This window comes from Kitasatospora sp. NBC_00070, assembly GCF_045041205.1.
GTDB lineage: Bacteria > Actinomycetota > Actinomycetes > Streptomycetales > Streptomycetaceae > Kitasatospora.
The window spans coordinates 3698166-3753891 of sequence record NZ_CP108247.1; the positions used below are offsets into that span (position 1 = coordinate 3698166).

A 55726-nucleotide genomic window follows, 5' to 3' on the forward strand; every position below is an offset into this window, starting at 1 on the left:
GTTCACCGGCGCGCTCATGTCCTCGCTGGCGAGCCAGACCCCGTACGCCTGCTGGCTGTTGACCACCCGGCCGAGCTCGGTACGGAAGGACTCCTCGACGCCGACCGAGTGCTCGCCGGCCTTCGGGATCGCCATCGAGTTGAGCACCCAGGCCTGCGGCAGCAGCACCCGGTCCAGGTGCTTGCCGAGCGCCTGGCGGACCGGGCCCCAGCGCCAGGAGGAGTCGCTGATGAAGTGGTGCAGGCTCTGCTCGGCGGCGCCGTAGCCGGCCACCGCCGCCAACGCCCGCATCGACTTGCGGCCCTGCACCGAGAGCAGCCCGGAGATGTACCACTCGCCCCTGGCGCGCTGGTCACGGCGCTTCAGCGAGGCGAGCATCCGGCGGGAGAACTCCGTGACGAAGTCATCCGCCACATCTCCCCAGATGTGCTCAGGAACGTTCTTGTCGCTTACACCTTCCACAGCCCCCGTCCCCTCTTCTGCGGTCGCGAACCTGGCGGGCTCCGAGCGCCGGATGGCGACGATGAGCCAGATGCGAGGTGCTGGTGATGGATACGATACAGAACCGACTGGTTGGTTTCATCTACTTCGTCATCTTGGCACGACCTCGGTCGGACCACAACGTCCGGGCGGTCCCGACCTGATGCAGCATACTAGATACCGCCCAGTTGGTTTGTTACGATGCGATACAACCACTTGAACTGTCGCCCGGACCGCCCGCAGGGGCCGGTCGGCGACCGACTCCCCGAGGGAGACCCTTGATGCCCCGTCAGGAACGGGCGCAGCGCACCCGCCGACTACTCATCGCGGCCGCCTCGGCCTCCTTCGACCAGGCGGGCTTCGCCATGACGGGCCTGAACGACGTGATCCGGCCCACCGGCATCTCCAAGGGCGCGCTGTACTTCCACTTCGGTTCCAAGGAGCAGCTCGCCGAGGCCGTGATGGCCGCGTCCCGGGACGGGCTGCGCGAGGCGATCCGCTCCGCCCGGCACTCCAGCGACTGCCCCCTGCAGTACCTGATCGACCTGAGCCACGGCCTGGCCAGGAGGCTGGCCGAGGACGTGGTGTTCCGGGCCGGCCTCCGGCTCACCGAGGACGGCGCGCTGGCCGAGAGCCTGCGACCCAACCCGTACCCGGGCTGGGCGCTGATGATCGACCGGCTGCTGAGCCGGGCGGCGGCCCGCGAGGGTCTGCGGCCCGAGGTCAGCACGGCCGAGAGCGCGGCCCTGCTGGCGGCGGCCGGCGCCGGGGTGGAGACGCTGGCCCGGCGGGACCCGGACTGGCTCAGCCCCCGGATGATCTCGCTGCTCTGGCAGGCCCTGCTGCCCGCCCTGATCACCCAGGAGCGGCTGGCCGGGCTGCGCACCACACCGGTCGAGCACGAGCGGGCCGCCCTGCCCGCGCCGGGCCGGGCGCACCCGACCGGCGAGCCGCCGGCCCACCGGGAGCCGAAGCTCCCGGTGGGCCGGCCGCCGCAGGCCGTACCGGTCGTCCTGGTCGGCCAGGACGCGCCCGGAACGCCGGACGGCCGGCCTCGGATCGAGGCCGGCCGCGCTGTCGCTCCCGGTCATCCGGCCATGCTGGCCGACACGCCCGAGGGCGGCAGCAGTTCGCGGTACCACGGGACGTGAGCCGGGAACCGGGCCGCCAGGCCCGGGCCCGGGTCACAGCCGGTCCGCCGCCAGAGCCGGTCGCTCCGGTAGCGGTGCTCGACCGCCAGCAGGGACAGCCGCCGTCCCCACGGAGCCGACCCGACGCCCTCCAGCAGCCGTCGGGCCTCCGCCACACTGATCTCGCCCGAGGGCAGCGGCCGCCCCAGGGCGGCGCAGACCAGGGTCGCCAACTCCCGGACGGCGACCGGCTCCGGGTGGCTGGCGTGGTAGATCCGGCCGCCCGGCACCGGCCCCCAGGGCTGCCGGGCCAGCGCCGCGATCGGCCGGGCCAGGTCCTCCACCGCGATGGCGGACATCCGCGCCCGCCCACCGTCGATCCAGTGCGGGATCCGGTCCAGCAGCTCCACCAGCGCGGGGATCACCCAGGTGTCCCCCCTCCCGTAGACCAGGTGCGGCCTGATCACCACACCCCCCGCCGCGAGGACCGCGCGCTCGGCCGCCAGCCTGGTCCTGCTGGTCTCCGAGGAAGGCACCAGATCGGGCTGATACTCCGTCAGATCCTGGTGCACGCCGTCCTGGTAGACCGCCGTGGTGCTGAGCAGCAGCACCCGCCCGACCCCGGCCCTGGCGGCTTCGGCGAGCAGCGCCTTGGTGCCGAGTTCGTTCACCCTCCGCAGCGAGTCCGGGTCACCACCGATCTGGGACGCGAGATGGACGAGCGTGTCCACACCTTCGCAGGCGCCGTACAGGGAGGCGGCGTCGGCGAGATTCCCGTGGAAAGGCTGAACGGTGCCGAATTCGGCCGCGGGCAGCGACCGGCGGTTCGTCAGCACTCTGACCGGATTCTCCGGGGTCGCTCCGGCGGTGAGCAGTCCGAGCACCCGGCTTCCGATGAATCCGGTGCCGCCGGTGAGCAGAATGCCTTTCGGCAGTTCCATCGTCAGCCGGCCTTCCGGACGAGCAGGGATTCCTCCCGGGATTCCTCCCGCATGATCTGCCGGGTCATCAACTGGCCGGTGGCCACCGACACCCCGTCCTGCTCCACGGTGATCCGGACGCTCATTTCACCGTTCGGGCCGATCGGCCCGGGGAATGCCTTGACGATGACCGGCAGGTCGAGTTCCGCGTAGCGGACGAAATTGGTGTCCATCTCGAACGGAGCCACCGCGGCCGCCCCGGCGACGCTGTTGGCCGCCTGCCGCATCGCCTCGACGATGACCATGCCCGGCACGTGGTCGACCGGGTGGTCGAACAGCACCGGGTGCCGGCGGTCGGCCTGCAGCCGCCAGGTGTACCACTCGCCGGTCGGCACCAGCACCGAGTTGGCCTTGTCCTCCTGGTACTCGCCCTGCGGCGGCACCAGGTCGGGGAAGCGCTGGGACAGCTGGGGCGCGCGGAGCCGGGCATAGGTGTCGGGGGCCATGCAGTCCATCCTTAAGGTCCCCACCCCCAGCCGGGTGGCACCACGGTGGACGACCGTCTCGTACTGCATTCCGGCCATGATTCCCCGGCGGAACCGGATGTCCTGGCAGGTCGCACTGATCGTCAGATTGGCCGGGGTCTGGCCGACCACCATGGCGGTCGGCTCGGCCCGGTACGACAGGCTCCAGAGCAGGAACGGGTAGTCCGTCGGAACTCCGTACCCGGCGTGGGAGATCAGCATGGCGGACTGCCTGATCGTCTCGGCCAGCAACAGCGGGTCATAGCATCCTGCGACGGGCCGGTAGAAACTGTGTGTCCGCGGCCACTGGGCCCCCAGCAGAAACCGGTCCGCGCCGGTCTTCCGCCACCCGGTGAGCATGACCTCGGATATCGAGGCCCGGTGTACAAAACGCCGCGGCACAGTCTGCTCGTGGAGCTCCGGATCCATTTGGTCCGTTCCTGCCGACTGCGGCAGGCATCCGATTTCCGACAGCACTGACCCCATGTGCAATCTCCCCCAGGGATGGGTATTGAGTCGGCCACCCAATGGGGAGGCGGACTCGTGACGGCGGTCGGATGCTGTCCGAACCGCCGGGTAACCTCGGTGCGTGCGAACGTCGCGGAACCTACGGAGGACGCGAGGCTCAAAACGAAACCTGCTCCGTAGCCATTCATCGTGCACGCTGCCGCGCCAGGATAGGCTTTGGCAGCAGTCGTCGATCGACTCAGTCGTAGGTTCAGACGCAGTCGGTCGGCAGCGGCCCCGGGACGGGCCGCCCGGGCAAGTCGCATGCGAAGCACGTGGATCGACCAGACAGAAGCCTCGCCCTCCTCGGCCACTCATCGCGCCAAGCCCTGGTGCGCCCTCGCTCCAGGCAACGATAGAGTACCATCCGGTCGGTTTGTAGTGTGAGGGTGCGCACCAAGAAACAGGAGAACGATGGCTCAGCAGGCACGCGCAGTACACACCCGGCAGCAGATCCTGAACGCTGCTGCCCAGGTCTTCGCCAAGCGGGGGTACGCGGCGGCCACGATGGCCGAGATCCTGACCGTCGCGGGTCTCACCAAGGGCGCGGTGTACTTCCACTTCGCCTCGAAGGAGGAACTGGCTCTCGCGGTCACCGAAGCGCAGTCACCCTGGCTCGAGGAGCTCGACCTGGCGAGCGGCAGCTTCCAGAGCGTCATCGACCTGACCATCGCGTACGCGCGCGCGCTGCAGAACGACCCGATCATCCGGGCCACCGTCCGTCTGGTGATCGAGCACGGCGCCTTCGACAAGCCGCAGATCGAGGCCTGGGAGGTGAACATCAACCTGGTCCGGGACCTGCTGCTGGCCGCGCAGGAGGACCTGCTGCCGGGGGTGGAGATCGCGGTGGCCGCGCCGACCATCACCTCCTCGTTCACCGGCATCCAGCTCACCTCACAGGTGCTGACCGGCCGGGCCGACCTGCTGGAGCGGGTGGCCGGCTGGTGGGCCATGCTGGTGCCCGGGCTGGTGAAGCCGGAGCTGATCCGCTCGCTTGAGCTCGGCGGCTCGGCGAGAACCACCGCCCACCTCACGCCCGAGCGGATCGCCCGCGCCTCGGTGCGCCGCCGCGCCTGACCCGCCCGGTCTCCCGGGTGGGCCGGCCTCGGCCGGCCCCCGGGGAGCGGGCCGGTCGGCCAGCAGGGTGACGATCCGGGCCACCACCAGGTGGCTCCGGCCACCGGCCGGGACGGTCCAGGTGGCCAGCCGGCGGTAGATCGGGTTCCGCACCGCGAGCAGCGTACGCAGCCGGCCCTCGGGGTCGTCGGCGAGCAGCGGCCGGGTCGCGGCCGTACCGATCCGGGCCGCCAACTGCTGCGGGGACACCGCCAGATGGACCACCCGGTGCTGCCGGAGCAGCCGCTGGGTGGACTCCTCCAGCACCGCTCCGCCGCCGAGCGCGAGCACCCCGGGGTGTCCGGCCAGCGCCCGGTGCACCGCCTTGCGTTCGCGGACCCGGAAGTGCGCCTCGCCCTCCCGCTCCAGGATCTGCCCGATCCCGCACCCGGCCGCGCGCTCGATGTCGGAGTCGGTGTCCCGGAACAGGACCCCGAGGTACCCGGCGAGGGCCCGCCCGATGTGACTCTTGCCCGCTCCGGGTGGGCCGATCAACACGACGACCGGACTGCTCATTTCAGGTCCCAGTGAACTCGAGGGCCGACAACGGGGCGTGCGGGGGCGCTGGTTCAGCGACCGGACGGTGCGCCGAGCCCGGCCAGGGCGGGGCGCCGGCCGACCGGCAGGGCGAGCAGCATGCCGGTGATGACGCGCAGCCCGTCCCGGCTGAGCACCGACTCCGGGTGGAACTGCACCGACCGGAAGCCCGGGCCGCGCAGGGCGTGGACCTGCCCGGTCGCCGGGTCCCGGCTCACCTCGACGGTGCCGACCGGGAGTTCGACCACGTCCCGGTCCGCCCGGCCGGCGAAGGTGTTGTAGAAGCCGACCCGTTCGGCCCGGCCGAACAGGTCGATGGTCCTGGCCACCCCCTGGTTCGGCCGGTCCCGGCGGACCAGGTCGAAGCCGAGCACCCGGCAGAGCACCTGGTGGCTGAGGCAGACCGCCAGGAACGGCCGTCCGGTGGACAGGAGTTGGCGGATCGCACGCTCCAGGTGGGCGATCTTCGGGTGGTCCGAGTCCTGCGGGTCGCCGGGGCCGGGGCCGAGCAGCACCAGGTCGTAGCCCTCGACGCTGTACTCCTGGTCGAACCGCCGGACCGTCACCGCGAGGCCGAGGGCCCGCAACTGGTGGTCCCACATCGCGGTGAAGGTGTCCTCGGCGTCCAGCACCAGCACCCGACGGCCGATCAGTTCGGGCACCGGGTGGCCGCGTTCCCCGGCGGCGGTCAGCCAGAACGGGGCCAGCCCGACGTTGCGCTCCCGCAGCGCGTCGAGCACCGCCGGGTGGGCCGCGAACTCCGCTGGCGCGGCGGTCCGATCCGGGGTCCGCCGACGCGTGCCGAGCGCGGTCAGCAGGCCGGCCACCTTGGCCGCCGTCTCGGCCACCTCCGACTCCGGGTCGGAGTCCCGGACCAGGGTGGCCCCCACCCCGATGGTCAGCCGGCCGGTCGCGGAGATGTCGGCCGTCCGGATCAGGATCGAGGAGTCCATCGTCCGGCCGCCCTCGGCGTCCCGGCCGATCAGCGCGGCCACCCCGCTGTAGTAGCCCCGGCCGCGCGGCTCGTACCGGCGGATCACCTTGGCCGCGCTCTCCAGCGGGCTGCCGGTGACGGTCGGCGCGAACAGCGTCTCGCGGAGGATCTCGCGCGGGTCGCGGGAGGTCTCCCCCTCGATGAAGTACTGGGTGTGCGCGAGCCTGGCCATCTCCAGCAGGTGCGGGCCGGTCACCCGGCCGCCCGCCTCGGTGATCCGGGCCATCATCTTGAGTTCCTCGTCCACCACCATGTAGAGCTCGTCGGCCTCCTTGGCGTCGGCCAGGAAGGACAGCACCCCGGTCAGTGTCGGCCCGGTCGCGGGGTAGCGGTAGGTGCCGCTGATCGGGTTCATCACCGCGATCCCGCCGGAGAGGCTGAGGTGCCGCTCGGGGGTGGCCCCGACGAAGGTCCGCACCCCGGTGCGGATGACGAAGGTCCAGTACGCGCCGCGCTCCCGCTCCAGCAACCGGCGGAAGAAGGTCAGCGCGGCGGCCGGGGCGTAGTCGGAGATGTCCGCCACGAAGGCCCGGCGGATCACGAAGTTGGCGCCCTCGCCGGTGCCGATCTCGTTGGCCAGCACCCGGCGCACCACCTCGGCGTACGCCCGGTCGTCGACGTCGTACCGGCCCTCAGTCAACTCGATTTCCAGATCCGGCAGTTGGCCGAGCAGCTCGGCCAGCGGCACCGAGTCCTGCTCGGCCACGCCGAGGGCGAGCAGCGGGGCGCCGTCGTCGGCGACCGCGAAGCCGCGCTCGGCGATCTGCCGGTACGGGACCACCGCGAGCACCTCGTGCTCCGCCCGGCCGGTGGCCGGGCGGCCGGCCGCCAGCGGGAGGTCGGCCAGCCGGGACAGCTCGGTCACCGTGCCGCCGAGCACGTCCACCCGGTCCGGCGAACCGCTCACCGGGCGGTACAGCAGCGCGAACTCGGGCTGCCGCCCGGTCAGGATCCGGCTCAGCAGCGCCTCACCCACCGGACTGTCCGTCATGTCCCGCTCCTTGAAGGCTGGTTGTCGACTCGTACGCGGATCAGGCTCAGCCGAGGTCGGCGAGCACGGCCTTGGTGCTGACCGCCATCCCGCACCGCTCGGCCACCCAGCTCAGCGCCAGGCGGTGGTACTCCAGGGTGAAGTCGGCGACCGCGTCACCGACCAGGAAGGGCTGGACGTCGTGGCTGTAGGCGTCCAAGGCGCTGGCCAGCACCCCGACATGGGCGTACACCCCACAGACGATCAGCTGGTCCCGGCCCTGCTCGCGCAGCGACTCCAGCAACGGGGTGCGGTGGAACGCGCTGTAGCGCCACTTGGTCAGCACCAGGTCGCCCGGCCCCGGCCCGATCGGCTCGACCACCTCCCGGTCCGCCGCCGAGGGATTCATCCCCGGGCCCCAGAAGTCGGCCAGCAGGCCGCGCTGTTCGGAGGTCATGCCCCCCGGCTGCGCGGTGTACGCGACCGGGATCGCCAGCTCGGCGGCGCGCTCCCGGAGCAGCGTCACGTTGGCCACCAGCTCGGTGAACGGGGACTCGCCCGCCGGGAAGGGCCTGAGGAAGTACCGCTGCATGTCGTGGATCAGCAGCACGGCCCGCTGCGGATCGACCGTCCACCGGGCGGTGTTCTCGGGCAGGTCGCCCTGTTGCGGCATCGGGTACGGGCTGATGGTCGGGATGGCCATCCCGGCGTCCTCTCAAGTCTCTTGGCACCGCTTGGAGTTGGCGGCTGCGTTGACCGACGGGCGGCGCGCGGGGCGACGGGCTGGTGGGGCAGCCCGCCGCCGGGGTCGGCCGGGGGTGGGGCGCCCGGGCCGGGGTCGGGGTGGTCGGGCCGGCGGCAGGACGGGCGGGCCGGCTCAGTGGCCGAGGGCCGCACCGCCGTCCACGGTGAGGTCGTGCATGGTGATGTGGGCGGCCTGGTCCGAGAGCAGGAACAGCACCGCGTCCGCGATGTGCGACGGCTGGGCGATCCGGCCGAGCGGGATGCCGACCCGGTAGGCCGAGGCCACCCCGTCGATGGAGGCCTGGGCGGCGCTGTCGTCCTCCCAGAGCGCGGACAGCATCGGGGTGTCGGTCGAGCCCGGCGCCACCACGTTGCAGCGGATGCCGAACTTCGACACCTCGAGGCCGAGGCACTTGGTGAACATGGTGGCCGCCGCCTTGGAGGCCGCATATGCCGACATGTCGACCCGGGCGGTGCCGGCCGCGTTGGACGCCACCGTGACGATCGCGCCCCGTCGGCCGCCGGCCACCATCCGGTTGACCACCGCCCGGGAGATGAAGAAGACCCCGGTGGTGTTCACCGCGAAGGTGGCGGCCCAGTCCTGGTCGGTCAGGTCCTTGGCGGCGCCGAGCCGGAGCACCCCGGCGCCGTTGACCAGGTAGTCGATACCGCCGAGCTGCTGCTCGACGGCCCCGACCACGGCCTCCACCTCGGCGCTGTCCGTCACGTCGGCCGGGAACGCCTCGGCCCGGCCGCCCGCGTTGCGCAGTTCCTTGGCGAGCGCCGTCAGGCGGTCCCCGTCCCGGTCGACCAGGGCCACCGTGACGCCACGTTCGGAGAGCGCGCGCACCACGGCCCCGCCGATTCCGCCGGCCGCACCGGTGACCAGCGCGACCCTGTTTTCCATTCCATGGACACTCATAGCGACCCCAAAGCCCGAGGATGATCGACCGCTGCCGGCCGGTAATGACTGATCCGCAGAGCCGTTCAGCCCCGCCAGGCCGCCGCGACCTCAAGTGCCTGCCCCGGGTTGAGCCGGGGGTCGCAGAAGCTCGTGTACTTGTCCCCGATGTGCGCCAACTGCCGGTCGCCCGAGGCGCATTCGGTGACCTGATCCGGCGTTGCCTCCAGGTGCAGACCGCCCGGCACCGCGCCGACGCTCAGCAGGGCGAGCTGGAACCGGCGCACCTCCTGCACCACCGTCTCGACCAGCCGGGTCTTCAGACCGCCGGGCCCGTTCACCGTGTTGCCGTGCATCGGGTCGGTCAGCCAGACCACCGGGTGACCCGCCGCCTTGACCGCCGCGGCCAGCGCGGGCAGCCGGTCCTCGACCAGGTCGGCGCCCATCCGGGCGATCAGGGTGAGCCGGCCGGGCTCGCGGCTCGGGTCGAGCCGCGCGCAGAGTGTCAGCAGGTCCGCGACGCTCAGGTCCGGGCCGACCTTGCAGGCCACCGGGTTGGCCACCGTGGCGAGCAGCGCCACATGGGCACCGTCCAACTGGCGGGTCCGGTCGCCGATCCAGGGCAGGTGGGTGGAGGCCAGGTAGACCCGGCCCTGGTCGGTGCGGCGGAGCAGCGGCACCTCGTAGTCGAGCAGCAGTGCCTCGTGGCTGGTCCACACCGGGGCCCCGGCGGCCGGCAGACCGGCCGCCGAGCGGGCCCGGAGCGCGGCGAACGCGGTCGCCGCCGCGTCGTAGCCGCTCAGCAGCCGGCCCGGGTCCGGGCGGCGCAGCTCCGGGTCGGGCTCCGGGCTGTTCACCAGGTGCCCCCGGTAGACCGGGAGTTCGACCCCGTTGACGCTCTCGGTCGGACGGGACCGCGGCTTGCCGAACTGCCCGGCCAGCCGGCCGATCCGGACCACCGGACGCAGGGTGTTCATCGACACCACCCCGGCCAGCGCGTCCAGCAGACCGACCTTGCGGGCCACGTAGCCCGGCTCGCACTCGGCCGGGTCCTCGGCGCAGTCCCCGGCCTGGACCACCTGGAGCCGGCCGGCCGCCACCTCGGCGAGCAGGGCGCGCAGCTCGATCAGCTCGGCGAAGCTCACCAGCCCCGGCCGGTCGGCCAGTTCGCCGGTGGCCTCGGCCAGCTGCCCGCGGTCCGGCCAGGAGGGCTGCTGCTGGGCCGGGAGCGACTTCCAGTAGTCGAGTTCGCTCTCCGACAACGGCGGACCGGACTCGGCCGACCGTGCCGCAATGACGTCGCTACTCACTCAGAACCTCCGTGGTCGTTAATTCCTCAGCTGCCCGGAAAGTGCGGCTGCGAATACCGCCGCTGTGTTCCTGAACCGGTGCGGAGGGCAACCTTTCTTGAGTCTGGGCAGGACAAACCACGAGGTCAACGGCGTGTTTCGAACTCCGTCAGGTGTCCGGCACTGTGTCATTGAATACCATCCGGTTTGGTTTTTTCGGAAAAGCCGACGCATCATGGTCGAATTCCCGGCCGGCCCCGTTCCGACATAGTCCCGGGGATTCGTCGTCAGATCCCCGGCCGAGGGTGGCACGCGGTGCCGCAGCTCCCGGCAGCCCCGGGCACGACGAAGCGCCGCCCGGGCCTACCGGACGGCGCTGTGTGGAGCTGAGTGACTGCGGGTCAGGCGGCCCGTTCCCTGGCCTTCGCCAGACTGCGGCGGGCCTGGGCGGCGATCCGCTCGGGGGTGAAGCCGAGCTGTTCGTACAGCGTCCGGTACGGCGCGGACAGTCCGGACCGGTCAAGCCCGACCGCCACCCCGGCCTCACCGGCCAAAGCGTGCCAGCCGAGCACGGCCCCCGCGTCCACCGACACCCGGACCACAACTCCCCTCGGCAGCACGGCATCCCGGTAGGCAGCGGGCTGCCGCTCGAACCGCTCCGCACACACCATCACCACCACCCGAGTGGCGATCGCGTCACCCTCCAGGATCTCCCGGGCCCGCAGCGCCACCCCCAGCTCACCCCCGGCCGCCAGCAACACCACCTCCGGCACCCCGGTGCCCGCCTCCACCAGCACGTACCCGCCCCTGCTCGGTCCCCGGGTCTCCATCACGTGGTCGGTCCTCTCCGGACGGCGGGCATGGCCTACCAACCAACTCTCCCCGCCCGCCCCCTGACCCACCATCAGCCCACCCCGACTGCGTCAACTCCCCCGTAAAACGCCGACGGCCCCCGACCAGCAGGACTGGTCGGGGGCCGTGCTCCGGCGGAGAGTGTGGGATTTGAACCCACGGTGACGGGTTACGCCACGACAGTTTTCAAGAACATCGCGGATGTTGCCGCTCACCTGCGCATCGCTGGCCGGAGCCCGCTGGCGTTCCACGCATGTTCCACAGCCCACACGTACCACCCGATCTGGCACGCCTCGCCTGCCCAGCAACATCGACAGATTTACAGGCCGCTGACCAAACTACCGTTGAGCTGCTGCCGACGTGCGGCCCACCGACCATGGTCCGCCACTGGTCCGGATCATGATGACCGGGCCCCTCGTCCCGAAGCAACCTGGACGTGTTCTCCGCTAGGTATCAGACGACCTCTGACCCGCACACACCGTTTCCTAGCGTCCGGGGCTGTCTGCCGGAGTACGGGGCTGTTGTAGCGCAGATAGACACTCGCCTGTGGACCTCGTGCTCTGTCGGGTGGGATCCCGACGGTGCGGGTGTGCCCGATGTGCCCGCTACTTCGCTGCCGGGGCGCTGGGCTTGCATGTCTTAACCGCAGCAATGTCACGAACGCTGGACTGCGGAATTTCCACGGAAGCCCCATCGTTGTTCACCAAGACAAATGAAGAACCGCTAGACTTTACCTGCGTTCCACATCGCTTGATGCCGTTCGAGTCCGTGATCTGCACTGCCGGAGGTTCAGCTGATTCCTTTGGGGAGTAGGCCAGGATCCCCATTCCGATCATAAAAAGCGGGAGAATGGCGAGAGCCCACCTCCTACTCAGCCTAAGGCGCTGGCTGGCCCTGCCCGCCTCGTACAACGAGGCTTCTTTCAACCTGGGACCACTAGCAACCATCCTGATAGGTGTGCCCTGTGCAGCCAAGGCTGCAAGAGTAACGCTCGCCAGCGCCGCAATGAGCGAAAGCGCGGAGAACACCCCGGCGAGAATTTGGCCAGGCCAGAAGTCCCGAAGTGAGCCAAGGTCAGCAGCCCCCCTAACAGTAGTCACTGTTGCAAGGAGGCCGGTAATTACGAGGGTTGTAGCACCCCACTTCTCGGCCGCCCTGCGCACCCCTGGTAGGGCCTGGATCCGCTCAGACTCAGCGATCTTTTCCCACCGCAGATCCTCGGCGGACGCCGGCAGATCTGAAAGCTCAATTGTGATGGAATTCGCTGGAACGGATGATAGGTCGACATCTGGCGGCGGAGCGTCCTTGGATCCCATAGCTATCCCCTCAGCCTAATCCGAGTAACAGCGCCGCAGCCGACTTCATCGCCCTTTTGGCCCTCATGCTCTGAAACGCAGCGGCAATTTACTACGTGTTCCTGAGGGCGGCCTGTCACACCGCCATTGCCGCCGGTTGCTGTTTGCCCCACGAGGGTGCTCCCTGGAATCATCTCCTGGGCTGCAACGTTAAGGGAAATTGTGAAATGGTGACTGCATCTAGGGCAATTGCCGGTGAGAATTAGCACCTTTCCTTCATTGCCCTTAGTTTTGGAAAATGAAGAAATAATGGCACGGCCAAGATCTGGGCAGTCAGAGCAATCATATGGAAGGGACGAACCTGGAGTCGCCACTACACCCCCTGAAGCGTGTTGCCTCGACGAAACTGGCTTAACAGATGGTCGGATGGGGTATGATACAGGAGGTGAGGTATGCCTGGCTAACGTCGAGATGGAGGAGGACGCGTGGCCACGAGGGAGCAAGGCGACAGGCTTGCGCGTCCTGACCTACCTAGCCGACACGTTCAAGAGTCCTTGATGGCGGCATTGAGTGGGCATGAGGCATTGGGCTACCCAGAGGATTTCGCTGCCAACCTTGAGCGCGCAGCTCGACTGAGAGAACTACGGAAGAGGCCGCTCACCGTGAGCACGATGAAGCCGCTTCCGACTAGTGACGATGACGTTCCGCTCGTATCGCTCTCACAGTCACGGACGTCCTGGGAAGATCTCGTGTTCTCTTCTGAAACGCAGAGAGTGCTGGTAGACCTCGTCGCAGAGAACCTCAACGCTGATCTTCTTGCTTCCCATGGACTCCAGCCTCGCCGTCGGCTCCTACTGGCCGGCCCAAGTGGGACAGGGAAAACTAGAGCTGCCGAAGCTATTGCACACGGCCTAGGTGTTCCGATTGTTAAAGTTCGGTTGGCCTCGCTTGTATCTTCGTACCTGGGGCAGACGGCTAAGCATATTCAAAGGATCCTCGACTTTGCGGCCCAGGGATCCTGGGTTTTGAGTTTCGATGAGATTGATATTGTAGCGTCGGAGCGCGAATCCGCTGACCACGGAGAAATGCGGCGGGTCGTTGCCGTCCTCCTGCAAGAGCTAGAGGAGTACCAGGGCAGCAATATCATCGTAGCGACAACTAATCATGCCGCAATGCTTGATTCAGCCGTATGGCGACGCTTCGATGAAATTGCAGTCTTCAAGAATCCGAACCAGTCTCAGATCGAGGCCCTTCTGTCAATTAAGCTCAGAAGGATGCAGGTCAAGATAAATCGAACAAATGTCGCACGAAGCCTCTCTGGCATGAGTCATGCCCAGATCGAAATGGTCTGCCAAGATGCTATGCGCAAGGTTGTACTCGAAGGTCGGACATTCGTAGCAACGGATGATATTCTTAGCTCTGCACACTCCCGCCGTCGTCGCTTGAGAGATGCTGGAGAGCAAGAAAATTGAGCATTCTTCCCGGGCTTTTCCCCACCGAGCTTGTGCACCTGCCACTTGGGCGCGTCGCTGTAGACGGCGAACGGAAGCGCACACCAGGTGGCGGAGGCGGGAAGCGCCACCATGCTAGCGCTGAAGAGCATGCCGAAGCGCTCAGCAGGGATGCTGAATTTATCATCGAAGCAGTCTCCCAGCGCGAGCCAGCCCTTGGAATCGAGCCACACCTCGTGATGGTGGTCGAGATTGCGTCCTCGCAGGTTGGAATTGATAGCGAGGATGAGAAGAACTGGGCTCGCGCTGGCCTTCGAATCGTAGACAACGGTCAGGGGAAGAGGGTTGTCGCGTTCAGCGATGATAGTGAGCTGACGCTATTTCTCGAACGGCTTGAAAAATACGGAAGAGGAGAAGAAGAAGGCAAGAAGAATCCGGCCTACTTTTCCTTTTTTGATAGCATCATGCAAATCCGCCCCTATGATCGAACTGACCGACAGGGGCGGCTGTTGGAAAATCTTTTCAGTAATGGGTTGAACGAAGAAACCCATGTCGTTGACCTTGACCTCTGGCATCCCGGTGACCCCGATCGGGCAGCTAGCTGGATGCGCGCTCTACGTGAGGCGCTAGAAGCTGTCGGCGGCGAGGTTCTCGACTCATTTTCGAGTGACCTTTCCGGGGTTCTTGTCCTTAGGGCTCGGGTTGACACAGAAGTAATTTCTCAGCTTTTGAATGTCGATATCATCGCACGAGTCGAATTGGTAGCTGGCGCATTAGCCACCAACTCGTCCCCGAGTGAGCTTTCGGCTGATAGTTTTGCCCATCTTCCATCTTCGCCGGAAAATGCCCCACTTGTGGGCATTATCGACAGTGGAGTTGTTTCCGAAAATCCCTTGCTCAAGGGTTGTATCGTCGAGTCGGTTTCACTTGACTCCGAAATCCCGGATGGCGCTGACAGACATGGGCATGGGACGGCTGTAGCTAGCATTCTTTTGCGTGGCTCTATCAGGGGACAGCTGGCCAGTAAAGAGTGGCAAGTTCCGCCATGCAGGATCCTCTCAGTCAGGATTTTGGATGGCAACAATGAGTTGCCGTCGGGGCGCCTTCCTGTTACTGAGATTAGTAACGCAGTCAGATACCTTGCAGCAGCTGGCGTGAGGATTATTAATCTTAGCATTGGAGATCCCGCCAACGTATTCGATGGGGGGCGCGCGCCGAATCTTGCAGCTGTTCTGGATGAGCTGGCACGGGAACTTAACCTGGTGCTTGTAGTGCCAACAGGACTGGTTTTTCCTCGTGATTACCTCGACGATTTCGATCGGGATCTGAGTGAAGACTATGCGAGTGCTCTCATTGATGGTGACAGTGCGAGGCTAATGGACCCAGCGCCAGCAGCTATCGCGCTGACCGTTGGAGGCATTGCTAGTACAGAACTGGCTCTTCCTGTGGGCCACACGCCATTGGGGCAGGCTGGCTGGCCTTCTCCAATGTCACGGGTTGGTCCTGGAATTGATGGTGCAGTGAAGCCCGAGTTGGTTGCATCTGCCGGCACCGTGGCTCAGCATCCCGTATTGGGGCTCGTCGAGCGCGATGAGCTAAAGGTCCTCGTCGCTGATGGCCGCCCGGATGCCACCGGTGTGGTTACGCATGATTTTGGTTCAAGCTTCGCTGCCCCGTTGGTGGCGCGTGCAGCTGCGGAAGTTCAGGGCCAATACCCCGAGTCGTCAGCTAACCTAATCCGCGCTCTCTTGCTTCAGGGAGCCGAAGCTCGGAAGCTAGACATTCCGGAACCCCAAGGAACAACAGCAGGACAGCGTGTCGTTCGAAATCTCAAGCTGCGCGGGTATGGGGAGATTAATCCCTCTCGTGCCACGTGGAGCTCGTCGCATGATGTCCTCATGTATTGTGAAGAAGAGATTCCAATCGACGGGGTGCACATTTATACTGTGCCGATTCCATCAACCTTTTATGAGGCTCGGAGTCTTACGCGAGGAATTTCGGTTTCTCTTAGCTATGATCCCCCAGTTCGGGCGCGGCGGATTGACTACATGGCCAGTCGGATGCAGTTTGAAGTGGTGCGAGGATTGTCAGCTGAGAAGGTCCTCGCTCTCTTCATGGAGGATGGGGCTGTCCTCACTGGCGGCCAAGCGGTTAAGAAATCAGATATTCCGGGTCGAAACAAGGTTGACTTGACGCCTAGTGTCCCCATTCGCTCGGCTGGCGCAAATCAGCTCGGTTCGCGGACCTGGACGCGTAGTCTTCCTTACTTGGAGCAGTATTCCTCCGAGTTCGTAGTCGCTGTACGGAACAGGAACAGATGGCACGCCGCAAGTGTCAAGCAGTCATATGCACTTGTTGTCAGACTTTGGGTTGATGAGAGGCTTTCGCCCATCTATGACGATCTGCGCAGCACATTGAGTCTGCGTTCTCAGGTGCGCGTGCGTCCACAGCTGTCCTAGAAATGCAAAGGCGCGCTGGCGTATGCGGGTAGTGGAGCGGTTTTGGCCGGTGCCCTGTCTGGTCTGGATCCGAGCATGATCGGAGGGCCGTAAGCTCATCGCGTCTCGGTCAGGGCTTTTGGGCCTGACCGCAATTTGGCCGAGCGGCCCCCTGGTCTTGCTCGGTGCGGGTTCCGGTCCTGGCAGGTGGGTAAAACCGTGGAACCGCCCGCCCCGGCCACGGCGGGATCTGAACCTCCACTCGGCACTTGGCCGCCAGCATGGCGCGGCCGGCGCCGCCGAAGCAGGGCGAAGACAGGAGCGACGGCGAGCGGCGGGCCAGCGCCGCGAGCCTTGAACCCGTAGAGAAGATTTTTACGCACCCTCTCATCGCTCCCCCTCCCCTGCACATCCACCCCGCCCGCCGCTAGGCTCGGCAGCTTGATCTGACTGTGCTTCACATCCTGTGCGGGGGCCCGTGGATACCATCACCCAGCTCGTGACCATCGCTGCTGTCATGCTCGGCGCGCTGACCACGTACGTGACAAACCAGCTGATGGAGCGGAGCAAGCGCAAGGACGGCCTCCGGGTCCGCTGGGACGAGAAGAAACTCGACACCTACGTGGAGTACGTCGGCGGCGTCCGCTCCTGCGTGTACGCGGCCGTGCTGGCCTACGAGGTAACCCACGACATCCGGGCGATGCCCCGCACCGAACACGAACTGCTGATGGACCTCACCGAAGCCGAGGGCCGCCGCGCCCTCGCCTTCGAGCGCCTGATGATGCTCGCCGGTGACGACGTGATCGAAGCGGCCCACGCCGTCAACACCGCCACCCTCGCGATCGACTGGCAAGCCCGCCGCCTGGTCGAGGGAACTCTCGCCGACTGGCGCGCTCTCCACGCCGAATTCTTCCGGGCCGTGAACGTGTTCCACGAGGTGGCTCGTGCTGACCTCGGCGTACGTGGCGGCTTCGCTGGTGACCAGCACTCATCTCGCGGCCTGATCCTGCCGACCACTCGCACCTCCGAGGAAACGCAGCAGCCCCGGCAGTAGATCCCGCCGGGGCCACTCCGCCCTGTGTCCTGCTCAGGCTGCGTCGATGCGCCAGTTCTCCAGCGCGAGCAGCGCCTCGGCCCGGGCCTCGACCACGGCCATCCGGGCGACACGCTCTTCCCGCTCGCTGTGGGCAGCCTGGCTGGTGCTCTGTCCGGGCCACTTCCGGTAGAGGAGTCCAGTCTCCGCCGTGAACCAGCCGCGGCTTACCGCGTTGAGCGCCAGCAGCAGCCCGGTGTCCTCCGAAGCGGGCAGTGCCATCCATCCCCCGAGTGCCAGCACCAGATCCCGCCGCATACACAACGTCGCCGGATGGACCTGAGCCCTGAAGTCATGGGCCTGCCAGTGCGTCAGTACCTCACCGCGCTCGATTGGCCCCTCGGGCGGGTCCTGGTCGAAGCCGACCGTGCTGCCGTCCGGGAGGAGGTCGAGCACTCGTGAGGTGGTCCATGCGATGCCCGGCTGACCGGTCAGCACCATCAAATCACGGGCCAGTGCTCCCGGGGTGAGCATGTCGTCCGCGTCCAGGACCCGGACGTATTCCCCGACAACCCTGGACATGCCCATCATCCGGGCCATCGCTGCGCGACCATGACGCCCCTGGCCGAAGCTGATCCGGGGATCGTCGGGCACGTACGGGGCGACGTCATCGGTCTCGCCGTCCTGCTGGATCACCCACTGCCAGTCCCAACCGGCAGGGAGCTGCTGCTCGTTGAGCGACTTGTAGGCGTCCGCCAGGAACTTAGCGCTCGGCCCGTGCACCGCTGTGATCACGCTTACCACGCTGGTCATGCTCACCACCTGTTCAGCTTGGTCGTGTAAACCAGCTCGGTGCGGTCGCCCGGCAGGATCACCTCTGAGACCTCGACCACCCGGTCGTCGGTGTCGTACGAAGTCTTGCGGAGGACCACCACGGACACACCGACCGGCAGGCCGAGTTCTTCGCTCTCATCGGGCGTCGGGGGCCGGGCCCGGAAGGTCTCCACGATTCGGTCCAGCTCGATGCCGAGGGTGTAGAGCTGGTTCTGCGTGCCCCCGGGCCAGGGCTCGCTGTCGGCCCGGAGAAGGTCCGGGTTGCCGGAGATCAAGCTCAGCGGCAGGTACGAGCGGACCAGGTGAATCGGGGTGCGCTCCTCGCGGTAGCGGGTCCGGTAGGTCCGCTCTAGCAGGATGGCGCCCTCCTCGATCCCGAACAGATCGGCTAGTTCGGCGGGGGCGGGCACCTGGTCGTACTCGGCGCCGAAAATCAGGTCGTTGATGACCAGCCCGGTGTCGTGCTCAGTCGCTCCGGTCTTGCGGCGCACGTCCTCGGGTTCGCGTGCGCGGTCCTTCTCCCACTGGTGGCGGTCATTGGTGCGCGTGACCGACTTCGGCCGGCGTCGGACGAAGGTGCCGCGCCCGTGCTGCTTCTCGATCAACCCCTCGGCTTGGAGCACGCCTACGCCTTGCCGAAGGGTCGGCAGGCTCACGCCGTAGTGGTCCGCAAGTGCGGTCTCCGCCGGGAGCTTGTCGCCCGGGGCCAGTTCGCCGCTGGTGATCTGGCGCCGCAGATCGGTTGAAATCCGCTCGTACTGGTTGGCCATCGGGCTGGTCACCGTCCTGTCTTGGTCTCGCATCATCGTAAGTCCTCAAGAGGTGTTGACGACTACCTGAAAGACCGTCATGGTTCTAGCAACTCCTCAAGAGGAGTTGAGGACAGCATCTCTTTAGGAGCTGTTCTGGCCTTGCGGTTATTCCCCGCAGGTCAGAAGGCCCTTCTTTGGGCTGCTCTGAACTGCACAAACGCGCCCCGGACTGATGTCCGGCTGGGCGTGAGCTGAGGCGGAGGACGCTGCAATCTCCGCAAAGGCCAGGGGAACGGGGGCTTCGGCTCCTACTGGCGAGGTGGCCCGGTGACCGCGAGCAACGGCCGGAGAGTGGGGGCGTGGCCCCCCGTGCAGTGCGTTTCCCGTGGTCCGTCGGCTTTGAGGGGGTGATGAACGTGGTTCGTAGCAGGTCGCATAGGTGGCCTCGCCAGGCTGTTGGCCGGTGAGGCTCGCCCCAGTCGCTCGCGGTTCTCGCCGTTCGTGCCGCCCCTGGGTGGTGGGCACGGCGGGTTCCGTGGCTGCTCGGTCGAGTGGCTACTCGCAGTACGGCTGCGGCCCCGGTGCTGTCACACCGGGGCCGCTCAGGGCCGTCGCATCCGGAGGGAAGTACGACCCATGAGGAACATCATCGCAGGCCAACGCGCACTCGACAGCGAGGAGTTCGCGGAACTGGCGCTCGGCGTGGACACCGAGCTGTTCACCGGTACGCCGGGCGAGAGCCCGCAGGAGCGGGCGGTTCGGCTGGACGTGGCCGGCGCGGTGCTGGAGGACTTGCGCCGGGAGGACTTCGAGCTGGCCGCCTACGCGGAGCGGCTGCTGAAGTCGGCGCCGGCGCCGCTGGTGCGGCTGAACGTCCGCCGTCGCCCGCCGGCCACCACGTTCGGCAAGGCGGCGTGATGGCCGCCCGCACGGACGTGGAGGAGTCGCTGCGCCGGGTGCGTCTGGCGGCCGAGCTCAACGCCGCCGCCACCCGTCGGCAGCAAGAGAAGCTGACCGCTGTGCGGGAGCGCGACCGAGCGGTGCTCACCGCGCTCACGGCCGCTCACCCCGCGCTCACGATCCACCCGCCGGCACAGGCGGGGTGGTCGGAGTGAGGCTTCCGGTGACTGCCGATCAGATCCGCTCGGCCGAGCGGGCCCTGACCGCTGGAACGTGGACGATCACGTTCGGCGCGGTGCTCTACAGCGTGCTCACGGTGACCCCGCTGATGCGCGCACACTCCCCCCACGGGTGGGAGTGGACGGCGCCGATCCTCCCCCTGGTGGTGGACGCGGCGGTGGTGATCGTCGTCCGGATGGACGCCATCCTCGCCCGCCTCGGCGGGCAAGGCGGCCGCTGGCCGGTGGTGCTGCGCTGGCTCACCGGCGCCATGACGCTGCTGCTCAACGTGGGTCTGTCCGCCCTGGACCGTGACCCGGTCGGGGTGGCGGTCCACTCGGTGGCGCCGCTGCTGCTGATCGTCACCGCCGAAGCCGCCCTTGCCTACCGGCGGGCGATCGGCACCGCGCTGGCCGACCGTGAAGCCGGTGAGCGCGCCGAGCGGGCCGAGCGCGAGAGGGCCTTGGAGGAGAAGCGGCAGCGGGAGCGCGCGGAGCGGCTGGCGGAGTTCGATGCGGCCGAGCGGCGGGGGCGTGAGCGCCGTGAGCACGACGCCGCTCTGCTGCGCGAGCAGCGTGAGCACGAACAGCAACTGGCCCTCGCGGAACGCCAGGAGCGGGAGCGGCTGGAGGCGGCCGGGCGGGCCGAGAGCGAGCGTCGTGAGCGTGAGGTGAGCGAGCGTGAGCACCGTGAGCGCGATGCCCTTGAACGGCTGCGTCATGAACTCCTGAACGCCGAACCCGTCGCCGAGCGGGTGCCGGAGGAGCGGGCCCGGCTGATCGTCGGTGCGGCTCACGCCGCGCAGATTCCGCAGCGCCGGGTGGTCGAGCTGACCGGCTGGTCTGCCGGTTGGGTCGCCGCCCGCTACCAGGAGAACCGCACCGCCGACAGCGCCGCGCCCGCACTGCTGGCCCTCGCCGCCAGCGCGGACACCCACTGACCACCCCCACCTTGAGCAGGAGATTCCCCATGAACGACACCATCACGCAGGCCCCGACCGCCGCCGACCAGCTCCGCGCCGCCCAGCTGTTCGTGCTGCTGGTCACCGAGCACCCCGACCTGCCCGCCCCGACGTTCAACGTGAGCTCGGACATGGTCGAGATGACCTTCTACGACCACCGGCTGCCCGCACCGCTCACCGCGTTCGAGCAGTGGCGCGAGGCCCTCAACATCGACCCCGCCACCGTCGGCCACGGTGTCGCTGAGGACCTGGGCTGGCTCCGCGTCACCACCCAGCTCGCCGACCTGACGCTGCGCATCATCGCGTTCCACCGGCGGGACTGGGACCCCGCCGACCTCGGCCTCTGACACTCAACAGCCGTGAACCACTGACATGTTGGAGATGCGCCGTGACCTCCCACGCCGCCCGCTTCGCCGCCGTCTACGCCCTGCTCCGCGCCGCCGGTGATCTGGCGGACCACTGGGTGCAGACCGACCACCAGGCCAGCAACAAGGGCCAGCACGACCACAACGACGGCCAGTCCAGCGCGGCCGGCCGCCGCGCCTGCGCCGCCCACGTCGCCACCTACACCGCCACCCAGACCGCAGCACTCCTGATCGGCTCCCGCGTCCTCGGGGTGCGCCTGCGGCCCGGCCCGGTCGCCGTCGCCCTGGCCCTGTCGGCGGTCACGCACTACGCGGCCGACCGGCGCGAGCCGCTCCGCCGCCTGGCCGACGCCACCGGCAAGGCCAACTTCGTCCGCCTCACCGACTTCGGGATGAACGGCGCCTACGCCCTCGACCAGGCCTTTCACCACACGGTCGAGACCGCCGCCGCCCTCATCGCCTCCGCCTGAACAGGAGATCACCGTCATGCGTGACCTGATGAACCGTCTGTCCGAGCTCGCCGGCAGCGGCTGGCAGTGCCTGAAGTGCGGCCTGTTCTGCCCCGGCCGCACCACCCACTGCGCGTGCGGCGCCAACCGCGCCCAGCACGGCTCCCGCTGAATCCGCCCCGGGACGGCCACACGGCCTGGCAGCTTGTCCGGCCGTCCCGGGCCCTTCACCCCTCTGATGTGCAGTTGAGGAAGGACCTTCAGTGAACCACTTCGACAATCACGAACCGGGCAGCGAGGACGAGCTGTTCGCGCGTCTGGAGGCCGACATGGCCACCGACCCGACCGGCAACAGCAGCGGCGGCGTTCTCGACCTGGGCAAGGCCCGGGCCGAGCGCCGCCCCACCCCGGTCGCCCTCGCCGACGCCGACCCGGACGGCGATGACGACCTGCCGTCGGTGTACGTCGACCAGCCGCCGGCGGCCCCGCTGCCGCCGGTGGAGGGGGCGCGGCGCCCGATCCTGCCCGCGTGGCTGCTGTCCCGCACCGAGCTGCGGACCCAACTCACCTACACGGCAACCCTGGTGGGTCACACGGTCGCCTACCACGCGATCCGCACCCCGCTGTACGCCGCGCGCCTGGCGGGCCGCTCCCCGCGCGGGACGGCCCGCCTGGGCCGGTTCCTGGGCCGTTGGGCGTCCGATGCGGAAGGTCAGCCGCTGCGGGCGGCGGCGGCCCGGCGCGAGGACGCGGAGCTGTACCTGCGGCTGACCCGGCAGCGGGACGCCCGGGTGCGGCTGCGGGGCCTGATCAGCGTGCTGGGGTCGGTGTTCGGCGTGGCGGCGGTGATCGTGCTGCTGGTGCTGACCAGCATGGCGACGGTGCTGATGCTGGCCGCCGCCGTGGTGCTGGCCCTCGGCGTGGTCGGGGCGCCGGCGGACGAGCCGCTGATCGGCCGCTCGGTGACCAAGGCCAAGGCCCCCAAGCTCACCTCCGACATGGTGATCCGGGCGCTGGAGTCGCTGGGGATCGGCGGCATCACCTCCGCCCGCACCAAGGGCACCGCGATCACGTTCCCGGCCCCGATCATGCGCGACGGCCCGGGATGGCGAGCCGACGTGGAGCTGCCGCACGGCGTGACGGTGGCGGATGTGATGGACCGCCGCGAGCGCCTCGCCTCCGGTCTGCGACGGCCGCTCGGCACGGTGTGGCCGGAGCCGTTCCCCGGTGAGCACACCGGCCGGATGGTGCTGTGGGTCGGGGATCAGGACATGGCGAAGGCGAAGATGCCGGCCTGGCCGCTCGCGGTGAACGGCACGGTGGACCTGTTCAACCCGATCCCGTTCGCCACCGACCAGCGCGGCACCTGGGTCAACGTCACGCTGATGTTCATCGCCGGGGTCATCGGGGCCCTGCCCCGGATGGGCAAGACGTTCCTGCTACGTCTGCTGCTGCTGATCGCCGCCCTGGACCCCCGGGCCGAGCTGCACACCTACGACCTCAAGGGCACCGGTGACCTGGACCCCGTCGGGGACAAGGTCAGCCACCGCCACCGGGCCGGGGACGACGACGAGGACTTCGAGTACGCCATCACCAGCATGCGCGCGCTGCGGGAGGAACTGCGGCGCCGCACCAAGGTGATCCGCTCCCTGCCCCGGGACATCTGCCCCGAGTCCAAGGTGACCAGCGAACTGGCGAACAACAAGTCGCTGGGGCTGCACCCGGTCGTGGTCGGGGTGGACGAGTGCCAGGTCTGGTTCGAGCACCCCAAGTACGGGGCGGAGTTCGAGGAGATCTGCACCGACCTGGTCAAGCGCGGCCCCGCCACCGGGATCGTGCTGCTGCTGGCCACCCAGCGCCCCGACGCGAAGTCCCTGCCGACGGGGATCAGCGCCAACGCGATCCTGCGGCTGTGCCTGAAGGTCATGGGCCAGGTCGAGAACGACATGGTGCTGGGCACCAGCTCCTACAAGCGCGGCGTGAAGGCCACCACCTTCTCGCGCGACGACAAGGGCATCGCCTACTACGTCGGCGGCGAGGGGGCGGACGCGCAGATCGTGCGCTGCGTCTTCGTGGACGCCCCCGCCGCCGAGACCATCGCCCAGCGCGCCCGCGCCGCCCGCGAGATCGCCGGACTGCTCACCGGTCACGCCGCCGGCACCGACCAGAGCGAAGCCGCGGCCGCCCCGGCGCACGACCTGCTGGCCGATGTCCTCGCCGTCATGGGCCCGGACGAGCCGAAGCTGTGGTCCGTGACCGTCGTGGCCCGCCTGGCGGAGCTGCGGCCGGACGCCTACGGCCTGTGGGGCGAGCTGGAGGGCCGGGCCAAGGCCGACCAGTTGGTGACCGCGCTCAAGCCCTACGGCATCACCACCGGCGACGTGTGGGGCACCACCGACGACGGCAAGGGCACCAGCCGCAAGGGCATCACCCGAGCCGACATCACCCGAGTCGTCACCGAGCGCAACAAGAAGCGCGACGCCGGATAGCCCCGAAAGGTCGCTAGGCCTAGCAACCACCCTCGCTAGACCTAGCGACCCCGCTAGCGACCCAAATATCCCCTGATCAGGTTCCTAGCGCCTAGCGTCTGGCCTGCTCAAACCCCGGAAACGGCCCGGAGGCACCCATGAGCACCCTCATACCGGCTGCACTCGCCGCCCTGCTCCTCTCCGCCGCTGGTTACGCAGCGTTGTGCACTGCCTCGCCGTTCGGCGACTGCCGCAAGTGCGACGGCCTCGGCTCACAGCTCAAGTTCGACCGGCGCGGCAAGCCCAAGCGCGGCAAGACCTGCCGCCGCTGCAAGGGCGTCGGCAAGCGCATCCGCATCGGCCGCCACCTCTACAACGTCGCCCACCGCACCTGGACCGCCGGCACCCGCTGAACCCCCCGCCCTGCCCCGCACCACCGATCCGTGAAGGACAACCACCATGGCCCTGACCGTCTCCCTGGTCGTGCTGTTCGGCATCGCCCTCGGCCTGCTCCTGCGCTTCAAGGCCCTCGGCTACAGCTCCGCGACCGTCGCCGTCTTCTTCGGCTTCTTCCTCGCCTCCACCGGCCTCGCCGCCCCCATCAACAACCTCGTCCAGAGTTTCATCAACTTCAGCTCCACCCTCGGCTGATGGCCACCACCCCGCCGCCGCTGACGGTCCGTCCACTGGCCGCCGTCCACCTGCGCGAAGCGCTCACCGCCGCCGCCAACGGCCACACCCCCGAAGCCCTCGCCGCGCTCATGCACATCGACCCCGAGTCCTGGGAGGCGATCAACTCCCGTCTCGGCCAGCTCGGCACCGACCTGCTCGACGCACTCGCCCTCGCCGCCCGAACCGGAGGAACCGGAGGAACCGCCTGATGAACGCCGAACTCATCGCCGCCGCCCTCCCGCTGGCCGCCTGGGGCGCTCACGCCACGCTGATGCGCCGCCGCCTGGAGAAGGCCGGCCGGGACCCGCTGACCGGCCTGCTGACCCGCGACGCCTTCACCACCCGCGCCGAGCGGATCATGCGCCGCCCCGACGCGGTGGTCGTGTTCATCGACCTCGACCGCTTCAAGCAGGTCAACGACACCCACGGACACGCGGCGGGGGACGCCGTCCTCAAGGACACCGCCGCCCACCTCACCCACTGGACTGGCGACTTCGGATACCCCGCGCGCCTGGGCGGGGACGAGTTCGCCGTCATCCGCCCCCTCTCCCGCCTGGAGACCGCCCGGCGGCTGTACTTCCTCAACGCCTACCTCAGCGAGCCCGTCACCTACCAGGGGCACAGCCTGCCGCGAGGGGCGTCCATAGGGATCGCGCGTGTCGCCGACCTGCCCGACCGCTCCCTGACCACCGCGCTCACCGCCGCCGACACCGCCATGTACCGCGCCAAGGACCGCGCCACCGGCCCCGTCATCTACGACCCCGCAGACCGAGACGAGCCCCGCCGCTGGCGCCGCACCGGCCCCGGCGCCCTCGCCACCCGCACCGGAGGAACCCAGTCGTGAACCCGGAACTCATCGCCGCCGCTGCCCTCATGGCCCCCGGCGCCACCCTGTCCGCCGCCGTCGCCTGGTCCCTGCGCGGCTCCCGGACGCACTCCGCCGCCGTCCGCATGGTCCTCGCCGAGTCCGCCGCCGCCCGCACCGCCGCGCTGGACGAGGACGGGCCCACTCCGCCCACGGAGCGGGAACCCGCGCCCGAGACCGCGCCGGCACCGGCCGTGCGGCTCGCGACGGTCCTGCCGTTCCCGGGTGCGTCCCGCCGTGCCGCCTGAGCCCCGCACCGTGCCCGGGCCCCCGGTCATGGTCCCGGGGGCCCGGCCGGCCGCCGGGTGGCTGCCCACCCGGCCCTGGAACGGCCTTACCGTGCTGGACGCGTTCTGCTGCCAGGGCGGCGCCAGCATGGGCTACCACCTCGCCGGATACCGCGTCCTGGGCGTCGACCTGGACCCGCAGACGCGGTACCCGTTCGAGTTCGTGCAGGGCGACGCGGTCGAGTTCATCACCCGCCACGGGCACCTCTTCGACCTGGTGAGCGGGTCGCCGCCGTGCCAGCGTTATACCCGCTGCCAGAAGATCCGGGGGCGCGAGCACCCGGACCTGATCGGACCGACCCGGGAGGCAATGCGGGCCACCGGCCGCCCCTACGTGATCGAGAACGTCGAGGAAGCGCGGGGAGAGCTGCTGGAGCCGGTGATGCTCTGCGGCGCGGCGTTCGGCCTGCGGACCTACCGGCACCGCCTCTTCGAGACCGGCGGCGGCCTCCGGCTCGAACAGCCCGAGCACCCCGGGCACACGGCCCGCGTCGCGAAGATGGGCCGCCCCGTGGGTGAGGGGGAGTTCATGCACGTCGTCGGCAACTTCTCGAACGTCCCTCTCGCCCGCAGCCCGGAAGTGATGGGCATGCACTGGGCCACCCGGGACGGGCTGCGGGAGGCAATCCCGCCGGCGTACACGGAGCTGATCGGCCGTCAGGCCCTGCTTGCCCTCTCAGAACGCAGCCTCGCTGCGACTGGCTGACCGGAGCGGGTCCGTGGCGCTCCTGGACTGGCGAGACGGCAGGCATTTCGACCACACCCGGAACCTGCCGTGCCGCTGGTGCGGCAGGCCCACACCCTTGCGCGACGACCAGCGCAGGCCCGCACACAAGGTCTGCGCCGAGAACGAGAACGGCGGCCCCCTTCCGGCAAGAACCGGGGCCGCCGCCAATCCAGCACTGCTCTAGAGAACTGGAGACACCCAGCATGACCGATCCGACCCACATCCGGGGAGAGCACCTGCTCACCGCCCTCTCGCTGGCGGCGTCCGGCGTGCCGGTGCTGCCGTTGCGAGCGGGGAAGGTGCCGTTCGGCAACTGCCAGGCCTGCACTGGCAACGCGTGCGGCGGCCGGCCGAACATGAAGACCCCCGGCCCCTGCGTCTGCCCGGCCCCCTGCCACGGTTGGGCCGCCGCCACCACCGACCCCGCCGTCCTCAACTCCCAGGAGTGGGCCGCCGCGTGGCGCGAGGCGACCGGGGTGGCCTACCACCCCGGCGGCGCCGGACTGACCGCCGTGGACCTCGATAACACCGACGCCACCACCTGGGCCCGCGCCAACCTGCCCGCCACCCTGACCGTTCCCACCACCCGGGGCGAGCACTGGCTCTACCGGGGCGCGATGCCGTCGGCCAACGCGGTGCGGCCCGGCATCGACCTCAAGTCGTCCATGTCCTACGCCCGGTGGGTCGGCCGCGGCTCCGGCACCCTCACCGCCCTGCCGGACACCGTCCGGGCCCTGGTCGTTCGACAGCTCGCCCCGGCCCGTCCGGTGGCCGTGTCCGCGCCGACCGGTGGCGGGAGGTGCCCGCACCGCAGCCCGGCCTACCTGGACCGTGGCATCACCATGGCCGTCCAGCGCATCACCGACGCCGCCAGTGCGGTCCACGCGACCGTGTTCGGGGCCTTCCTCGCTGTGCTGTCCACCCACGGCCGGTGCGGGTGCCTGACCGACGCGCACACGGAGCGGCTGTTCGCCGCCGCGCAGGCCAAGGGCGAGTCCGCCCGGCACTGCGCCGACGCGTGGGCCAACGCCGTCCACAGGCTGGGGATGTAGCCATGGCCGAGGACGAGAAGACCCCGGCACGCGAGATCATCACCGACTACGCGCAAGCCCACTTCCGGTACTTCCGCACCGCCGACGGCACCGTCTACGCCCAGAAGACCGGCCACCCCGTCGCGCGTCCGATCCGCTCCCAGGGCACCACCGGCAGCCACCGCCAGGAACTCATGGTCGGTCTCTTCCGCGACGGCCTCGGGGTGTTCAACGGCACCGCCCTCAAGGAGGCGCTGGACTTGATCGAGGCACTCGCCCTGACGGAGGACGTGCAGCCCGTCCACATCCGCGTCGCCCCCGGCTTCGACGGGGCGACATGGCTGGACCTGGGCCGCTCCGACGGCCTCTCCGTGCGCATCCACCCCACCGGCTGGGACACCATCGTCCCCGACCCGCGAGAGGTCTGCTGGCGGCGCACCCAGCTCACCGGAGAACTGCCGGTGCCCGTCAAGGACACCGATGGCAAGGGCATCGACCTGCTGCTGAGGTTGTGCAACTTCGCGACCGCGCAGACGGAGTGCCTGGCGATCGCGTGGCTGATCGGGTGCCTGGGGCCGTCCGTGCCGGTTCCGGCCGTGTTCCTGACTGGGCCGCAGGGCGCGGGCAAGTCCACGGCCGGCCGGATGCTCACTCGGATCGTCGAGGGGATGAGCGGGGACCTGCGCCGGGCCCCGAAGGACGAGGAGAACCTGCTCGCCGCTGTGGCGGCCGGGTGGATCACCGCGCTCGACAACCTGTCCCACATGACCCCCGACCTCTCCGACGCGATGTGCTGCATCGTCACCGGAGCCGAGAACGTCAAGCGGGCCCTCTTCACCGACGGCGACGTCTTCCGCGTCGGCTACCGCCGCCCCATGCTCCTAACCGGCATCGACGTCGGCGTCATCCGCCCCGACCTCGCGGAACGCCTGCTGCCGCTGCGACTGGTACGGCCCGCCAAGCGCCGCACCGAGGCGAAGCTGTGGGCCGAGTACGCGCAGGTGCTGCCCACCGTCCTCGGGTCGCTCCTGGACCTCACCGTCAAGGTCCGGGCGGCGGACGCGGAGACGCCGACGGATCTGCGGATGGCGGACTTCGCGCACCTGTGCGCGCAGCTCGACGCCGCCACCGGCTGGGGCTCGCTGCCCGCCTACCGGGCCTGCCTGGACGACCTGAACGATGACGTGATCGAGGGCGACCTGATGGCGCAGACCGTCCTGCGGCATGCCGAGACCATCGCGCCGGGGGAGGCGCAGCGGCTGACGTCCACGCAGTGGCTCGACTGCCTCAGCCGCCTCTACGTCGGCGAGGAATTCAAGCCCCTGCCGAAGGGCTGGCCCACTACCGGCAAGGTGCTCTCCGACCGACTGAAGCGCCTCCAGCCCACCCTTGCCGCCCGGGGCGTGCTGGTCGACTCCGGCCGCACCCGGGAGGGCCGCTACCTCGAAGTCGAGCGCCCGGCCCCCGAGCCCCCGAAGCCGCCGCACGAGCAGCCGCCACTGCTCTGACCCGGGTCACCGCCTGAACAGCAAGAGGAGCACCGGCTCCGCCCGGGGCCCGGTGCTCCTCTTGCTGTTCGGCGAAGCCGCTTGAGGTCGTGCCGCGCAGCGGCTCCGCTCCTCGCCCTGAGAGAGCGCCGAACTACAACAACAGCCCCTCAATTTTTCCTAAGTAGGAACCGCTGCGTCACGTTCGTCACGGCCGCCGGAAAACGACCCCTGACCTGCACAGAAGGGCGTGACGCAGACGAAAAGCTCTGCGTCATCCTGCGTCACCCTCGTCACGCCCCCGCGTCACCGTGACGCAGCCGCGTGACGCAGACGCCACCCGGCCCGACTCCTGCGTCACGCCAAAACCCCAGTTCAGACCCCCTATGTGACGCGTATGACGCTGTGACGCAGAAATCCCCACCTCGGACACACGCACACGCCTCAACGCCGCACCCTCTCCACCACACCCGAACCGCTCACCGGAGGATCTGCATGGCTAAGCGTGAACTGCTCAAGCTCTCCGCCGTCCTCGAAGAGATCAACATGAGCCGCGCCGCCTTCTATCGGATGCGCGCCCGAGGCCAGGGGCCGCGCCTGATCAAGCTCCCCAACGCTCAGCTCCGCGTGGACCGCGCCGACCTCGACAGCTGGCTGACCGCCTGCCAGATCGCTGCCTGACAACCCATCGCCACCAGGGGCCCGGCATTCGCCGGGCCCCTCATCCGTACGGAGCTGAATTGCTGACCTTCGAGGTGCACATCTATGCCATCCGTGATCTCAAGCGCGGCCGCAAGCCGCACCAACTTCGTTGGCGCGTAGGTCAGAACCCGCACTCCCGAACGTTCGCCACGAAGACCCTGGCGGACGGCCGACGGGCCCAACTGATGACCGCGATCCAGAAGGGCGAGCAGTTCGACACCGACAGCGGTCTGCCGGTGTCCGAACTCAGGAAGCGCGACCAGGTCACCTGGTTCGAGCACGCGACGGAGTACGCGGAGAAGAAGTGGACCCGGGCATCCGCCAAGAGCCGGTCCGCACGTGCGGACGCGCTCGCCACCATCACCCCCGCGCTCGTCACCGACCGACGGGGCGCGCCTGATCACCGCGTTCTCCGCCAGGCCCTGTCGTGCTGGGCGTTCAACTTCTCACCCCAGCAGCCGGAAGCGCCCGCAGAGGTCACCGCCGCGCTCGCGTGGTTGGCCAAGAAGTCCATCGGGATCGGGGAGTTGGAGGATTCCGAGAGGGTGCGCACCGCCCTTGAGGCCCTGTCCCGCCTCCTGAACGGGCAGGTCGCTGCGGACAACACGATCACCCGCAAGCGCATGGTGTTCAACAACGCCCTGCGGTACGCCGTTGAGCGCCGCAGACTGCCGGCCAACCCGCTCCAATTCGTGGACTGGGAAGCGCCGGAGACCGACGATGAGATCGACTGGCGTTGGGTCCCGGGGCCGGAGCAGGGACACGCTCTGATCGAGGCTGCCGGTACGGTCTCGCCGCGCGGGAGCCACCTGCGGGCGTTCTACGGCTGCATGCTCTACGCGGCTACCCGGCCGGCCGAGGCGATGGACATTCGGATCACGGACTGCACCCTTCCGGAGTCCGGGTGGGGGCGGATCGTGCTGGCCGGCAGCTCCCCAAGGGTCGGCTCACGCTGGACGGATGACGGCCAATCACACGAAGAGCGCGGCCTCAAGCGTCGGGCCCGCAGCGCCACACGCGACGTGCCCATTCCGCCGGTCCACGTGCAGCTGCTGCGCGAGCACATCGAGCGGTTCGGCGTCGCATCCGACGGGCGGCTGTTCCGGGCGACGGAGGGTGGGCGCCTTCTCACGAAGGAGTACGCCGCGCTCTGGAAGGACGCCCGGACGGCGGTTCTCGCCCCCGAGCAGGTGGAGACCCCCCTCGCCGATGTGCCCTACGAGCTGCGGCACACGGCCGTGTCCGGCTGGCTGGTGGCCGGCGTCGACCCGGTGGAGGTGGCGCGTCGCGCCGGGCACAGCGTGGCGGTGCTGTACCGGTTCTACGCCAAGATCCTGAACAACCGTCAGGACCACTCCAACGCCCTGATCGAGCGCTTCCTGAACGGTCAGGACATGCAGGAGTAGGCCGTCAGCACCCCGGGTCGGCGTTCCACAGATGTTCCACACGGGCTGGACCCGCGCGGGATATCGGCGACGCGGAGTGAGACAACATGCGAAAGGGCGGGTACCGGCCGCTCGCCGATACCCGCCCTGAGCTGGGGATACCCCCACCAGCGGAGAGTGTGGGATTTGAACCCACGGTGACGGGTTACGCCACGACAGTTTTCAAGACTGGTCCCTTAGGCCGCTCGGGCAACTCTCCAGGCGGAGGTCAGCCTAACGGGTCCGGTGGGGTTCCGTGCACACCGTTTTGCCGGTGGGGTCAGTTGTCGCCCTTGCGTTCGCCCAGGGTGACGGTGGTCTTGGCGGCCTTGCCGTCGCGGGTGTACTCGACCTCGACCTTGTCGCCGGGCTTGTACGTCCAGATCTCGCTGACCAGGGTCGGGCCGCTGTCGATGACGTGGCCGCCGAGCTTGGTGATCACGTCGCCGGCCTTGAGGCCGGCCTGGTCGGCGGGGCCGTTGGGGGTGACGGCGGCGCTGTCGCCGACCGCGGAGCTGCGGATCTGCGCGCCGTCGCCCTTGTAGTCGTCGTTGCGCAGCACCCCGAGGATCGCGTAGACCGGCGTGCCGGTCTTGATCAGGTCGCCCGCCACCCGCTTGGCCTGGTTGATCGGGATGGCGAAGCCGAGACCGATCGAGCCGGCCCGGCCGTTGCTGCTGCTGTTGGACTGGATCGCCGAGTTGATGCCGATCACGGCGCCTGCGGCGTCCAGCAGCGGACCACCGGAGTTGCCCGGGTTGATCGAGGCGTCGGTCTGCAGGGCGTTCATGTAGGAGGACTGGGCGCCGGTCTCGTCGCCGGAGGCCACCGGACGGTCCTTGGCACTGATGATGCCGGTGGTGACGGTGCCCTCCAGGCCGTACGGGGCGCCGATCGCAACGGTGGCGTCGCCGACCGCGACCTTGTCGGAGTCACCGAGCGGCAGCGGGACCAGCTTGTCCTTCGGCGGGCTGTCCAGCTTGATCACGGCCACGTCGTAGCCCTGTGCCCGGCCGACCACCGAGGCCGGGTAGGACGAGCCGTCGGAGAACTTGACGGTCAGTTTGCCGCCGCTGGCCGCCGGGGCGACCACGTGGTTGTTGGTGAGGATGTGGCCCTCGGTGTCGAAGACGAAGCCGGTGCCGGTGCCGGACTCCTGCGAGCCCTGCGCCTTGATGGTGACCACGCTCGGCAGCGCCTTGCCGGCGATGCCCGCGACGGACTCGGGCGAGCGGTTGATCGCCTGCTTGTTCTCGCTGGCCTGGACGGTGGTGCTGCTGCCGCGCCCTGACGAGGAGTTCGATCCGCCGTCCCGGTCGCTCACCGCGGCGCCGATCGCGCCCCCGGCCAGACCGGCCAGCAGGGCGACGGCCGCGACCAGCGCGATCAGCCCGCCGCGCTTGCGGCGGGGGGCCGGGACGGCACCCGGGCCGAACGGCTGGCCCGGCAGGCCGGGGCCGCCCGGACCGTCGAGGCCGCCGGGCGGGGTGCCCCAGCTGCCCAGCGGGGTGCCGGCGCCGAACGGGTGGTGCGGCGGCTCGGCGGCCTGGTGGGTCGGCGGGCCCGACTGCACCGGCGGCAGCTCGGCGGCAGGCACGGCCGGCGCGGCCGGAGCCACCGGCGTGGCGTACGGGTTCCCGGCCTGAGCCGGCGGCGGCACGTCCGGGTAGGCGGCAGGCGCGGGCGCGGGCGGCGGCGGCGCGTCCAGGTAGGACGGCGCCGCGGCCACCGGCGGCGCGGGCGGCAGCACCGGCGGCGGTGCGTCGAGGTAGGACGGGGCGGCCGGGGCCGGCGGCGGGGTCACCTTGCCGAAGGCGACCGTCGGCGTCGGCTCGGCGGCCGGCGGGGCCGCCGCCGGGACGGCAGGAGCAGCGGGGGCATCGGCCGACACGCTCTCAGCCGGACTCACCACCCCCTGGCCCGTGGAGGTGCGCTCCTCCTCGGGCCCGGTGGACCCACTCGCGTGCTCGGTGCTCACGGACGACCTCCATAGCTGACAGAACCTTGGTCCACAGTTTTTCGTATGCGTGATTCGGTTGTCGTATGGGGCCCGGTGAAGAACTCTTAAGAATCCTTACCCGTTCCCGACACGATCCCCGGGGGTCCGCTTCGTCCCGCGATCCGGACGGCCACCCGCTCGCCTTGGTGTTCGGCCGCCCGGCCGCTAGCCTGGCGCTCCAAACTGACACGCGGGAGCTTGGACCGTCCAGGCTGAGAGTGCGCGGAACGACCGTACGCCATGCAGGTGCTGGCACTACGGCGAGGGAGCGCAGACCGCTCGAACCTGTCCGGGTAATGCCGGCGTAGGGAGCATCGGCCATGACGGCTGTTTCGCCTGCCCCTGTCCAGGAACCGTCCGCGCGCGCCGAGGCGCCGCTCGTCCTGGACACCGCACCTCCTCGCACCCTCGACTTCCGGGCGCTGTTCTCGCTCTGGGCCAACCTCGGGGTCAGCCTGATCGGCTTCACCAGCGCGGCCACCGTGATCGGTGCCAAGGGCTCCGAGCTCTCGCTGGTCGCCGCGATCACCGCCACCGTGGTGGGCACCGTGATCGGCACCGCGATGCTCGGGGTGACCGCCCTGATCGGCGCCCGGACCGGCGCGCCCGCGATGACGGTGCTGCGCGGCCTGTTCGGCACCCGGCTGTCCTACGTGCCGACCGTGCTGAACATCGCCCAGTGCATCGGCTGGGGCGTGTACGAGCTGCTGGTGATCGCGATGGGCGCCCAGGAGGTGACCGGCTCGCAGGGCTGGCGCTGGCTGTTCGTGGTGCTGGCCGGTCTGCTGACCACCGCGCTGACCATCTGGCCGCTCGGCGCGATCGCGGTGCTGCGCAAGTACGTGACGATCGCCGTCGGCATCGCGATGGTCTACTTCACCGTCCAGCTGGTCCGCCAAGGCGTGCCGAACCCCGGTGCGGGCAACTGGACCGGCTTCCTCTCCGCGACCGACGCGATCATCGCGGTCTCGATCTCCTTCGTGCCGCTGGCCGCCGACTACACCCGGCACGCCCGCACCGCCGGTGCGGCGTTCTGGGCCACCTTCTCCGGCTACACGCTGGCCCAGGTCTGGTGCTACCTGCTGGGCGTGGTGGCACTGCTGCAGTCCGACGGCGACCCGAGCCGGATCTTCTCCTCCTTCACCGGGGTGGCCGCGGGCTGGGCCTTCCTGCTGGTGCTGGTGGTCCGGGAGACCGACCAGTCCTTCGCCAACGTGTACTCGACCGCGATGTCGATCCAGAACCTGCTGCCGAAGGTCGACCGCCGGCTGCTGACCGGTGGGATCGGCGCGCTGGTGACCGTACTGGCGCTGCTCACCGACGAGTTCACCGCCTCGTACTACGCCTTCCTCGGCCTGATCGGCTCGGTCTTCGTGCCGATGTTCGCGGTGCTGGCGGCCGACTACTTCCTCGGCTCGGGCCGGCGCGGCTGGAACCTGGCCGAGGACGCCCCGGCCCGCTGGCTGATGCTGCTGCCGTGGGCGCTCGGCTTCGCGACCTACCAGTTCATCGCCCCGACCGCGATCGACGGCTGGAGCGACCGCTGGCACGACCTGCAGTCGGCGACCGGTTTCGAGGCGCAGCCCTGGACCTCGGCCTCGGTGCTCAGCTTCCTGGTCGCGGCGCTGGCCACCCTCGCGGTGACCCGGCGGAAGTAACACCGACCGGCCGCCGCCCCGGGAACTTCACCCGGAGTTTCCCGTGGCGGCGGCCGCCGGTCGTCCGGCTGCTCGTAGGGTTACCGGTGTGGATACCCGGAACCAGCCGTTGACCAGCCAGGACGCCACCGACTGCGGCGCCGTGAAGGTGATCGCGCACCGCGGCTCCTCGGCCGCCCGCGCCGAGCACACCCTGGCGGCCTACGCGCTCGCCGTCGCGGAGGGCGCCGACGGCCTGGAGGCCGACATCCGGCTGACCGCCGACGGGCAGCTGGTCTGCGTGCACGACCGGACGGTCCACCGGACCTCGGACGGCCGGGGCGCGGTCTCCGCCCTGACGCTGGCTCAGCTGAACGAGCTCGACTTCGGCTCCTGGAAGGCCCCGGCGGCTCCCGAACCCAGCCCCGTCCTGACGCTGGCCCAGTTGCTCGAACTGGTCGCGGACGCCGGGCGGCGGGTGGAGCTGGCCATCGAGACCAAGCACCCGACCCGGTTCGCGGGGCGCACCGAGGCCGAGTTGCTCCGATTGCTCACCCGGTACGGACTGCTTCCGGACAGCCCGGAGGGGTCCACGGTGCGGGTGATGAGCTTCTCCGAGCTCTCGCTGCACCGGATCCGCCGGGCCGCGCCCGCCGTTCCGACCGTCTACCTGTTCGACCGCAGGCTCCCGGTGCTCGGCCGGACCAAGGCGCTGCCCGGCGGCGCCCGGATCGCCGGGCCCGGCATTGACCTGGTCCGGTCCAATCCCGGGCTGGTGCGCGCGCTGCGCCGGGCGGGGCACTCGGTGCACGTCTGGACGGTGGACGAGGCCGCCGATGTCGAACTCTGCCTGGAACTCGGGGTGACCGCGATCATCACCAATCGGCCGCGCGCCGTGCTCGACCAACTCGGCCGATAAACGCCCCGCGCGAGGGGCGCGAACTGGCGCGAACTCCGGCGTGAAGTACCGGGAGTGGCCAATTCCGGCCGTTTGGACAACGGTCTGTGAGCAGCTAATCACCATTTGCGTACGGTGAGTTGCGGTGCCCGTTAATGTCCCGCCGCGATCGCCGGATGCCCGTTTCCGACCCATTACCAAGGGGCATCCATCCCTCGGCGAATGCTGAAGGAGGTCCGGGGGTGGCGTTGATGATGGCACAAGAGGTGCCGACTTCATCGACCATGGCGGTGCCGCACGGGCCCGCCGGGGTCGGAGCGGCACGACGCCGACTGCGCCGTGATCTCGGCGACCACGAGGTCGCCGACACGGTGATCGACGACGCGGTCCTGATCCTGTCCGAGTTGCTCAGCAACTCCTGCCGGTACGCCCGGCCGCTGGGTCGGCTGGCCGACCTGAAGGACGACGCGCCGGCACCGGTGCCGGCCCCCGTCCTGGTCGGCGTGCGGTCCGGCGAGGACGGTGAGCCCGGCGGGGTGACGGTCCGTTGGCAGCTGTCCGGGCGCGGGCAGCTGACCCTGGAGGTGACCGACGGCGGTGCGGTGACCAGGCCGCTGCCGGCCCGCCCCTCGCTCACCTCGCGCGGCGGCCGGGGCCTGACCATCGTCGGCCGGCTGGCGGACGACTGGGGCGTCCGGGACGCACCCGGGCAGGTGACGGTCTGGGCCGAACTCCCGCTGCGGCCCGCGCCCGGGGCGCGGAGCGCCTGACCGGCCGCCCCGCGCGGCCCCGCCGGACACCCGGAAGAGGGTCGCCGGGCCGGAGCTGTCCGGTCGGCCCGGAAAGCTCAGTAGGCTGCCCGGGCAAGCACGTCGCCGTACCGGGAGAGCCGCACCATGGCCAAGAAGGCCGCGAAGAAGTCGCCGCAGAACCGTCCGTCCACCGCCGTGACCTCGGGCGAGATCCCCGTGGTCGGGGCCCGCGAGGACTGCCCGTGCGGTTCCGGCCGCCGGTACAAGGCGTGCCACGGGCGCGAGGCCGCGCACGCGGTCCAGGAGCTGGTCCACCGCCCGTTCGAGGGCCTGCCCGGCGAGGCCGACTGGGTCGCGCTGCGCGAGCTGGTCCCCTCCGCCACCGTGCCGCTCACCCTGGCCAAGGGCATCGCCGACGCCGCCACCGGCCCGGTCCCCTCGGTGACGCTGGCCACCGTGCTGCCGCTGGCCTGGCCCGCGCTGCGCCGTCCGGACGGCTCGATCCTGCTCGGCCTGCAGACCCAGTCCGCCTCCGGCGACCTGAGCCGCGACCTGGCGGACGCCCTGGAGCTGGCCCTGACCACCGAGCCGGGCAGCCCGGTGCCGGCCCGCCGGACCGTCCCCGGCGGCCGCCGCCTGCAGGAACTGCTCGACCTGGAGGCCGAGTTCGTACCGGTCGTGCACACCGGCTTCGAGTTCTGGCTGGAGGACGCGGAGACCGCCACCGGTGACGTGGCCGCCTCGCTGGAGCAGGCCAACGCGGCCGCCATCCCGACCGAGAAGCTCAGCAGCGTGCCGTCCGCGTACTGGTGCGCCGCACCGGACAAGAACCACCTGCGCTGGGCCATGACCGTGCCGGAGGAGCAGCTGCTGAACGCGCTCGCCAAGCTGACCGCCGCCGAGCAGTCCTCGCTCGGTGCGGACACCCGCCTGGTCGGCTCGTTCCGCGCGCACGGGGTGACCGTGCCGGTCTGGGACCTGCCGCAGAGCATGACCGCCGCCGACTGCGAGGCGCCCGCCGCCGAGTTCGCCGAGCGACTGGCCGCCACCCTGAAGGACGAGACCCCGCTCACCGCCGAGCAGCGCCGGGTCCGGGGTCACCTGGTGAGCCGTCAGGTGACGCTGAACTGAGGCTTTTCCCCCGGCGTTCCACCGGGAAAGTGACTCGCGTCACATTTTCCGACCGGAAGGAAAACTGCCAGGTGACAGAGTGTGCGGACAAATTGGCGCGCACGCGGATCTTTGTTACCATTTAAACAGTCCGGTCGCTGGTGCATCCCCCGTCGCCAGCGGCCGGATCTTCTTTTTCCGTACGGGAATTGAGCGCGGCAGGTCGTTCAGCCGGCCAGCCTGCTGCCGCCCGCCGCCGCCGAACTGGCCGCGATCAGCGCCCCCAGCAGACCGCCCACCTCGGGCAGCCACGGACGCCCGCCGATCGGCGGCCGGATCCAGCGCACCGCGCCCTCGGCCGTCCGGCTGGGCGGCAACAGCAGGTAGCCGTCCGGGCCGTGATAGCGCATCACCCCTGGCACCCACGGCTGTTCGGCCAGCAGCTCCCCCAACTCGGCCAGCGTGTACGGCGCCACCAGCAGCACGTAGCGGTCCTGGGCCAGCAGCACCGGGCCGACCGGCACGTCCAGCACCTCGAAGTACTCCAGGGCCCTGGCCCCCGCGTCGGCCGGCAGGCTGACCGCGCTGACCGTCCGGCCGGTGGCCACCAGCACCGAGGCGTCCGGCGAGCGCTCGGCCCACCACCAGCCCACCATCCGGGCATCGGTGGTGGCGGCCGGCAGCGGCGGCTCGTGCGGGTGCGCGCCGGGGGCCGAACAGCCCGGGTCCTCGCAGGAGCAGGGCCCGAGCAGGCCGGGCACCGCGTACGCGCCGGGCAGCACCGGCCAGCCGTACCCGGCGGCGGTCCGGGCCGCCGCCAGCAGGGCCGCCCTGACCCGGCGCCGGCTGCCGGGCCAGCGCAGCCAGGGCGACCGGGTGGCGGGCAGGTTCCTGCGGTGCGCCTTGCTCCGGGTCTTGCTCCGGTTCAGACGGGGACGCGTCCATGGCATCTGCGCTCGTTCCTTTCCGCGACCGTGGGGCTCGGGCAGTCGGACCGTCGGCCGCGGCTGCGCCCCGGATGCGGGGGCGGCACCGGTGCACGGGCGGTTCGGCGGGAGTGACCGGGACGACAGGGTGGGCTGGGGCCTGGAGCGGACGGCCCCCGGAACGAGAATCCCGCATGCGACCAGATGGACGCCTGTCGGAGCCGGCTGGTTCCACCGTACGAGTGAGTGAGCACCGGCCCGGCCGGGCACCGGCTCCCCGAACCATACGATCCGGACGGCCCCCTGACGGAGCGTCGGGACGTGGCAGCCCTCCCGGGGCGGCCGATCCGCCCCCGACGGCCACCACCGCACCCGCCGACCGACCTCGTCCCGAATCTGGACATGCCCCGATCGGCCTGTGTACAAGTGGTGGATTAATGCCGAGTAGTGACAGTAGGAATCGTTTTTGGGCGGTCCTGGTGGTTCTGCGTGACACATACCACTGTGTGGGGAGTTGGGACATGACCGACGCCAAGCCTCTGACGGCGACCGCCACCGTGCTGCCGGACCTCGGCTTCCTGGCCGTCAGCGAGACGGCCGGTCTGCAGGACCGTTTGGTCGGACAGCTGTCCGACCTCACCGTCCTCCAGGAGCACACCGAGCTGCTCGTCCGGGCCCGCGGACTGGCCGACACGCTGGCTGCCGTGCTGGCCTCCGGCGCCGCCCTGCTCGGGGCCCGCCGGGGCCTGATCACCACCACCGCCCGGGGCACCGGCCGCCCGGTCGGCCTCAACCTGGACCGGTCCGAACTCGGCGCGCTGGAGACCGTCCCGGCCGAGCACGGCCCGTTCTCCGGGCTGCTCAGCCACCCCGCCGAGCCCGGCCGGCTGCTGATCACCGACCTGGCCACCGACCCCGCGGCCGGGCCGAGGTTCCGCCAGGTGGCCGAGCAGCTCGGCCTCGGCGCCTGCTACGCCGTACCGCTCGGCACCGACCAGGACGGGCCGCTGGGCGCCGCCGTCTGGTTCTACGACGAGCCCGCCGAGCCCGACCCCGGCCGCCTCCTTCTGGTGCACCGGTACTGCGAGTTCGCCGCCCCGCTGCTGGCCAAGCAGTTCGTCTCGGACCGGGCCGAGCAGCAGGCCGAGGCGCTCCGCCGGGGCCTGCTGCCCGACCGGCTGCCGGTCTCCCCCGGCCTGCGGCTGGCCGCCCGCTGCGTGCCGGCCGCCCTGGAGCGTTCGGCCGGCAGCGACTGGTACGACGCCATCGCCCTGCCGGACGGCACCTTCGGGCTGACCGTCGGCAGCGTCTCCGGCGACGGCCCCGGGGCCGGGCCGGCCTCGGCCCCCGGCGCGGCCGCCGCGATGGGCCGGGTCCGGGCCGCGCTGCGGGCGTACGCGGTGCTGGAGGGCGAGGACCCGGTCTCGGTGCTCGGCGACCTCGAACTACTGCTCAAGACCACCGAGCCGAACCGGACCGCCACCGCGCTCTACGCCTGGGTGCAGCCCGAGGAGCGGCGGATCACGCTGGCCGGCGCCGGGCACTGCCCGCCGATCCTGGTCACCAGGTACGGCGCCAACTTCGTCGAGACCTCGCTCTCCGCCCCGCTCGGCATGCTCAGCTGCTGGGAGGCCCCGGGGGTGGAGCTCGACGCCGAGCCCGGTGACCTGCTGGTGCTCTACACCGAGGGCCTGGCCCGCCGCTGCGGCCCGACCCTGCACGCCGGCCAGAACGCGCTGCGCCGGGCCGCCGCCGACGCCCCGCGCGAGCTGCGGCAGGAGCCGGACCGCCTGCTCGGCCACCTGCTCGGCAGCGCCCCGGCCGCCACCGACGGCTCGGACGACCTGGTGCTGCTGGCCGCCCGTTTCGACTAGGTTTCGCCGGTTTCTCCGGCTCCCGATCAATCGTTCGTCCATCGGTCCGTACGATGGGGCCTACGGCCGCCCACGCGCGTCGCGATCCGATGCGTCCGGGGCGGAACCACTCGCAAGGAGGCGACGTACGTGACCGAGGACCGTAGCCCGGCGGCAGCCGAGAACCCCGAGGGTGCCGCAGGCGGTGACCAGGCCGAGGAGCAGCCCGTCAAGGGCCGCAAGAACGGACTGTACGGAGAGGTCTCCGACGAGCTGGCCGACTCGATGAAGTCCGGCTGGGCCGACACCGAGCTGCGCGGCCTGGAGCCGGTCGCCCAGGCTCCGTACGCGGCCGAGCGACGGGCCAGGCTGTCCGCCGCCTTCCCCGGCGAGCGCCTGGTGATCCCGGCGGGCAACCTGCGCACCCGGGCCAACGACACCGAGTACTCGTTCCGCGCCGCCAGCGAGTACGTGCACCTGACCGGTGACCAGACCGAGGACGCGGTGCTGGTGGCCGAGCCGGTCGACGGCGGCCACGAGTTCAGCCTCTACCTGCTGCCCCGCTCCAACCGGGAGAACGGCGAGTTCTGGCTGGACGGCAACGGCGAGCTCTGGGTCGGCCGCCGGCACAGCCTGACCGAGGCCGAGCAGCTGCTCGGCCTGCCCTGCCGGGACGTCCGCAAGGCCGCCGAGGAGCTCGCCGCCGCGCCCGCCGCGCCGACCCGGATCGTGCGCAGCTACGACGCCGGTCTGGAGGCCGCGCTGGCCGAGGTGCTGGACGAGGACCGGGACGAGGAGTTCAAGACCTTCCTGAGCGGCCTGCGGCTGGTCAAGGACGACTGGGAGATCACCCAGCTGCGCGCCGCCTGCGACGCCACCGTCAACGGATTCACCGACGTGGTACGGGAGTTGGGCCAGGCCGTGGCCACCTCCGAGCGCTGGATCGAGGGCACCTTCTGGCGCCGCGCCCGGGTCGAGGGCAACGACATCGGCTACGGCTCGATCTGCGCCGCCGGTCCGCACGCCACCACCCTGCACTGGGTCCGCAACGACGGCGACGTCCGCCCGGGCGAGCTGCTGCTGCTGGACGCGGGCGTCGAGACGCACACCCTCTACACCGCCGACGTCACCCGCACCCTGCCGATCAACGGCCGCTTCAACGCGCTCCAGCGCAAGATCTACGAAGCCGTCTACGACGCCCAGGAGGCGGGCATCGCCGCCGTCCGGCCGGGCGGCCGGTTCCGCGACTTCCACGACGCCTCGCAGCGCGTGCTGGCCGAACGCCTGCTCGCCTGGGGCCTGTTGGACGCCTCGGTGTACGACGTCGAGAAGGTGCTGGAGCTCGGCCTGCAGCGCCGCTGGACCTTGCACGGCACCGGCCACATGCTCGGCCTGGACGTGCACGACTGCGCGCAGGCCCGCCGCGAGCAGTACGTGGACGCGCTGCTGGAGCCCGGCATGTGCCTCACGGTCGAGCCCGGCCTGTACTTCCAGCAGGACGACCTGACCGTCCCCGAGGAGTACCGCGGCATCGGCGTCCGGATCGAGGACGACATCCTGGTCACCGCCGACGGCAACGAGAACCTCTCGGCCGGCCTGCCGCGCCGGGCCGACGAGGTCGAGGCCTGGATGGCCCGGCTGACCGGCTGACGCTGCACCCGCACGACGGAGGCCGGACCCCGGGGCGGGGTCCGGCCTCCGTCGTGCCCGCTCAGGCCCGGGCTCTGCAGGAAGGCCGCGGTCAGCAGACCAGACCGAGGTCGGCCGGGGTGGCGGTCTTCGGGTCGACCGGGCGGCGGCCCTCGGTCGGCCAGCCCTCGCGGATCCAGTACTCCAGGCCGCCGATCATCTCCTTGACCTCACGGCCGAGTGCGGCGAGCTTCATCGCGCCCTTGGTGGAGCCGTTGCAGGCGGGGCCCCAGCAGTACACCACCAGGAGCCCGGCCGGGAGTTCGGCCAGCCGCTCGGCGGTGATCTCGGCGAGCGGCAGGCTGACCGCGCCGGGCAGGTGGGTCTTGCGGTGGGCGCCCTCGGCCCGGACGTCGACGATCGTGAAGTCCTGCCGCCCGTCCCGCAGCGCGTACCAGACGTCCGCCGGGTCGGCCTGGCAGCCGAGCCGCTCGGCGAAGAAGCCGAAGGCCCGCTCGGGGGAGAGCGCCGGGATCTCGGTGACGGGGGAGGTGACGGCGGCGGGGGCGGCAGTGGGGGCGGTAGTGGTCATGTCCGGGCTCCGGTCGGTCGGTTCTGCTCGCTGGCTGACGACTCCATCCTGCGATCCGGGCACCGGCGCCCGACAGTGGCGGGCACGACTACACTCGCCAAGATCCCGCCAGCCTGTCCAGGAGCGTCCGATGGCCGCGCAGCCGCCCGCCCACCCCGTCGCCGTCAGCATCGGCCCCCGCCCGGAGCCGGTGCACACCATCGCGGTGTACGCCTTCGACGGCATGGCCCCGTTCGAACTCGGCGTGGTGGTCGAGGTGTTCGCCCTCGCCCGGCCGGAGCTGACCGGCCTGCTGGCCACCCCCTGGTACGGCCTGAAGGTCTGCGCCGAGCACCCGGGCACCCCGCTGAACGCGGTCGGCGGCTTCTCCCTCACCGCCCACCACGGGCTGGACGAACTGGCCGACGCCGACACGGTGATCGTGGTCGCGGTGCCGAACACCTTCGGCGGCGAGGTCTCCCCCGCCCTGGTCGCCGCGCTGCGCACCGCGCACGAGCGCGGCGCCCGGATCGTCTCGATCTGCTCCGGCGCCTTCGCCCTCGCCGCCGCCGGCCTGCTGGACGGCCGGGAGGCCACCACCCACTGGCGGTACGCCGAACTCCTCCAGCAGCGCTACCCGTTGGTCAAGGTCAACCCGGACGTGCTGTACGTCGACCACGGCTCGGTGCTGACCAGCGCGGGCAGTGCGGCGGGCATCGACCTCTGCCTGCACCTGGTGCGCAGCGACCACGGCGCCAAGGTCGCCAACACGGTGGCCCGTCGGTTCGTCGTCCCGCCGCACCGGGCCGGCGGCCAGGCCCAGTTCATCGAGGCCGCGGTCCGCCCGGTCGAGGCGGAGGACGACGGCATCGCCCGCTCGATGCAGTGGGCGCTGGACCACCTCGCGACCCCGCTGACGATCACCCAACTCGCCCGCGCCGCAAGGATGTCCGACCGCTCGTACCTGCGGCACTTCACCGCCCGCAACGGCACCAGCCCGATCCGCTGGGTGATCACCCAGCGGATCGCGGCCAGCCTCCCGCTGCTGGAGGACCCGGACGGCACGGTGGAGGAGATCGCGGCGGCCGTCGGCTTCGAGTCGGCCGCCACCTTCCGGCACCACTTCGGCCGCACCATGCGGACCTCGCCCACCTCCTACCGCCGGGCCTTCGGGCGCGGGGTGGCCTGATCAACCGGCCTGGTGGACGTCCGCGTTCGCCACGATCGCGTCCCGCAGCCACCGGGCCAGCCCCGGCGCCACCCGCTCGTAGCCGGCGGTGAACCGCTCGTCGGCGAGGTACATCTCGCCCAGGCCGCGGTGCATCGCGTACCCGCAGTCGTAGTAGGTGTCGGTGATCTGCCGCCGGTGCTCCTCGGCCAGCGCCATGCCCGCGGCGCTCGCCGGGTCGGTCCCGGCGGCCAGGGCGGCGGCGCAGCGGGCGTTCAGCGCCTCGCCCTCGGCCTTGATCCGCTCCCAGTCCGCCTTGGTGTAGCGCGAGGTCCGGCGCCTGGACTGCTGCCAGGCGGCGGAGTCGCCGTACCGCTGCTCGGCCTCGGTCTCCCAGCTCTCCTGGTAGTCCGCGCCGAAGACCTCGAACTTCTCCTCCGGGGTCAGCTGAATGCCCATCCTGCTCGCCTCCATGGCGTGTTCGACGGCCGCGGCCAGTTCCTGGAGGTGGCTGATCCGCGCGTGCAGCAGGTCGCGCTGCCGGCGCAGGTGCTCGGTCGGGCTGACCGTGCCGTCGTCCAGGATGGCCGCGATCTCCTCGAGGGAGAAGCCGAGTTCGCGGTAGAACAGGATCTGCTGCAACCGGTCCAGGTCGGTGTCCCGGTAGCGGCGGTACCCGGCCGGGGTCCGGCCGCCGGGTGACAGCAGTCCGATCTCGTCGTAGTGGTGCAGGGTCCGTACCGTCACCTTGGCGACGGCGGCCACCTGACCGACCGAGAGTTCCTCGCCCATCGTCCGCTCCCTCCTTGCTGACCCCGACTCTGCCGCCTCACGTCGCGTGAGGGTCAAGCCCGCACCCGGCGCACGCCGTACGAGTCTCCGAGCGAGGGCCCCGGCAGCGGCCCGACCTTGGGCGTACCGGCCAATTGTCCGACGCCCGGGCAGTCGCGACGATGACGGCATGACGACCCCCTCGCTGCCCCGACGGCTGGCCGCCGAAGCCGTCGGCACCGCTCTGCTGGCCGCCGTGCTGATCGGCTCCGGCATCCGGTCCGCCGCGCTGAGCGCGGACGGCGGGGTGCAGTTCCTGGCCAACGTGCTCGCCTCGGTGCTGGCACTGGCGGTGCTGATCGCGCTGCTCGCACCGGTCTCCGGCGCGCACTTCAACCCGCTGGTCTCGGCCGCCGCCTGGTGGACCGGACGCCGCACCGGCACCGGGCCGACGCTCCGTGAGCTGGGCGGCTACGTCGCCGCCCAGCTGGTCGGCGCGGTGGCCGGGGCCGGGCTGGCCAACACCATGTTCGAGCGCCCGTTCCTCGAACTCTCCGGCCAGCAGCGCTCGGCCGGTCACCTCTGGCTGGCCGAGGCGGTGGCCACCGGGGTGCTGGTCCTGCTGGTGTTCGGCCTGGTCAGGTCGGGCCACGGCGGCTGGGCGCCGGTCGCGGTGGCCGGCTGGATCGGCGCCGCCTGCTGGGGCACCTCCTCCGGCAGCTTCGCCAACCCGGCGCTGACCGTCGGCCGCGCCCTGAGCGACAGCTACACCGGCATCGCACCGGGCTCGGTACCGCTCTTCGTGCTGGCCCAGTGCGCGGGCGCGGTGGCCGGACTGGGCCTGCTGGCGGTGCTGTTCGGACGCAGCCGGGACCGGGCGCCGGACGACGCCCGGGAGTTGCTGGTCCGCTGAGCCCCGCCCTGCCCCTGCCCGGGGTCAGCCGCCGGTGAAGAAGGTCTCCGCCTCGGCCAGCGCGAGCCCGTCCCGCTGCACGTCGCCCGGCCGGCCGCCGGTGCCCAGCAGCACGCCGCCCCAGCGCATGCCCATGTAGTCGCCGGTGAGCCGGAGGGTGCCGATCAGCGGGTCGGCGTCGGAGGGGTTGCCGGAGTGCGAGGTGACGCCCCACAGGGTGCGGTCCTTCATCCGGGCCCGGAAGTCGCTCCCCGGGACCCGGAACCAGCCGGACCAGTGGTCGAGGTAGAGCTTGACGCTGGTCGAGAGGGTGTACCAGTAGAGCGGCGAGACGATCACCAGGTCGGTGGCGCCGACGGTGGCCTCGAAGAGCTCCCGGCTGTTGCCGGTGAGCTCGGGGTAGGTCCCGTCGCCGGAGTGCCGGATGTCGTCGAACGGGTCCAGCGGAAGGTCGGTGAGGCGCAGCCAGCGCTGCCCGACCGTGGCGGGCAGGTGCTCCGCCGCCCGCCGGGCGAGCTGCTCGGTGTTGCCGTCGGAGCGGGCGGAACCGAGCACGAAGAGGAACTGACGGTCCGTCGGAGCCGGGTCGCTGGAGATCATCCGGCGATCGTACCCAGGCCCCTTCCCGACCGGGTCAGTCGGCCACCGCACCGACCGCGGTGACCTTCTCGATCCGGATCCGGACCAGCAGCTCGCCGGGCACCCCGTTGCGGGCGCCGTACTCCTCGGCCCGGTCCTCGCCCATGTACCGGGCGGCGATCCGGGCCGCCCAGTCCCGGACCTCGGCCAGGTCCTCGCTGAGCGTGGCCTTGCCCCGGACCAGCACGAAGTCGAACGGCGGCCGGTCGTCGTCCACGCAGAGCATCACCCGGCCGTCCCGGGCCAGGTTGCGGCCCTTCACCGTGTCGGCCCCGGTGTTCAGCACCAGGTCGTCCCCGTCCAGCAGGAACCAGACCGGCGCCACGTGCGGGCTGCCGTCGGCCCGGGTGGTGGCGAGCTTGCCGGTCCGGGTCCCGGTCGAGAGGAAGGCGCGCCACTGGGGTTCGGTCATCTGAGGCATGCCCCCATCGTGGCCGAGCCCGCCGGGGCGCCGGGGCGCGGCGCGCCGGGTCAGCCGATCGGTTGATGCCGGGGACGCGGGCCCGGGTGAGGATGGGTACGAAACGGACAGTACCCACGAGCGGAGGATCGGCCGTGTCGACCAGCGGCACCAGGGACCCGGGCACCGACCGGCTCACCGTGGTGATGTATGGCGCGTTCCTGCTGCTGCTCGGTGCCTCGCTGCTGCGCTACCTGCTCCGGCACGGCGAGAGCGACCGGGCGGGCTGGGTGATCGGGCTGAGCCTGGCCCTGGCGCTGGCCCAGCTCCCGGAGCTGCCCTGGCTGCGGTCCGGCTCCCGGCCCGCGCCGCGCCCCGGCCGGTGGTCCTGGCTGCGGCCCGGTTCGCGACCGGTCCGGGTGGTCCGGCTGGCGGTGGTGGCCGGGCTCTGGGCGGTGCTGGTCCTGCTGGCGCCGAGCTTCGCCTGGTGCGCGGTGCCGTTGATCTACACCGCGCTGCGCACCCTGCCGGCTCGGGCCGCGATCCCGCTGGTGGCCGGGCTGACCGCACTGGTGGTGTACTCCGAGGAGAAGCTCACCGGCCTCGACCCGGTCGGCCTGATCGCCCCGCCCGCCGTGGCCGGGCTGGCCACCGTGGTCTTCCTGCAGATGGAGCGGCAGGCCGAGCGGCAGCGGGCGCTGATCGAGGACCTGGTCTCCACCCGGAGCGAACTGGCCGCCACCGAACGGCGCGAGGGCACCCTGGCGGAGCGTCAGCGGCTGGCCATCGAGATCCACGACACGCTGGCCCAGGGCCTGTCCAGCCAGCAGATGCTGCTCCAGGCGGCCGACCGGACCTGGGAGAGCGACCCGGCCACCGCCCGCTCCCACGTGCACACGGCGGCCTCGATCGCCGCCCGCAACCTGGCCGAGGCCCGCCGCTTCGTCCGCGACCTGGCCCCGGCCGACCTGGCCGACGGGACCGGGCTGGACCGGGCGCTGCACATCCTGGCCGACCGGGAGAGCGCGGAGAGCGGACTGACCGTCCGCTGCCACCTGGACGGCACGCCGGTGCCGCTGCCGGACGCCGTCCAGAGCGCGCTGCTGCGGATCGCCCAGGGCGCGCTGGCCAACGTCCGCGAGCACGCCGGCGCCCGGACGGCCGCGCTCACCCTGTCGTACCTGGGCGACCAGGTGGTGCTGGACATCGGCGACGACGGGCGGGGGTTCGGCGGCCCGACCGAGTCGGCGGGACGGGGCCACGGACTGCCCGCGATGCGGGCCCGGGTCCGGCAGTTGGGCGGCACCCTGACCGTCGAGTCCACTCCCGGCGAGGGCACCGTGGTCACCGCCGCCATCCCCCTGGAGGCCCCGTGACCGCCACAACTCCCGTCCGCCTGCTGGTCTGTGACGACCACGCCGTGGTCCGCGCCGGACTGCTGGCGCTGCTCGGCAGCGCCGACGACATCGAGGTGGTCGGCGCTGCGGGCAGCGGCGAGGAGGCGGTCGCGCTGGCCGTCAAACTGCGGCCCCAGGTGGTCCTGATGGACCTCCAACTCGGCGACGGCATCGACGGGGTGGAGGCCACCCGGCAGATCGCCGGCCGCCCGGGCGCACCGTACGTCCTGGTGCTCACCACCTACGACACCGACGCCGACATCAACCGGGCGATCGCCGCCGGGGCGACCGGCTACCTGCTCAAGGCCGAACGCCCGGAGGAGCTCTTCGCCGCCATCCACGCGGCCGCCGAGGGCCGTACCACCCTCTCCCCGCCGGTCGCCTCCCGGGTGATGGCGCAGCTCCGCACCCCGGCCCCCCAACTCACCGAACGCGAACAGGAGATCCTCGCCCAGCTGGCCCAGGGCCTCGGCAACCGGGAGATCGCCCGGGCGCTCTTCATCAGCGAGGCCACCGTCAAGACCCACCTCGGCCGGATCTACGACAAGCTCGGCGTCGACACCCGCTCGGGCGCGGTCGCCGCCGCCAAGGAACGCCGCCTGCTGCGCTGACGGCCCGCTTCGACGCCGAGGCGTACACCTGCCTGTCGGCCCCGGTCCAGGTCACCCCGGTCGGCCAGCGCGCCCCGACCCCGGGAACGACGCAGCACCCCGGCCACTGGAACTCGCCGGGGTGCTGCCAAGAGGTGGGCCGCCAGGGGCTCGAACCCTGAACCTACGGATTAAAAGTCCGCAGCTCTGCCAATTGAGCTAGCGGCCCGTCAGCCTGCGCCCCCGTCATACCTGGGCGCCGCCACCGAGATCTTACCCGGTGCCCCCTGCTCTCTGGCCACCCGATTGCCGTGCGCGCCGCGCCCGGTGTCAGGCGGCGGCCGCGAGGTGGGCGGCCCGGACCCGGCGGAGCCAGGACTCGACCGGGGCCTCGTCCGGGGCGGCCGGCAGGACGCCCGGCCGGGCGAAGCGGTCCTCGGCGTCGGCGAGCAGTGCGGTGGCGAGTTCCGGACGGTCGGCGATCCGTTCGCCGAAGGCGCGTACCTCGGCCGGGTCGGCGAGCCGGATCTCCAGGTGGCCGGTCTCGTGCAGACCGACGCCCTGGCGGACCAGCCGGATCAGGTGCCGGGCGTGTTTGGCGGCCCGGGCCCGGGTGACCGGGTCGCTGGTGTCCCGGGTGGTCAGTTTCCTGAACTGCTGGGTGGCGTAGCCGAGATAGGAGTTCCTGACCGCCCGCTCGCTGAGCAGCCCGGTACGGATCGCGATCAGCTCCTCGCCGAGCGGCGTCCGGACCTCGTACAGCTCCTCGGGCAGCCAGACCAGTTCCGAAGCGGTCGGGTTGCCCCCGAGGGCGAGCCGGCACCACTTGGCCGCCTCGTGCAGGGTGCGGTCCGGCGAGGTGGTGACGTGCGACTCGGACGGGCGGTGCAGGCCGTGGAGCTCCTCGGTCGGGGCGGCGAACAGGCCGAGCCGGTCGAGGTCCGAGCCCGCGTGCGCGAGCCCGTACGCGGTGGATCCGACGATGCCGGAGAGCAGGACGTGCACGGGGGTTCGCCTCCTCGGCGGCCGCTGACGGGTCACCGCAGTCTCCCCGCCCCGGCACCCCCGAGTCGAACAGTTATCCAGGCCGGAAGCACCGGACGGCCGACCCGCCGGGGCGGGCTGCACCCGCCCCGGCCGCAGCCCGCCGATACTGGCCCCATGGCGAACAGCGGGATCCCGACGGCGAAGCTCCGCGCCTGGTGGGCGCACCGGCAGTGGCTGGACGGCGGCCGGCCCGGCGCCTCGCCCGCCGAGGTGCTGGCGGCCACCGGCTGGGCCCGCTCGGTCGGCGGCGCGGCCCCGTACCTGGGCCTGTTCGCCCGGGCCGGCCTGGACCGGGCGGCGGTGGACGCGGCCGTCGCAGCGGTGCAGGTGCACGAGCTGCCGTCCGCCCGGGGCTGCACCTACGTGCTGCCTGCCGCCGACTACGCCCTCGGCCTGGCCGCCGGGGCCGCGGTGCCCGAGAGCGACGTGGCGATGGCCGGGAAGCACCTCGGCGTGAGCCGGGACGAGATCGAGAAGCTCTGCCTCGCCATCTGCCAAGTCCTCTCCGAGACCGAGCCGTTGGAGCCTTCGGCGATCCGGGCCGCGGTCGGCGACGAGGTCCGCGGCCTCGGCGAACCGGGCCGCAGACGCGGCCGGACCACCACCCTGCCGATCGCCCTCGGCCTGCTCCAGGCCCGCGGCCTGATCCGCCGGGTCCCTGTCAACGGCCGTCTGGACCAACAGCGTTACGGCTATGTCGGCTGGGACCAGCCGGTGCACGGCTCGGCCGCCGAGCTGGCCGCGCGGTACTTCTCCTGGGCCGGCCCGGCCTCGATCGGCCACCTCCGCTGGTTCACCGGCTTCACCGCCGCCACCGCGAAGGCCGCCACCGCCCCGCTCGACCTGGTCGCACTGCCCGGCACCGACCTGCTGATCCGGGCCGAACTCCGGTCCGAGTTCGACGAGTTCACCGTCCCGGGCACGCCCTCGTACGCGTTGCTGGCCGGGATCGACGGCCTGCACCTGCTGCACCGCGACCTTGCCCGGCTGCTCGACCCCGCCGACGCCGAACGTCCCTCCCCCGCCGCAAAGGGCGGCCGGAGCTTCGGCGGCGAGGCCGACCCGCAGAGCCACCTGGTGGTGGACCGGGGCCGGATCGTCGGGATCTGGGAGTACGACACCGAAGCGGGCGAGATCGTCCACCAACTCTTCGTCCCGGTCGACGAGGCCCTGCGCGAGACGGTGGCCCGGACCGAGACCTTCGTCCGGGACCAGCTCGGCGACGCCCGCGGCTTCAGCCTCGACTCGCCGAAGAGCCGCGCCCCGAAGATCGCCGCCATCCGGGCCCGGTCCCGCTGAGGGCGGTCCCCCGGGAGCCCGCGCCGGCCGGTCGGTTACGGTCGGGGCCATGAGTGATGAAGTGATCCTGATCACCGGCGGCGGCCGGGGCATCGGCGCCGCGACCGCCCTGCTCGCCGCCGAACGCGGCTACCGGGTGTGTGTCAACTACCGCTCCGACCAGGCCGCCGCGGCCGAGGTGGTGGAGCGGATCGAGGTGGCCGGCGGCACCGCCCTCGCGGTCCGCGCGGACGTCAGCCGGAGCACCGAGGTCGAGCGGCTGTTCCGCACCGTGGACGAGGAGTTCGGCCCGCTCACCGCCCTGGTGAACAACGCCGGGACGCTGGAGAAGCAGGGCCGCCTCGACGCGCTGGACGAGGACCGGCTGGCCCGGATCTGGGCCGCCAACATCACCGGCCCGTTCCTCTGCGCGGGCGCCGCCGTCCGCCGGATGTCCACCCGGTACGGCGGCCGGGGCGGGGCGATCGTGAACGTCTCCTCCGCCGCCTCCCGGCTCGGCTCGCCGAACGAGTACGTCGACTACGCCGCCTCCAAGGGCGCGTTGGACAGCATGACCACCGGCCTGGCGCTGGAGGTCGCCCCCGAGGGCATCCGGGTCAACGCCGTCCGGCCCGGCCTGATCCACACCGACATCCACGCCCTCGGCGGCGAACCCGCCCGGGTCGACCGGCTCGGCCCGCACCTCCCGATGGGCCGGGGCGGACGGCCCGAGGAGGTCGCCGAGGGCATCCTCTACCTGCTCTCCCCCGGCGCCTCGTACGTCACCGGCAGCTTCCTCGACCTGGCCGGCGGCCGCTGACCGACTGCCCTCCGGGTTGCCGGAATTCCCCGGTCCCCCCGCGCCGCGCACGCTACCGTGACGGCCATGACGACCGACCGTGAGTTCGACGCCGCGTCCACCCTGCTCGATGTGCCCGACGTGCAGAACTTCCGCGACGCGGGGGTGGGCGGGCTCCGCACCGGCCTGCTGTACCGCTCCGGCTCGCTCAGCCGGCTGACCCCGGACGGCGCCCAGCGCCTCAAGGCCCTCGGCGTCCGGACGGTCATCGACCTGCGCACCGCGGCCGAGCTCGCCGTCTGGCCGGACGAACGCCACGGCCTGACCTACCGGCTGCACCACCTCCCGCTGGTCCCCGACGGCGACGGCAGCAAGCCGACCTGGCCCGCCACCCAGGCCGAGGCCTACCCCTTCATGGCCGAGGTCGGCGGCCCCGCGGTGGCCGGCACCGTCCGCCGGCTGGCCGAGCCCGACGCCTTCCCCGCAGTGATCCACTGCGCCGTCGGCAAGGACCGCACCGGCCTCACCATCGCCGTCATCCAGTCCCTGGCCGGCCTCTCCGAAGCCGAGATCATGGCCGACTACCTGCGCTCCAACCGCAACCTCGGCCTGGACAACGGCCCGATCCCCTACACCGACGAGGAGGGCCGGCAACAGTTCGCCCACCCCGTCCGCCCCGACCACCTCCACGCCGCACTGGCCCGCCTGCACGACCTGCACGGCTCCATCCCCGGCTACCTCCACGCCCACGGCGTGACCGAGGCGGACCTCGACGCCCTGCGCGGGGCACTGCTCTCCTGACGGCCCGGCACCTCCCGGCCCGTCAGACCCCGAACCGCGCCTCGAAGGCCGCCCGGTTCGCCGAGACCGGGGTGCGGTCCCAGACCGCGAAGACCACCCGGTCGAAGGTCGCGCCGTACGAGCCGAGGGCCGCCGCGAAGGCGTCGGCCACCTCGGCCGGGTCGTTGCGGAAGACGCCGCACCCCCACGCCCCGAGCACCAACTCCCGTACCCCGTGCGCCGCCGCGACCCCGAGCACCCGCCCGGCCCGCTCCGCCAGCACCGCTCGGACGTCCACCGGCCGGCCCTCCGAACGGAGCGCCAGCTGCCCGGCGTTGGGTGCGGGCGAGGTGAGGAAGGAGACGGGGTACGGCTGCGCGAGCAGCTCACGCCGGTCGTCCCGGATCACCGGCACCGCCGGTGACCAGATCACCCGGTGGCTGTAGTGGAGGTCACCGGAGGCCCGGTGGGCCTCGTAGTAGTCGGGGGCGGCCAGCAGGCAGTGGTGGAGCAGGGCGCTCCGGCACAGGTCCTCCTCCTGCGCCTTCGCCCCGCGCAGGTAGCCGCCGCCCGGATTGCGGGCCGAGGCGAAGTTGAGCACCGCGACCCCCGAGCCGCCCTGCTCCGTCAGCCGCCGGGCGGCCTGCATGCTGCCCTCGGCCGTCACCTCCGGCACCCCGCCGAACTCCCCCGTGGCCACCTGCCGATGGTCCGGGCCGTAGGACACCGTGCCGGCCCGGGCGGCGGACAGCAGCCCGCCCACCTCGACCTCGACGTCGCCGGCCAGGTAACTCCCCCGCGCGGCGATCTCCTCGTTCACGGTGGCCACTTCGTGCAGTCTGCTGCTCATGCCGAGGACGCTAGCGACACTCCGCGCCCGCAGCACGCCAATAAACCGAACGGGCCCGCCCCACCGAAGTGGAGCGGGCCCGTCTCAGAGGTACTACCGAGCGTCAGTTCTTCCAGCGCGGCTTGTTGCGGTCGCCGCCACCGTTGAAGCTGCCGCCGCCACGGTTGTCACGGTCGCCGAAGGACGGGCGGCCGCCACGGTCGTCACGGTTGAAGCCACCGCCGGTGCCACCGGTCTGCGGACGGCCACCGGAGCGGTGGTCGTCGCGACGGACGAACGGACGGCTGCCGCCACCGCGGTTGTCGCGGTCACCGAAGGACGGGCGGTCACCGAACGAACGCGCCGGGCGGTCGTCACGGTTGAAACCACCGGTGCGCGGGGCACGGTCGTCACGGTTGAAGCCACCGGAGCGGTTGTCCCGGTCGCCACCGAAGGAGCGGCCGCCGGACGGACGGTCGTCACGGTTGAAACCACCGGTACGGGGGGCGCGGTCGTCACGGTTGAAACCACCCGAACGGCCACCACGGTCGTCACGGTTGAAGCCACCGGAGCGGTTGTCCCGGTCGCCACCGAAGGAGCGGCCGCCGGACGGACGGTCGTCACGGTTGAAACCACCGGTACGGGGGGCGCGGTCGTCACGGTTGAAACCACCCGAACGGCCACCACGGTCGTCACGGTTGAAGCCACCGGAGCGGTTGTCCCGGTCGCCACCGAAGGAGCGGCCGCCGGACGGACGGTCGTCACGGTTGAAACCACCGGTGCGCGGGGCGCGGTCGTCACGGTTGAAACCACCCGAACGGCCACCACGGTCGTCACGGTCCCGGTTGAAACCGCCACGCTGCTCGCGGTCACCGTACGAGGGACGCTCGTTGCGCGCCTCGCGGTAGGCCGGGGCGCGGTCGGCCTCGACGGCGGCCGGCGCGGCCACGGTCTCGGTCTCGGCGGCCTCGTCGCCCTCCGGCACCTCGACGGCGGCGGTCTCGACGACCGGCTCGTCCTCGATGCCCAGCTCGGCCCGCTCGCGAGCGGCCCGGGCGGCCAGGCGGTCGGCCTCCTCGCGCAGCTCGTTGGCGCGACGCTGCGCGCGCTCCAGCTGGCGCGCCATGTCGGCGACCTCACGCTCGGCGGCACCGGCGATGCCGGCGGCCGACTCGGCCTGCACCTCGACCAGCGAGCGGGCACCGGTGATCCGGGTCACCTCGGGGTCGAAGGCGTGGTCGAGGATGTGACGCGAGGCGTCCACGCCCGCGTCCTCCATCAGACGGAAGACGCCACGGCGCTGGTGCGGCAGCACCAGGGTGACGACGGCACCGGAACGGCCCGCGCGAGCGGTCCGGCCGGAGCGGTGCAGGTAGTCCTTGTGGTCACCGGCCGGGTCGACGTTCAGCACCAGGTCGATGTCGTCCACGTGGATGCCACGGGCGGCGACGTCGGTGGCGACGACCACGTTGAGGTAGCCGTCCTTGAAGTCACCGAGCACCCGGGTACGGGCGCCCTGGGTCATCCCGCCGTGCAGCGCGTCGGCCTTCACACCGGCCTCGATCAGCTGCTCGGCCACCCGGTCGGCACCCATCTGGGTACGGACGAAGATGATCGTGCGGCCCTTGCGGGCGGCGATCGCGTTGGTGATCGGGGCCTTGTCCTTGGGCTTCACCACGAGGATGTGGTGGCTCATGGTGGTGACCGCGCCCTGGGCCGCGTCGACCTCGTGGGTGACCGGGTTCTTCAGGTAGCGCTTGACCAGGCTGTCGATCTCGTTCTCGAGGGTGGCCGAGAACAGCAGGCTCTGGCCGCCGCTCGGGACCTTGTCGAGGATCTCGGTGACCTCGGGCAGGAAGCCCATGTCGGCCATCTGGTCGGCCTCGTCCAGGACGGTGACCATTACCTCGTCGAGCTTGGCGGTGTTGCGGTTGATCAGGTCGCGCAGTCGGCCGGGGGTGGCGACCAGGACGTCGACACCGCGCTCCAGCGCGTAGATCTGGTTGGACATCGAGGTGCCACCGCAGACGACCTTGAGCTTGAGGCCGAGCACCGAGCCGAACGGCTCCAGCGCGTCGGCGACCTGCATGGCCAGCTCACGGGTCGGGACCAAGATCAGGCCACGCGGGTGCTTGGGCTTGGTGCGGCCCTCGGCGGCGGCGATCCGGGTCAGCATCGGGAGGCCGAAGCTCAGGGTCTTGCCGGAGCCGGTGCGGCCACGGCCCAGGACGTCCTTGCCGGCCAGCGCGTCCGGGATGGTCGCGGCCTGGATCGGGAACGGGGTGGTGACGCCCCGCTTGTTCAGGGCCCGGACCACGTCGTCGTGCAGACCGAGGTCGCCGAAGGTGATGGTGGGCTCGGTCTCCTCCGCGGCGGTCTCGTCGACCAGCTCGGCGGAGTCGTCCAGCAGGGTGTC

Annotated in this window: 55 protein-coding genes, 2 tRNA genes, 1 pseudogene and 1 riboswitch (2 of these 59 only partly in view); of the genes and pseudogenes, 35 read left to right on the top strand and 23 right to left on the bottom strand. The window is 70.9% G+C overall.

What is annotated here, in order from left to right; genetic code table 11:
- On the bottom strand, positions 1–414 hold the start of the coding sequence (locus OHV05_RS17140; RefSeq protein ID WP_403037700.1) for an IS701 family transposase. Its footprint begins 753 nt before the window's first position; only the first 414 of its 1167 coding nucleotides appear in the window; the start codon lies at positions 412–414; its stop codon lies beyond the left edge, outside the window.
- A 347-nt stretch (positions 415–761) separates the two neighbouring features.
- Here OHV05_RS17140 and OHV05_RS17145 point away from each other — a divergent pair, with 347 nt between their 5' ends.
- A complete protein-coding gene (locus OHV05_RS17145; RefSeq protein ID WP_405018461.1) occupies positions 762–1631 on the top strand; it encodes a ScbR family autoregulator-binding transcription factor in 870 nt (289 codons plus the stop codon).
- Here the strand turns inward: OHV05_RS17145 and OHV05_RS17150 are convergent.
- Together OHV05_RS17150 and OHV05_RS17155 are read right to left on the bottom strand one after the other, a co-directional pair.
- Positions 1568–2551 carry an NAD-dependent epimerase/dehydratase family protein gene (locus tag OHV05_RS17150; RefSeq protein WP_405018462.1) on the bottom strand — a complete coding sequence of 328 codons (984 nt, stop codon included), beginning with the start codon at positions 2549–2551 and terminating at the stop codon, positions 1568–1570. The two genes, OHV05_RS17145 and OHV05_RS17150, sit on opposite strands and share 64 nt — an antisense overlap.
- A 2-nt stretch (positions 2552–2553) precedes the next feature.
- On the bottom strand, positions 2554–3879 hold the full coding sequence (locus OHV05_RS17155; RefSeq protein ID WP_405018463.1) for a ScbA/BarX family gamma-butyrolactone biosynthesis protein: 1326 nt from the start codon (positions 3877–3879) through the stop codon (positions 2554–2556).
- 96 nt (positions 3880–3975) lie between these two features.
- Here OHV05_RS17155 and OHV05_RS17160 point away from each other — a divergent pair, with 96 nt between their 5' ends.
- Positions 3976–4638 (top strand): ScbR family autoregulator-binding transcription factor, encoded by a 663-nt coding sequence (locus tag OHV05_RS17160; protein WP_405018464.1) that lies wholly within the window; start codon positions 3976–3978, stop codon positions 4636–4638.
- A gap of 78 nt (positions 4639–4716) precedes the next feature.
- Here OHV05_RS17160 and OHV05_RS17165 read toward each other — a convergent pair.
- From OHV05_RS17165 to OHV05_RS17195, 7 genes and pseudogenes are all read right to left on the bottom strand, one after another.
- Positions 4717–5193: pseudogene (locus OHV05_RS17165) on the bottom strand (shikimate kinase); the annotation flags it as partial.
- A 53-nt stretch (positions 5194–5246) separates the two neighbouring features.
- Positions 5247–7199: an anthranilate synthase family protein gene (locus OHV05_RS17170; protein ID WP_405018465.1), complete on the bottom strand. Its 1953-nt coding sequence runs from the start codon at positions 7197–7199 to the stop codon at positions 5247–5249.
- Positions 7200–7245: 46 nt separating this feature from the next.
- Entirely contained in the window at positions 7246–7881 is a 636-nt protein-coding gene (locus OHV05_RS17175; RefSeq protein WP_405018466.1) for an isochorismatase family protein, read from the bottom strand.
- A gap of 174 nt (positions 7882–8055) precedes the next feature.
- Positions 8056–8829, bottom strand: coding sequence for a 2,3-dihydro-2,3-dihydroxybenzoate dehydrogenase (locus OHV05_RS17180; RefSeq protein WP_403037680.1), 774 nt, complete (start codon positions 8827–8829; stop codon positions 8056–8058).
- A gap of 80 nt (positions 8830–8909) precedes the next feature.
- The gene (locus tag OHV05_RS17185; protein WP_405018467.1) at positions 8910–10133 is read right to left on the bottom strand and encodes a 3-deoxy-7-phosphoheptulonate synthase; all 1224 of its coding nucleotides are present in this window, start codon (positions 10131–10133) and stop codon (positions 8910–8912) included.
- A 380-nt stretch (positions 10134–10513) separates the two neighbouring features.
- A complete protein-coding gene (locus OHV05_RS17190; RefSeq protein ID WP_405018468.1) occupies positions 10514–10942 on the bottom strand; it encodes a transketolase-like TK C-terminal-containing protein in 429 nt (142 codons plus the stop codon).
- 627 nt (positions 10943–11569) lie between these two features.
- Complete coding sequence (locus OHV05_RS17195) at positions 11570–12280, bottom strand: hypothetical protein (RefSeq protein WP_405018469.1); 711 nt, start codon at positions 12278–12280, stop codon at positions 11570–11572.
- Between the two features lie 650 nt (positions 12281–12930).
- On the opposite strand from OHV05_RS17195, the gene OHV05_RS17200 reads away from it, so the two are divergent.
- The 3 genes from OHV05_RS17200 to OHV05_RS17210 all read left to right on the top strand — a co-directional run bounded on the left by OHV05_RS17200 (position 12931) and on the right by OHV05_RS17210 (position 17202).
- The gene (locus tag OHV05_RS17200) at positions 12931–13731 is read left to right on the top strand and encodes an AAA family ATPase (RefSeq protein ID WP_405021481.1); all 801 of its coding nucleotides are present in this window, start codon (positions 12931–12933) and stop codon (positions 13729–13731) included.
- A complete protein-coding gene (locus OHV05_RS17205; protein ID WP_405018470.1) occupies positions 13728–16169 on the top strand; it encodes a S8 family peptidase in 2442 nt (813 codons plus the stop codon). Before OHV05_RS17200 ends, OHV05_RS17205 begins: the two co-directional genes overlap by 4 nt.
- Positions 16170–16647: 478 nt before the next feature.
- A complete protein-coding gene (locus tag OHV05_RS17210) occupies positions 16648–17202 on the top strand; it encodes a hypothetical protein (protein WP_405018471.1) in 555 nt (184 codons plus the stop codon).
- A 33-nt stretch (positions 17203–17235) separates the two neighbouring features.
- On the opposite strand, the gene OHV05_RS17215 is transcribed toward OHV05_RS17210, so the two are convergent.
- Positions 17236–17994: a glycosyltransferase family 2 protein gene (locus OHV05_RS17215; protein WP_405018472.1), complete on the bottom strand. Its 759-nt coding sequence runs from the start codon at positions 17992–17994 to the stop codon at positions 17236–17238.
- A 2-nt stretch (positions 17995–17996) separates the two neighbouring features.
- Positions 17997–18785, bottom strand: coding sequence for a GntR family transcriptional regulator (locus OHV05_RS17220; protein ID WP_405018473.1), 789 nt, complete (start codon positions 18783–18785; stop codon positions 17997–17999).
- 618 nt (positions 18786–19403) lie between these two features.
- On the opposite strand from OHV05_RS17220, the gene OHV05_RS17225 reads away from it, so the two are divergent.
- The 17 genes from OHV05_RS17225 (at position 19404) to OHV05_RS17305 (ending at position 31306) form a co-directional block, all read left to right on the top strand.
- Complete coding sequence (locus tag OHV05_RS17225; protein ID WP_405018474.1) at positions 19404–19685, top strand: hypothetical protein; 282 nt, start codon at positions 19404–19406, stop codon at positions 19683–19685.
- Positions 19685–19882 (top strand): hypothetical protein, encoded by a 198-nt coding sequence (locus tag OHV05_RS17230; protein WP_405018475.1) that lies wholly within the window; start codon positions 19685–19687, stop codon positions 19880–19882. Before OHV05_RS17225 ends, OHV05_RS17230 begins: the two co-directional genes overlap by 1 nt.
- Positions 19883–19890: 8 nt before the next feature.
- On the top strand, positions 19891–20826 hold the full coding sequence (locus tag OHV05_RS17235; RefSeq protein WP_405018476.1) for a DUF2637 domain-containing protein: 936 nt from the start codon (positions 19891–19893) through the stop codon (positions 20824–20826).
- A gap of 29 nt (positions 20827–20855) precedes the next feature.
- A complete protein-coding gene (locus OHV05_RS17240) occupies positions 20856–21194 on the top strand; it encodes a hypothetical protein (RefSeq protein WP_405018477.1) in 339 nt (112 codons plus the stop codon).
- 41 nt (positions 21195–21235) lie between these two features.
- Positions 21236–21682 (top strand): hypothetical protein, encoded by a 447-nt coding sequence (locus tag OHV05_RS17245; protein ID WP_405018478.1) that lies wholly within the window; start codon positions 21236–21238, stop codon positions 21680–21682.
- 16 nt (positions 21683–21698) lie between these two features.
- Positions 21699–21833 (top strand): hypothetical protein, encoded by a 135-nt coding sequence (locus OHV05_RS17250; protein WP_405018479.1) that lies wholly within the window; start codon positions 21699–21701, stop codon positions 21831–21833.
- Between the two features lie 91 nt (positions 21834–21924).
- A complete protein-coding gene (locus tag OHV05_RS17255; protein ID WP_405018480.1) occupies positions 21925–24150 on the top strand; it encodes a cell division protein FtsK in 2226 nt (741 codons plus the stop codon).
- A 137-nt stretch (positions 24151–24287) separates the two neighbouring features.
- Positions 24288–24542: a hypothetical protein gene (locus OHV05_RS17260; RefSeq protein WP_405018481.1), complete on the top strand. Its 255-nt coding sequence runs from the start codon at positions 24288–24290 to the stop codon at positions 24540–24542.
- Positions 24543–24588: 46 nt separating this feature from the next.
- A complete protein-coding gene (locus OHV05_RS17265; protein ID WP_405018482.1) occupies positions 24589–24780 on the top strand; it encodes a hypothetical protein in 192 nt (63 codons plus the stop codon).
- Positions 24780–25010 (top strand): hypothetical protein, encoded by a 231-nt coding sequence (locus OHV05_RS17270; protein WP_405018483.1) that lies wholly within the window; start codon positions 24780–24782, stop codon positions 25008–25010. The genes OHV05_RS17265 and OHV05_RS17270 overlap by 1 nt, the downstream gene beginning before the upstream one ends.
- The gene (locus OHV05_RS17275) at positions 25010–25645 is read left to right on the top strand and encodes a GGDEF domain-containing protein (protein WP_405018484.1); all 636 of its coding nucleotides are present in this window, start codon (positions 25010–25012) and stop codon (positions 25643–25645) included. Before OHV05_RS17270 ends, OHV05_RS17275 begins: the two co-directional genes overlap by 1 nt.
- Positions 25642–25914 carry a hypothetical protein gene (locus OHV05_RS17280; RefSeq protein WP_405018485.1) on the top strand — a complete coding sequence of 91 codons (273 nt, stop codon included), beginning with the start codon at positions 25642–25644 and terminating at the stop codon, positions 25912–25914. The genes OHV05_RS17275 and OHV05_RS17280 overlap by 4 nt, the downstream gene beginning before the upstream one ends.
- A 127-nt stretch (positions 25915–26041) precedes the next feature.
- A complete protein-coding gene (locus tag OHV05_RS17285) occupies positions 26042–26659 on the top strand; it encodes an SAM-dependent methyltransferase (protein WP_405021482.1) in 618 nt (205 codons plus the stop codon).
- Between the two features lie 224 nt (positions 26660–26883).
- Complete coding sequence (locus tag OHV05_RS17290; protein ID WP_405018486.1) at positions 26884–27732, top strand: bifunctional DNA primase/polymerase; 849 nt, start codon at positions 26884–26886, stop codon at positions 27730–27732.
- Between the two features lie 2 nt (positions 27733–27734).
- Entirely contained in the window at positions 27735–29219 is a 1485-nt protein-coding gene (locus tag OHV05_RS17295) for an ATP-binding protein (RefSeq protein ID WP_405018487.1), read from the top strand.
- 474 nt (positions 29220–29693) lie between these two features.
- Positions 29694–29879 (top strand): helix-turn-helix transcriptional regulator, encoded by a 186-nt coding sequence (locus tag OHV05_RS17300; RefSeq protein WP_405018488.1) that lies wholly within the window; start codon positions 29694–29696, stop codon positions 29877–29879.
- A 59-nt stretch (positions 29880–29938) separates the two neighbouring features.
- Positions 29939–31306 carry a tyrosine-type recombinase/integrase gene (locus OHV05_RS17305; RefSeq protein WP_405018489.1) on the top strand — a complete coding sequence of 456 codons (1368 nt, stop codon included), beginning with the start codon at positions 29939–29941 and terminating at the stop codon, positions 31304–31306.
- A 150-nt stretch (positions 31307–31456) separates the two neighbouring features.
- On the opposite strand, the gene OHV05_RS17310 is transcribed toward OHV05_RS17305, so the two are convergent.
- Positions 31457–31544: transfer RNA gene (locus tag OHV05_RS17310), tRNA-Ser, on the bottom strand.
- Positions 31545–31604: 60 nt separating this feature from the next.
- Positions 31605–33302 (bottom strand): S1C family serine protease, encoded by a 1698-nt coding sequence (locus tag OHV05_RS17315; protein WP_405018490.1) that lies wholly within the window; start codon positions 33300–33302, stop codon positions 31605–31607.
- Between the two features lie 201 nt (positions 33303–33503).
- Positions 33504–33651, top strand: a riboswitch (TPP riboswitch).
- On the opposite strand from OHV05_RS17315, the gene OHV05_RS17320 reads away from it, so the two are divergent.
- From OHV05_RS17320 to OHV05_RS17335, 4 genes are all read left to right on the top strand, one after another.
- Complete coding sequence (locus tag OHV05_RS17320) at positions 33644–34981, top strand: purine-cytosine permease family protein (protein ID WP_403037671.1); 1338 nt, start codon at positions 33644–33646, stop codon at positions 34979–34981. Its footprint overlaps the riboswitch before it by 8 nt.
- Before the next feature lie 88 nt (positions 34982–35069).
- Entirely contained in the window at positions 35070–35879 is an 810-nt protein-coding gene (locus OHV05_RS17325; RefSeq protein ID WP_405018491.1) for a glycerophosphodiester phosphodiesterase, read from the top strand.
- A gap of 230 nt (positions 35880–36109) precedes the next feature.
- A complete protein-coding gene (locus tag OHV05_RS17330; RefSeq protein ID WP_405018492.1) occupies positions 36110–36628 on the top strand; it encodes an ATP-binding protein in 519 nt (172 codons plus the stop codon).
- Positions 36629–36754: 126 nt separating this feature from the next.
- Complete coding sequence (locus OHV05_RS17335; RefSeq protein ID WP_405018493.1) at positions 36755–37741, top strand: DUF5926 family protein; 987 nt, start codon at positions 36755–36757, stop codon at positions 37739–37741.
- Positions 37742–37947: 206 nt separating this feature from the next.
- On the opposite strand, the gene OHV05_RS17340 is transcribed toward OHV05_RS17335, so the two are convergent.
- Positions 37948–38670: a bifunctional DNA primase/polymerase gene (locus OHV05_RS17340; RefSeq protein WP_405018494.1), complete on the bottom strand. Its 723-nt coding sequence runs from the start codon at positions 38668–38670 to the stop codon at positions 37948–37950.
- Between the two features lie 497 nt (positions 38671–39167).
- Between OHV05_RS17340 and OHV05_RS17345 the strand changes: the two genes are divergently transcribed.
- Both OHV05_RS17345 and OHV05_RS17350 read left to right on the top strand, forming a co-directional pair.
- A complete protein-coding gene (locus OHV05_RS17345) occupies positions 39168–40520 on the top strand; it encodes a PP2C family protein-serine/threonine phosphatase (protein ID WP_405018495.1) in 1353 nt (450 codons plus the stop codon).
- 129 nt (positions 40521–40649) lie between these two features.
- Entirely contained in the window at positions 40650–42149 is a 1500-nt protein-coding gene (locus tag OHV05_RS17350) for an aminopeptidase P family protein (protein WP_405018496.1), read from the top strand.
- A 91-nt stretch (positions 42150–42240) separates the two neighbouring features.
- Here the strand turns inward: OHV05_RS17350 and OHV05_RS17355 are convergent, their stop codons facing one another.
- Positions 42241–42720, bottom strand: a complete 480-nt coding sequence (locus OHV05_RS17355; protein ID WP_405018497.1) for a rhodanese-like domain-containing protein — start codon at positions 42718–42720, stop codon at positions 42241–42243.
- 190 nt (positions 42721–42910) lie between these two features.
- On the opposite strand from OHV05_RS17355, the gene OHV05_RS17360 reads away from it, so the two are divergent.
- Complete coding sequence (locus tag OHV05_RS17360; RefSeq protein WP_405021483.1) at positions 42911–43888, top strand: helix-turn-helix domain-containing protein; 978 nt, start codon at positions 42911–42913, stop codon at positions 43886–43888.
- On the opposite strand, the gene OHV05_RS17365 is transcribed toward OHV05_RS17360, so the two are convergent.
- On the bottom strand, positions 43889–44659 hold the full coding sequence (locus OHV05_RS17365) for a MerR family transcriptional regulator (protein WP_405018498.1): 771 nt from the start codon (positions 44657–44659) through the stop codon (positions 43889–43891).
- A 169-nt stretch (positions 44660–44828) separates the two neighbouring features.
- Between OHV05_RS17365 and OHV05_RS17370 the strand changes: the two genes are divergently transcribed.
- A complete protein-coding gene (locus tag OHV05_RS17370) occupies positions 44829–45551 on the top strand; it encodes an aquaporin (RefSeq protein WP_405018499.1) in 723 nt (240 codons plus the stop codon).
- A 24-nt stretch (positions 45552–45575) separates the two neighbouring features.
- Here the strand turns inward: OHV05_RS17370 and OHV05_RS17375 are convergent, their stop codons facing one another.
- On the bottom strand, positions 45576–46151 hold the full coding sequence (locus OHV05_RS17375; protein WP_405018500.1) for a flavodoxin family protein: 576 nt from the start codon (positions 46149–46151) through the stop codon (positions 45576–45578).
- 34 nt (positions 46152–46185) lie between these two features.
- Positions 46186–46602 carry a PPOX class F420-dependent oxidoreductase gene (locus OHV05_RS17380; RefSeq protein ID WP_405021484.1) on the bottom strand — a complete coding sequence of 139 codons (417 nt, stop codon included), beginning with the start codon at positions 46600–46602 and terminating at the stop codon, positions 46186–46188.
- 194 nt (positions 46603–46796) lie between these two features.
- Here OHV05_RS17380 and OHV05_RS17385 point away from each other — a divergent pair, with 194 nt between their 5' ends.
- Together OHV05_RS17385 and OHV05_RS17390 are read left to right on the top strand one after the other, a co-directional pair.
- Positions 46797–47966: a sensor histidine kinase gene (locus tag OHV05_RS17385; RefSeq protein WP_405021485.1), complete on the top strand. Its 1170-nt coding sequence runs from the start codon at positions 46797–46799 to the stop codon at positions 47964–47966.
- Positions 47963–48598: a response regulator gene (locus tag OHV05_RS17390; RefSeq protein WP_405018501.1), complete on the top strand. Its 636-nt coding sequence runs from the start codon at positions 47963–47965 to the stop codon at positions 48596–48598. The genes OHV05_RS17385 and OHV05_RS17390 overlap by 4 nt, the downstream gene beginning before the upstream one ends.
- Positions 48599–48733: 135 nt before the next feature.
- Here the strand turns inward: OHV05_RS17390 and OHV05_RS17395 are convergent.
- Both OHV05_RS17395 and OHV05_RS17400 read right to left on the bottom strand, forming a co-directional pair.
- A tRNA-Lys gene (locus tag OHV05_RS17395) sits at positions 48734–48806 on the bottom strand.
- Positions 48807–48907: 101 nt separating this feature from the next.
- Positions 48908–49582 carry a DNA polymerase beta superfamily protein gene (locus OHV05_RS17400; RefSeq protein ID WP_405018502.1) on the bottom strand — a complete coding sequence of 225 codons (675 nt, stop codon included), beginning with the start codon at positions 49580–49582 and terminating at the stop codon, positions 48908–48910.
- 156 nt (positions 49583–49738) lie between these two features.
- Between OHV05_RS17400 and OHV05_RS17405 the strand changes: the two genes are divergently transcribed.
- From OHV05_RS17405 to OHV05_RS17415, 3 genes are all read left to right on the top strand, one after another.
- Positions 49739–50923, top strand: coding sequence for a DNA glycosylase AlkZ-like family protein (locus OHV05_RS17405; protein WP_405018503.1), 1185 nt, complete (start codon positions 49739–49741; stop codon positions 50921–50923).
- 49 nt (positions 50924–50972) lie between these two features.
- Complete coding sequence (locus OHV05_RS17410; RefSeq protein WP_405018504.1) at positions 50973–51722, top strand: SDR family oxidoreductase; 750 nt, start codon at positions 50973–50975, stop codon at positions 51720–51722.
- A 66-nt stretch (positions 51723–51788) separates the two neighbouring features.
- Positions 51789–52502, top strand: a complete 714-nt coding sequence (locus tag OHV05_RS17415) for a tyrosine-protein phosphatase (protein ID WP_405018505.1) — start codon at positions 51789–51791, stop codon at positions 52500–52502.
- A gap of 22 nt (positions 52503–52524) precedes the next feature.
- On the opposite strand, the gene OHV05_RS17420 is transcribed toward OHV05_RS17415, so the two are convergent.
- Positions 52525–53331, bottom strand: coding sequence for a TIGR02452 family protein (locus OHV05_RS17420; protein ID WP_405018506.1), 807 nt, complete (start codon positions 53329–53331; stop codon positions 52525–52527).
- Positions 53332–53434: 103 nt separating this feature from the next.
- Positions 53435–55726, bottom strand: partial view of a DEAD/DEAH box helicase gene (locus OHV05_RS17425; RefSeq protein WP_405018507.1) — the 3' portion only. The gene runs 96 nt beyond the window's last position; the window shows 2292 of its 2388 coding nt (coding positions 97–2388); the start codon falls outside the window, past its right edge — the gene reads right to left on this strand; its stop codon occupies positions 53435–53437.

Coding starts and splice junctions, on each gene's coding strand:
- OHV05_RS17145 (WP_405018461.1), top strand. CDS start 762: ATGCCCCGTCAGGAACGGGCGCAGCGCACCCGCCGACTACTCATCGCG.
- OHV05_RS17150 (WP_405018462.1), bottom strand. CDS start 2,551: ATGGAACTGCCGAAAGGCATTCTGCTCACCGGCGGCACCGGATTCATC.
- OHV05_RS17155 (WP_405018463.1), bottom strand. CDS start 3,879: ATGAGTGGCCGAGGAGGGCGAGGCTTCTGTCTGGTCGATCCACGTGCT.
- OHV05_RS17160 (WP_405018464.1), top strand. CDS start 3,976: ATGGCTCAGCAGGCACGCGCAGTACACACCCGGCAGCAGATCCTGAAC.
- OHV05_RS17170 (WP_405018465.1), bottom strand. CDS start 7,199: ATGACGGACAGTCCGGTGGGTGAGGCGCTGCTGAGCCGGATCCTGACC.
- OHV05_RS17175 (WP_405018466.1), bottom strand. CDS start 7,881: ATGGCCATCCCGACCATCAGCCCGTACCCGATGCCGCAACAGGGCGAC.
- OHV05_RS17180 (WP_403037680.1), bottom strand. CDS start 8,829: ATGGAAAACAGGGTCGCGCTGGTCACCGGTGCGGCCGGCGGAATCGGC.
- OHV05_RS17190 (WP_405018468.1), bottom strand. CDS start 10,942: ATGGAGACCCGGGGACCGAGCAGGGGCGGGTACGTGCTGGTGGAGGCG.
- OHV05_RS17195 (WP_405018469.1), bottom strand. CDS start 12,280: ATGGGATCCAAGGACGCTCCGCCGCCAGATGTCGACCTATCATCCGTT.
- OHV05_RS17200 (WP_405021481.1), top strand. CDS start 12,931: ATGAAGCCGCTTCCGACTAGTGACGATGACGTTCCGCTCGTATCGCTC.
- OHV05_RS17215 (WP_405018472.1), bottom strand. CDS start 17,994: ATGACCAGCGTGGTAAGCGTGATCACAGCGGTGCACGGGCCGAGCGCT.
- OHV05_RS17220 (WP_405018473.1), bottom strand. CDS start 18,785: ATGGCCAACCAGTACGAGCGGATTTCAACCGATCTGCGGCGCCAGATC.
- OHV05_RS17225 (WP_405018474.1), top strand. CDS start 19,404: ATGAGGAACATCATCGCAGGCCAACGCGCACTCGACAGCGAGGAGTTC.
- OHV05_RS17230 (WP_405018475.1), top strand. CDS start 19,685: ATGGCCGCCCGCACGGACGTGGAGGAGTCGCTGCGCCGGGTGCGTCTG.
- OHV05_RS17240 (WP_405018477.1), top strand. CDS start 20,856: ATGAACGACACCATCACGCAGGCCCCGACCGCCGCCGACCAGCTCCGC.
- OHV05_RS17250 (WP_405018479.1), top strand. CDS start 21,699: ATGCGTGACCTGATGAACCGTCTGTCCGAGCTCGCCGGCAGCGGCTGG.
- OHV05_RS17260 (WP_405018481.1), top strand. CDS start 24,288: ATGAGCACCCTCATACCGGCTGCACTCGCCGCCCTGCTCCTCTCCGCC.
- OHV05_RS17265 (WP_405018482.1), top strand. CDS start 24,589: ATGGCCCTGACCGTCTCCCTGGTCGTGCTGTTCGGCATCGCCCTCGGC.
- OHV05_RS17270 (WP_405018483.1), top strand. CDS start 24,780: ATGGCCACCACCCCGCCGCCGCTGACGGTCCGTCCACTGGCCGCCGTC.
- OHV05_RS17275 (WP_405018484.1), top strand. CDS start 25,010: ATGAACGCCGAACTCATCGCCGCCGCCCTCCCGCTGGCCGCCTGGGGC.
- OHV05_RS17285 (WP_405021482.1), top strand. CDS start 26,042: ATGGGCTACCACCTCGCCGGATACCGCGTCCTGGGCGTCGACCTGGAC.
- OHV05_RS17290 (WP_405018486.1), top strand. CDS start 26,884: ATGACCGATCCGACCCACATCCGGGGAGAGCACCTGCTCACCGCCCTC.
- OHV05_RS17295 (WP_405018487.1), top strand. CDS start 27,735: ATGGCCGAGGACGAGAAGACCCCGGCACGCGAGATCATCACCGACTAC.
- OHV05_RS17300 (WP_405018488.1), top strand. CDS start 29,694: ATGGCTAAGCGTGAACTGCTCAAGCTCTCCGCCGTCCTCGAAGAGATC.
- OHV05_RS17320 (WP_403037671.1), top strand. CDS start 33,644: ATGACGGCTGTTTCGCCTGCCCCTGTCCAGGAACCGTCCGCGCGCGCC.
- OHV05_RS17330 (WP_405018492.1), top strand. CDS start 36,110: ATGATGGCACAAGAGGTGCCGACTTCATCGACCATGGCGGTGCCGCAC.
- OHV05_RS17335 (WP_405018493.1), top strand. CDS start 36,755: ATGGCCAAGAAGGCCGCGAAGAAGTCGCCGCAGAACCGTCCGTCCACC.
- OHV05_RS17340 (WP_405018494.1), bottom strand. CDS start 38,670: ATGCCATGGACGCGTCCCCGTCTGAACCGGAGCAAGACCCGGAGCAAG.
- OHV05_RS17345 (WP_405018495.1), top strand. CDS start 39,168: ATGACCGACGCCAAGCCTCTGACGGCGACCGCCACCGTGCTGCCGGAC.
- OHV05_RS17355 (WP_405018497.1), bottom strand. CDS start 42,720: ATGACCACTACCGCCCCCACTGCCGCCCCCGCCGCCGTCACCTCCCCC.
- OHV05_RS17365 (WP_405018498.1), bottom strand. CDS start 44,659: ATGGGCGAGGAACTCTCGGTCGGTCAGGTGGCCGCCGTCGCCAAGGTG.
- OHV05_RS17370 (WP_405018499.1), top strand. CDS start 44,829: ATGACGACCCCCTCGCTGCCCCGACGGCTGGCCGCCGAAGCCGTCGGC.
- OHV05_RS17375 (WP_405018500.1), bottom strand. CDS start 46,151: ATGATCTCCAGCGACCCGGCTCCGACGGACCGTCAGTTCCTCTTCGTG.
- OHV05_RS17380 (WP_405021484.1), bottom strand. CDS start 46,602: ATGACCGAACCCCAGTGGCGCGCCTTCCTCTCGACCGGGACCCGGACC.
- OHV05_RS17385 (WP_405021485.1), top strand. CDS start 46,797: ATGTATGGCGCGTTCCTGCTGCTGCTCGGTGCCTCGCTGCTGCGCTAC.
- OHV05_RS17405 (WP_405018503.1), top strand. CDS start 49,739: ATGGCGAACAGCGGGATCCCGACGGCGAAGCTCCGCGCCTGGTGGGCG.
- OHV05_RS17410 (WP_405018504.1), top strand. CDS start 50,973: ATGAGTGATGAAGTGATCCTGATCACCGGCGGCGGCCGGGGCATCGGC.
- OHV05_RS17415 (WP_405018505.1), top strand. CDS start 51,789: ATGACGACCGACCGTGAGTTCGACGCCGCGTCCACCCTGCTCGATGTG.
- OHV05_RS17420 (WP_405018506.1), bottom strand. CDS start 53,331: ATGAGCAGCAGACTGCACGAAGTGGCCACCGTGAACGAGGAGATCGCC.